Source organism: Nitrobacter vulgaris, from assembly GCF_031453995.1.
Lineage (GTDB): Bacteria > Pseudomonadota > Alphaproteobacteria > Rhizobiales > Xanthobacteraceae > Nitrobacter > Nitrobacter vulgaris.
Window position 1 is genome coordinate 1 of sequence record NZ_JAVDPZ010000001.1, and the last position, 56,205, is coordinate 56,205.

54 protein-coding genes and 2 tRNA genes are annotated in these 56,205 nt (G+C 60.5%); 43 read left to right on the plus strand and 13 right to left on the minus strand.

The annotated features are described in order from the left end of the window. Both GGQ85_RS00005 and GGQ85_RS00010 read left to right on the plus strand, forming a co-directional pair. On the plus strand, window positions 1–2,018 hold a 2,018-nt coding region (locus GGQ85_RS00005; protein WP_309772537.1), incomplete at its 5' end, for a putative inorganic carbon transporter subunit DabA. Beyond that, window positions 2,015–2,341: a P-II family nitrogen regulator gene (locus GGQ85_RS00010; protein ID WP_079446747.1), complete on the plus strand. Its 327-nt coding sequence runs from the start codon at window positions 2,015–2,017 to the stop codon at window positions 2,339–2,341. The genes GGQ85_RS00005 and GGQ85_RS00010, both read left to right, overlap by 4 nt. Here GGQ85_RS00010 and GGQ85_RS00015 read toward each other — a convergent pair. Continuing rightward, window positions 2,282–3,262 (minus strand): LysR family transcriptional regulator, encoded by a 981-nt coding sequence (locus GGQ85_RS00015; protein WP_079446746.1) that lies wholly within the window; start codon window positions 3,260–3,262, stop codon window positions 2,282–2,284. The two genes, GGQ85_RS00010 and GGQ85_RS00015, sit on opposite strands and share 60 nt — an antisense overlap. A gap of 245 nt (window positions 3,263–3,507) precedes the next feature. Here GGQ85_RS00015 and GGQ85_RS00020 point away from each other — a divergent pair, with 245 nt between their 5' ends. The 16 genes from GGQ85_RS00020 to GGQ85_RS00095 all read left to right on the plus strand — a co-directional run bounded on the left by GGQ85_RS00020 (window position 3,508) and on the right by GGQ85_RS00095 (window position 18,645). After that, window positions 3,508–4,929, plus strand: a complete 1,422-nt coding sequence (locus tag GGQ85_RS00020; RefSeq protein ID WP_079446767.1) for a form I ribulose bisphosphate carboxylase large subunit — start codon at window positions 3,508–3,510, stop codon at window positions 4,927–4,929. A gap of 70 nt (window positions 4,930–4,999) precedes the next feature. Beyond that, entirely contained in the window at window positions 5,000–5,326 is a 327-nt protein-coding gene (locus GGQ85_RS00025) for a ribulose bisphosphate carboxylase small subunit (protein ID WP_011315232.1), read from the plus strand. A gap of 102 nt (window positions 5,327–5,428) precedes the next feature. Further along, the gene (locus tag GGQ85_RS00030) at window positions 5,429–8,134 is read left to right on the plus strand and encodes an alpha-carboxysome scaffolding protein CsoS2 (RefSeq protein ID WP_309772545.1); all 2,706 of its coding nucleotides are present in this window, start codon (window positions 5,429–5,431) and stop codon (window positions 8,132–8,134) included. Window positions 8,135–8,244: 110 nt separating this feature from the next. Continuing rightward, entirely contained in the window at window positions 8,245–9,672 is a 1,428-nt protein-coding gene (locus tag GGQ85_RS00035) for a carboxysome shell carbonic anhydrase (protein ID WP_309772547.1), read from the plus strand. A gap of 13 nt (window positions 9,673–9,685) precedes the next feature. Further along, complete coding sequence (gene csoS4 / locus GGQ85_RS00040; protein WP_079446743.1) at window positions 9,686–9,943, plus strand: alpha-carboxysome shell vertex protein CsoS4; 258 nt, start codon at window positions 9,686–9,688, stop codon at window positions 9,941–9,943. Then, on the plus strand, window positions 9,943–10,191 hold the full coding sequence (locus GGQ85_RS00045; RefSeq protein ID WP_309772882.1) for a carboxysome peptide B: 249 nt from the start codon (window positions 9,943–9,945) through the stop codon (window positions 10,189–10,191). Before csoS4 ends, GGQ85_RS00045 begins: the two co-directional genes overlap by 1 nt. 98 nt (window positions 10,192–10,289) lie before the next feature. Beyond that, a complete protein-coding gene (gene csoS1 / locus GGQ85_RS00050; protein ID WP_079446741.1) occupies window positions 10,290–10,586 on the plus strand; it encodes an alpha-carboxysome major shell protein CsoS1 in 297 nt (98 codons plus the stop codon). Window positions 10,587–10,627: 41 nt separating this feature from the next. Beyond that, window positions 10,628–10,978 (plus strand): alpha-carboxysome major shell protein CsoS1, encoded by a 351-nt coding sequence (gene csoS1 / locus GGQ85_RS00055; protein ID WP_079446740.1) that lies wholly within the window; start codon window positions 10,628–10,630, stop codon window positions 10,976–10,978. Window positions 10,979–11,394: 416 nt separating this feature from the next. After that, a complete protein-coding gene (locus tag GGQ85_RS00060; RefSeq protein ID WP_079446739.1) occupies window positions 11,395–11,661 on the plus strand; it encodes a 4a-hydroxytetrahydrobiopterin dehydratase in 267 nt (88 codons plus the stop codon). 3 nt (window positions 11,662–11,664) lie between these two features. After that, a complete protein-coding gene (gene parA, locus GGQ85_RS00065) occupies window positions 11,665–12,300 on the plus strand; it encodes a ParA family partition ATPase (protein ID WP_079446738.1) in 636 nt (211 codons plus the stop codon). Next, entirely contained in the window at window positions 12,297–12,512 is a 216-nt protein-coding gene (locus tag GGQ85_RS00070) for a hypothetical protein (protein WP_309772552.1), read from the plus strand. Before parA ends, GGQ85_RS00070 begins: the two co-directional genes overlap by 4 nt. 19 nt (window positions 12,513–12,531) lie before the next feature. After that, window positions 12,532–13,458, plus strand: a complete 927-nt coding sequence (locus tag GGQ85_RS00075) for a CbbQ/NirQ/NorQ/GpvN family protein (protein ID WP_201789012.1) — start codon at window positions 12,532–12,534, stop codon at window positions 13,456–13,458. A gap of 90 nt (window positions 13,459–13,548) precedes the next feature. Continuing rightward, window positions 13,549–15,909 carry a nitric oxide reductase activation protein NorD gene (locus GGQ85_RS00080; protein ID WP_309772553.1) on the plus strand — a complete coding sequence of 787 codons (2,361 nt, stop codon included), beginning with the start codon at window positions 13,549–13,551 and terminating at the stop codon, window positions 15,907–15,909. Between the two features lie 13 nt (window positions 15,910–15,922). Continuing rightward, window positions 15,923–16,555: a hypothetical protein gene (locus tag GGQ85_RS00085; RefSeq protein WP_079446735.1), complete on the plus strand. Its 633-nt coding sequence runs from the start codon at window positions 15,923–15,925 to the stop codon at window positions 16,553–16,555. 5 nt (window positions 16,556–16,560) lie between these two features. After that, the gene (locus GGQ85_RS00090; protein WP_309772557.1) at window positions 16,561–17,388 is read left to right on the plus strand and encodes a S1 family peptidase; all 828 of its coding nucleotides are present in this window, start codon (window positions 16,561–16,563) and stop codon (window positions 17,386–17,388) included. Window positions 17,389–18,405: 1,017 nt separating this feature from the next. Beyond that, entirely contained in the window at window positions 18,406–18,645 is a 240-nt protein-coding gene (locus tag GGQ85_RS00095) for a hypothetical protein (protein WP_309772559.1), read from the plus strand. 103 nt (window positions 18,646–18,748) lie between these two features. On the opposite strand, the gene GGQ85_RS00100 is transcribed toward GGQ85_RS00095, so the two are convergent. Further along, on the minus strand, window positions 18,749–18,931 hold the full coding sequence (locus tag GGQ85_RS00100) for a hypothetical protein (RefSeq protein WP_309772561.1): 183 nt from the start codon (window positions 18,929–18,931) through the stop codon (window positions 18,749–18,751). A 746-nt stretch (window positions 18,932–19,677) separates the two neighbouring features. Beyond that, window positions 19,678–19,771: transfer RNA gene (locus GGQ85_RS00105), tRNA-Ser, on the minus strand. A gap of 679 nt (window positions 19,772–20,450) precedes the next feature. Between GGQ85_RS00105 and GGQ85_RS00110 the strand changes: the two genes are divergently transcribed. Both GGQ85_RS00110 and GGQ85_RS00115 read left to right on the plus strand, forming a co-directional pair. Further along, a complete protein-coding gene (locus GGQ85_RS00110; protein WP_079446717.1) occupies window positions 20,451–22,001 on the plus strand; it encodes a porin in 1,551 nt (516 codons plus the stop codon). Window positions 22,002–22,184: 183 nt separating this feature from the next. After that, window positions 22,185–22,391: a hypothetical protein gene (locus GGQ85_RS00115; RefSeq protein ID WP_309772564.1), complete on the plus strand. Its 207-nt coding sequence runs from the start codon at window positions 22,185–22,187 to the stop codon at window positions 22,389–22,391. A 147-nt stretch (window positions 22,392–22,538) separates the two neighbouring features. On the opposite strand, the gene GGQ85_RS00120 is transcribed toward GGQ85_RS00115, so the two are convergent. Beyond that, on the minus strand, window positions 22,539–24,776 hold the full coding sequence (locus GGQ85_RS00120) for a lytic transglycosylase domain-containing protein (RefSeq protein ID WP_309772566.1): 2,238 nt from the start codon (window positions 24,774–24,776) through the stop codon (window positions 22,539–22,541). Window positions 24,777–25,010: 234 nt separating this feature from the next. Here GGQ85_RS00120 and dapA point away from each other — a divergent pair, with 234 nt between their 5' ends. The 4 genes from dapA to GGQ85_RS00140 all read left to right on the plus strand — a co-directional run bounded on the left by dapA (window position 25,011) and on the right by GGQ85_RS00140 (window position 27,277). Continuing rightward, on the plus strand, window positions 25,011–25,901 hold the full coding sequence (gene dapA, locus GGQ85_RS00125) for a 4-hydroxy-tetrahydrodipicolinate synthase (protein WP_309772568.1): 891 nt from the start codon (window positions 25,011–25,013) through the stop codon (window positions 25,899–25,901). Window positions 25,902–25,953: 52 nt separating this feature from the next. Then, window positions 25,954–26,373 carry a large conductance mechanosensitive channel protein MscL gene (mscL, locus tag GGQ85_RS00130; protein ID WP_079446761.1) on the plus strand — a complete coding sequence of 140 codons (420 nt, stop codon included), beginning with the start codon at window positions 25,954–25,956 and terminating at the stop codon, window positions 26,371–26,373. 67 nt (window positions 26,374–26,440) lie between these two features. After that, window positions 26,441–26,914: an SsrA-binding protein SmpB gene (gene smpB, locus GGQ85_RS00135; RefSeq protein ID WP_079446714.1), complete on the plus strand. Its 474-nt coding sequence runs from the start codon at window positions 26,441–26,443 to the stop codon at window positions 26,912–26,914. A 198-nt stretch (window positions 26,915–27,112) separates the two neighbouring features. Continuing rightward, window positions 27,113–27,277 (plus strand): hypothetical protein, encoded by a 165-nt coding sequence (locus GGQ85_RS00140; RefSeq protein ID WP_309772572.1) that lies wholly within the window; start codon window positions 27,113–27,115, stop codon window positions 27,275–27,277. Window positions 27,278–27,290: 13 nt separating this feature from the next. On the opposite strand, the gene GGQ85_RS00145 is transcribed toward GGQ85_RS00140, so the two are convergent. Beyond that, window positions 27,291–27,992 (minus strand): uracil-DNA glycosylase, encoded by a 702-nt coding sequence (locus tag GGQ85_RS00145; RefSeq protein ID WP_309772575.1) that lies wholly within the window; start codon window positions 27,990–27,992, stop codon window positions 27,291–27,293. Beyond that, the gene (locus GGQ85_RS00150) at window positions 27,970–28,587 is read right to left on the minus strand and encodes a LabA-like NYN domain-containing protein (protein WP_079446712.1); all 618 of its coding nucleotides are present in this window, start codon (window positions 28,585–28,587) and stop codon (window positions 27,970–27,972) included. The genes GGQ85_RS00145 and GGQ85_RS00150 overlap by 23 nt, the downstream gene beginning before the upstream one ends. Before the next feature lie 340 nt (window positions 28,588–28,927). On the opposite strand from GGQ85_RS00150, the gene rpoZ reads away from it, so the two are divergent. From rpoZ to GGQ85_RS00210, 12 genes are all read left to right on the plus strand, one after another. Next, complete coding sequence (rpoZ, locus tag GGQ85_RS00155) at window positions 28,928–29,320, plus strand: DNA-directed RNA polymerase subunit omega (RefSeq protein WP_079446711.1); 393 nt, start codon at window positions 28,928–28,930, stop codon at window positions 29,318–29,320. Between the two features lie 202 nt (window positions 29,321–29,522). After that, window positions 29,523–31,808 carry a RelA/SpoT family protein gene (locus GGQ85_RS00160; RefSeq protein WP_309772580.1) on the plus strand — a complete coding sequence of 762 codons (2,286 nt, stop codon included), beginning with the start codon at window positions 29,523–29,525 and terminating at the stop codon, window positions 31,806–31,808. Window positions 31,809–31,950: 142 nt separating this feature from the next. Further along, the gene (locus GGQ85_RS00165) at window positions 31,951–32,721 is read left to right on the plus strand and encodes a pyridoxine 5'-phosphate synthase (RefSeq protein WP_309772581.1); all 771 of its coding nucleotides are present in this window, start codon (window positions 31,951–31,953) and stop codon (window positions 32,719–32,721) included. Next, window positions 32,718–33,137, plus strand: coding sequence for a holo-ACP synthase (acpS, locus tag GGQ85_RS00170; protein ID WP_079446710.1), 420 nt, complete (start codon window positions 32,718–32,720; stop codon window positions 33,135–33,137). Before GGQ85_RS00165 ends, acpS begins: the two co-directional genes overlap by 4 nt. A 265-nt stretch (window positions 33,138–33,402) precedes the next feature. Beyond that, window positions 33,403–34,161, plus strand: a complete 759-nt coding sequence (gene lepB / locus GGQ85_RS00175; protein ID WP_079446709.1) for a signal peptidase I — start codon at window positions 33,403–33,405, stop codon at window positions 34,159–34,161. Beyond that, window positions 34,158–34,958 (plus strand): ribonuclease III, encoded by an 801-nt coding sequence (rnc, locus tag GGQ85_RS00180; protein ID WP_079446757.1) that lies wholly within the window; start codon window positions 34,158–34,160, stop codon window positions 34,956–34,958. The genes lepB and rnc overlap by 4 nt, the downstream gene beginning before the upstream one ends. Beyond that, a complete protein-coding gene (gene era, locus GGQ85_RS00185) occupies window positions 34,955–35,866 on the plus strand; it encodes a GTPase Era (RefSeq protein WP_309772587.1) in 912 nt (303 codons plus the stop codon). Before rnc ends, era begins: the two co-directional genes overlap by 4 nt. 9 nt (window positions 35,867–35,875) lie before the next feature. Continuing rightward, complete coding sequence (locus GGQ85_RS00190; RefSeq protein WP_309772589.1) at window positions 35,876–36,247, plus strand: hypothetical protein; 372 nt, start codon at window positions 35,876–35,878, stop codon at window positions 36,245–36,247. 49 nt (window positions 36,248–36,296) lie between these two features. After that, complete coding sequence (gene recO, locus GGQ85_RS00195; protein WP_309772591.1) at window positions 36,297–37,085, plus strand: DNA repair protein RecO; 789 nt, start codon at window positions 36,297–36,299, stop codon at window positions 37,083–37,085. An 88-nt stretch (window positions 37,086–37,173) separates the two neighbouring features. Continuing rightward, window positions 37,174–39,423, plus strand: coding sequence for a DNA topoisomerase IV subunit A (gene parC, locus GGQ85_RS00200; protein WP_079446705.1), 2,250 nt, complete (start codon window positions 37,174–37,176; stop codon window positions 39,421–39,423). A 32-nt stretch (window positions 39,424–39,455) separates the two neighbouring features. Beyond that, window positions 39,456–39,827 (plus strand): arsenate reductase (glutaredoxin), encoded by a 372-nt coding sequence (gene arsC / locus GGQ85_RS00205; protein ID WP_309772594.1) that lies wholly within the window; start codon window positions 39,456–39,458, stop codon window positions 39,825–39,827. Window positions 39,828–40,058: 231 nt separating this feature from the next. Then, entirely contained in the window at window positions 40,059–41,447 is a 1,389-nt protein-coding gene (locus GGQ85_RS00210; protein WP_309772596.1) for an Nramp family divalent metal transporter, read from the plus strand. A gap of 281 nt (window positions 41,448–41,728) precedes the next feature. Here GGQ85_RS00210 and GGQ85_RS00215 read toward each other — a convergent pair whose 3' ends face one another. From GGQ85_RS00215 to hemB, 3 genes are all read right to left on the minus strand, one after another. Then, a complete protein-coding gene (locus GGQ85_RS00215) occupies window positions 41,729–42,502 on the minus strand; it encodes an arginyltransferase (protein ID WP_079446702.1) in 774 nt (257 codons plus the stop codon). Window positions 42,503–42,581: 79 nt separating this feature from the next. Then, entirely contained in the window at window positions 42,582–43,124 is a 543-nt protein-coding gene (locus GGQ85_RS00220; protein ID WP_309772598.1) for an RDD family protein, read from the minus strand. A 130-nt stretch (window positions 43,125–43,254) separates the two neighbouring features. Beyond that, a complete protein-coding gene (gene hemB, locus GGQ85_RS00225) occupies window positions 43,255–44,316 on the minus strand; it encodes a porphobilinogen synthase (RefSeq protein WP_309772600.1) in 1,062 nt (353 codons plus the stop codon). Window positions 44,317–44,480: 164 nt separating this feature from the next. Here hemB and GGQ85_RS00230 point away from each other — a divergent pair, with 164 nt between their 5' ends. From GGQ85_RS00230 to GGQ85_RS00240, 3 genes are all read left to right on the plus strand, one after another. After that, window positions 44,481–44,945, plus strand: a complete 465-nt coding sequence (locus tag GGQ85_RS00230; RefSeq protein ID WP_309772604.1) for a DUF6163 family protein — start codon at window positions 44,481–44,483, stop codon at window positions 44,943–44,945. A 433-nt stretch (window positions 44,946–45,378) separates the two neighbouring features. Beyond that, on the plus strand, window positions 45,379–45,894 hold the full coding sequence (gene ldtR / locus GGQ85_RS00235) for a transcriptional regulator LdtR (RefSeq protein WP_079446699.1): 516 nt from the start codon (window positions 45,379–45,381) through the stop codon (window positions 45,892–45,894). A 242-nt stretch (window positions 45,895–46,136) separates the two neighbouring features. Then, window positions 46,137–46,439 (plus strand): antibiotic biosynthesis monooxygenase family protein, encoded by a 303-nt coding sequence (locus tag GGQ85_RS00240; protein ID WP_079446698.1) that lies wholly within the window; start codon window positions 46,137–46,139, stop codon window positions 46,437–46,439. 110 nt (window positions 46,440–46,549) lie between these two features. Here GGQ85_RS00240 and GGQ85_RS00245 read toward each other — a convergent pair whose 3' ends face one another. From GGQ85_RS00245 to GGQ85_RS00255, 3 genes are all read right to left on the minus strand, one after another. Next, window positions 46,550–47,695 carry an AI-2E family transporter gene (locus tag GGQ85_RS00245; protein ID WP_309772610.1) on the minus strand — a complete coding sequence of 382 codons (1,146 nt, stop codon included), beginning with the start codon at window positions 47,693–47,695 and terminating at the stop codon, window positions 46,550–46,552. A gap of 147 nt (window positions 47,696–47,842) precedes the next feature. Further along, the gene (glnA, locus tag GGQ85_RS00250) at window positions 47,843–49,252 is read right to left on the minus strand and encodes a type I glutamate--ammonia ligase (protein WP_079446696.1); all 1,410 of its coding nucleotides are present in this window, start codon (window positions 49,250–49,252) and stop codon (window positions 47,843–47,845) included. A gap of 90 nt (window positions 49,253–49,342) precedes the next feature. Further along, window positions 49,343–49,681 (minus strand): P-II family nitrogen regulator, encoded by a 339-nt coding sequence (locus tag GGQ85_RS00255; protein ID WP_309772613.1) that lies wholly within the window; start codon window positions 49,679–49,681, stop codon window positions 49,343–49,345. 344 nt (window positions 49,682–50,025) lie between these two features. Here GGQ85_RS00255 and GGQ85_RS00260 point away from each other — a divergent pair, with 344 nt between their 5' ends. After that, window positions 50,026–51,525, plus strand: a complete 1,500-nt coding sequence (locus GGQ85_RS00260) for an NAD(P)H-hydrate dehydratase (RefSeq protein ID WP_309772615.1) — start codon at window positions 50,026–50,028, stop codon at window positions 51,523–51,525. A 4-nt stretch (window positions 51,526–51,529) separates the two neighbouring features. Here GGQ85_RS00260 and GGQ85_RS00265 read toward each other — a convergent pair whose 3' ends face one another. Next, the gene (locus tag GGQ85_RS00265; protein WP_309772617.1) at window positions 51,530–52,870 is read right to left on the minus strand and encodes a multicopper oxidase family protein; all 1,341 of its coding nucleotides are present in this window, start codon (window positions 52,868–52,870) and stop codon (window positions 51,530–51,532) included. A gap of 276 nt (window positions 52,871–53,146) precedes the next feature. On the opposite strand from GGQ85_RS00265, the gene GGQ85_RS00270 reads away from it, so the two are divergent. From GGQ85_RS00270 to GGQ85_RS00280, 3 genes are all read left to right on the plus strand, one after another. After that, window positions 53,147–53,231, plus strand: a tRNA-Leu gene (locus GGQ85_RS00270). Between the two features lie 150 nt (window positions 53,232–53,381). Beyond that, window positions 53,382–54,743, plus strand: coding sequence for a trigger factor (tig, locus tag GGQ85_RS00275; RefSeq protein ID WP_309772619.1), 1,362 nt, complete (start codon window positions 53,382–53,384; stop codon window positions 54,741–54,743). A gap of 381 nt (window positions 54,744–55,124) precedes the next feature. Further along, complete coding sequence (locus GGQ85_RS00280) at window positions 55,125–55,760, plus strand: ATP-dependent Clp protease proteolytic subunit (protein ID WP_079446692.1); 636 nt, start codon at window positions 55,125–55,127, stop codon at window positions 55,758–55,760. Window positions 55,761–56,205: the final 445 nt, after the last annotated feature.

Consider the following 56,205-nt stretch of genomic DNA (forward strand, 5'->3'; position numbering starts at 1 on the left):
TCCTGCAACGCTACTGGCCGTTGTGGCATACTCAACTTGGGCAGGAACAAGCCGCCGCGTTGCACGAACTGGCCACCGCGGCGAATGCCACCGCGGCGCTCGATGCCTTGACGCCGGAGGACGTCGCGGGTCTGTTGCAGGGCTTGCGGGAGTTCGCGCAGCAGGAAGGCATGGTGTGGACCCTGGCGATGGAGGCGCAGTCCATCGACAAGCTGCTAACGCAGGTGCAAGCGCCGCAGGACTCGCCGTCCGACAAGGCGCCGTTCGCGCAGGCCTGGTTCTGCATCGACGTGCGCGCCGAGCCAATTCGCCGCCACCTGGAGCGCGTGGGAAATTACCAGACCTTCGGCATCGCCGGATTTTTCGGTGTCCCCGTGGGCTTCCTCGGCTACGGCAAGGGCAGCGAGAGTCACTATTGCCCGGCGGTGATCACGCCCAAGAACCTGGTGCTGGAGTTGCCCGCCGCACTAGATCCCAACAACGACGATTTCCTCAGTACCCTCGGCCATGCGCTGCACGATCTCAAGAAATCGGTGCTCTCGCCTTACGTCACGGTGGAGGCGGTGGGTATGCTGTTCGGGTTGGACCTGTTCGGCAAAACCCTGGCGCCGCTGGCCTACAGCCGCTGGCGCAGCCGCATCGATACAGAAAAGCCGGTCACCCGCTTGTTGGTGGACAAGCTCACCCGCGAGCAGGCCGACTCCATCATTCGCACGCTGCAGCGAGCGATGATCGTTAAGGCGCTGCATGAGGAACTGAAAATCGAGCGCGAGCGGGTGGATGACGACATGATCCGCGAACTGCGCGAAATCGCGCTGCGCCACCGCGACGGGCCGACGCGGTTGCGCACGGAGTTCCGCGTATCTCAGACGCAGGAGGTCGAGTTCATCGACAAGCTGCGTGAGGCATATGGTGTCGATGCCGACTATGCCAATCATCAGCTCGAGCGGTTGGGGCGCATCGGTTACTCGCTCGACGAGCAGGTTAACTATGTGCACACGGCCCTGACGATGATCGGGCTGACCCATACCTTCTCGCGCTTCGTGCTCGTTGTCGGCCACGGTGGGAAGACCGAGAACAACCCCTACGAGTCGGCGCTGGACTGCGGCGCCTGCGGTGGCGCGAGCGGCCTGGTTAATGCCCGGGTGTTCGCGCAGATGGCCAACAAGGCCGCGGTGCGCGAGCGGCTGGCGGCCATGGGCATCACCATCCCGGAAGACACCTGGTTCATGCCCGCGCTGCACGTCACCACCACAGATGCCATCGAGTTGTCCGACCTCGACCTGCTGCCGCCGCGCCATCTGGTGTATCTGGACCGCCTGCGCGAAGGCCTGCGCGCGGCCTCGCGGCTGACGGCGGCCGAGCGCATGCCCAAGCTTCTGCCGGAGGCGAAGGCGATCGAGCCGGCCGAAGCCTGGCGCCTGGCGAACCGCTTGGCGGTGGATTGGGCGCAGGTCCGGCCGGAGTGGGGGCTGTCGGGGAACGTATACGGCATCGTCGGCCGGCGCGCGCTCACCGAAAACGCGGATCTAAAGGGCACCGCCTTTCTGTTATCTTACGACTGGCGCTGCGACCCCAAGGGCCGGCTGCTGGAAAATTTGCTCGCTGCGCCGGTGGTGGTGGGCCAGTGGATCAATCTCGAACACTTCTTCTCCACCGTGGACAATGCCCATCTGGGTAGCGGCAGCAAGGTCTACCACAATGTGTCCGGACGCTTCGGCGTGATGACCGGTAACCTGAGCGATCTGCGGACCGGCCTGCCAATGCAGACGGTCATGCGCGAGGGACGTCCTTACCACGAGCCGATGCGCCTGATCGCGCTGATCGAGGCGCCGCTGGACTTTGCCGGCCGTGTGCTGGAACGCGTGGTCAAGGTCAAGAGTCTGGTGCTTGGCGGGTGGATTCGCGCCATCGTCATCGACCCTACCCAGGGCTACAAGCCTTTTGTCTTCAACAATGGCCAGTGGGAAGAGCGTCCGGCTCTGATTGCTCCTGCCGAGAAGGAACACTCCGCATGAACGAGATCAAACTGCATCCGCTGAAAAAGCTGGAAATCATTCTTCAGGGCGAGCACAGGGAATTCGCCACCGACTTGCTCGATCGCGCCGGGGTCAAGGGCTACACCATCATCGGCAATCTGTCCGGGAAGGGCGCCCACGGCATGTACGAAGGGCACTTGATGTTCAATGAAGATGACGTTCTCATCATGATCATCGCCGCCGTGCCGCAAAGCCTGTTCGATCCGCTGCTCGAGGGTTTCCAGCCGTTTTTCGAGGCCCATTCAGGAGTGCTTTTCGTCAGCGACATCCAGGTCGGTCGCCTGGTCAAGTTCATGGCGTGAGCGGAATTGCTGCGGATGCTTGGGCGAGGCCAGCAGCCGCGCTTGCTGGGTGATGAACGCCAGGAAGGACTGCGCCACCGCCGATAGGCGTTTACCTTTGCGGTGCACGACGAACCATTGCCGCACGATAGGAAAACTTTCCACATCGAGGGTGACCAGGCGGCGTATCGCCAGCTCCAATTCCAGGGTGTGCAGCGACAGGATGCCGAGCCCCAGTCCGGCTTCGACAGCTTGCTTGATGGCCTCGTTGCTGCTCATTTCCATCACTGAGTGGAATTCCACGCCGAGACGCGAAAAATGACGCTCCGCGGCGTTTCGCGTGCCCGAGCCGGGCTCGCGTGTAATGAACGGCTGGTGACCCAATTCCACCAGCGGAATCTTGCGGCGTCCGGCGAGTGGATGCTCGGGCGAGGCGATGACCATTAGCGGGTTGTCGAGAAATGCGCGCGCGACGAGCTCACCGTCCTCGGGCGGCTGCCCCATGATGGCCAGGTCCTGGTTCGCCGCTGAGAGCGTCTCGAGGATATGCGTCTGATTGGACACCTGCAGCCGTACCTGCACTCTGGCATGGCAGGCGCAAAAAGCTGCGATGAGCTTAGGCATGAAGTAGTTGGCCGTGCTCGCCACGGTGAGGTCGAGTTCTCCGCGATGGACGCCACGGAACTCCTCCATCGCCGACTCGAGGTCGCGCATCTTGGCGCCGAGGAGCGTGGTATGACGGTGCAACTCGCGACCTGCATCGGTGGGGTGGATCTTTTTCCCGACGTGGTCGAACAGCGGTACGCCGATCTGCTCTTCCAGCTGTCGCATCTGCATCGAGACCGCTGGCTGGGTGAGGTGCAGAACGTCGGCCGCGCGTGTAAAGCTCTGCTGTTGCACCACAGCGTCGAAGATCTGGAGCTGTCTGAGAGTCAGATGCATGGCCGATACATAAGCGACACTAATGCATTCGATCAAAAATATCAATTAGTGTTTATGCCGATCCTCTTCTATGTTCTTTACTCGTGAATCGCTGGGCTGGCTGAATCACAGGCCTTGCTGAGACCCACGAACGTCATCCCCGGGCCGGGTGGGGGGATGGCCACCGCACCGCGGTAGGTCCTCGCCCGTCGTTCGCTTACCGCAGTTCGCTTACCGCAAAAGCGCGCATGAAGGAGTCCTCGAATATGGCAGTCAAATCATACCAGGCGGGCGTTACGCAATATCGGCAGAGCTACTGGCAGCCGGATTACATGCCTCTCGACACCGATATTTTGGCGTGTTTCAAGATCACGCCGCAGCCTGGGGTGGATCGCGAAGAAGCGGCGGCGGCGGTTGCTGCCGAGTCGTCCTGCGGCACGTGGACCACGGTGTGGACCGATCTGCTGACCGACCTCGATTACTACAAAGGGCGCGCCTATCGCCTCGAAGACGTGCCGGGCGACGATACCTGCTATTACGCTTTCATTGCCTATCCCATCGACCTTTTTGAGGAAGGTTCGGTTGTCAACGTGTTCACCTCGCTGGTGGGCAACGTGTTCGGGTTCAAGGCTGTCCGTGCTCTGCGTCTGGAAGATTTGCGCTTCCCCATCGCTTACGTGAAGACCTGCGGCGGCCCTCCGCATGGTATCCAGGTCGAGCGCGACAAGCTTAACAAGTACGGCCGCCCGCTGTTGGGCTGCACCATCAAGCCGAAGCTTGGTCTGTCCGCGAAGAACTACGGCCGCGCCTGCTATGAAGCGCTGCGTGGCGGTCTGGACTTCACCAAGGACGACGAGAACATCAACAGCCAGCCCTTCATGCGCTGGCGCGATCGTTTCGATTTCGTGATGGAGGCTGTTCAAAAAGCCGAACACGAGACCGGCGAGCGGAAAGGTCACTATCTCAACGTGACCGCGCCAACGCCTGAGGAAATGTACAAGCGCGCCGAGTATGCCAAGGAAATCCGCGCTCCGATCATCATGCACGATTACCTCGCTGGCGGGCTTTGCGCCAACGCGGGTCTGGCGAACTGGTGCCGCAACAACGGAATGCTGCTGCACATCCACCGCGCCATGCATGCGGTGATCGATCGCAACCCGCATCACGGCATCCATTTCCGCGTGTTGACGAAAATTCTGCGTCTGTCGGGCGGCGACCATCTGCACACCGGCACCGTCGTGGGCAAGCTCGAGGGCGATCGTGCTTCCACCCTGGGCTGGATCGATCTGCTCCGTGAATCCTTCGTTCCCGAAGACCGCTCGCGCGGCATCTTCTTCGATCAGGATTGGGGTTCGATGCCGGGCGGCTTCGCCGTGGCGTCCGGTGGTATCCACGTTTGGCACATGCCTGCGCTGGTCACGATCTTCGGCGACGATTCGGTGCTGCAGTTCGGTGGCGGCACGCTGGGCCATCCCTGGGGCAACGCCGCTGGCGCACACGCCAATCGTGTGGCGCTCGAAGCCTGCGTCCAGGCGCGCGGCGAGGGCCGTCATCTGGAGAAGGAAGGCAAGGATATCCTCACCGCTGCCGCCGCTCACTCGCCCGAACTGAAGATCGCCATGGAAACGTGGAAAGAGATCAAGTTCGAGTTTGAAACCATGGACAAGCTCGCCGTCGCCAACAAGTAACCGGTCGCCGGCTAGGGTCGGCAGCGCCCATTGGTCGCCGCCGCCCAGCAAAAATCGAAAGGACTAAGTCATGGCTGTTCAAGCTTACCGTTCGCTCAAGAAATACGAGACCTTCTCCTATCTGCCGCAGATGACGCCCGAGCAGGTGCGCCGTCAGATCGCCCACGCGATTGCTCAGGGTTGGAATCCGGCGGTCGAACACACCGAAAAGGGCACGCCCGCCAAGGCGAGCTACTGGTACATGTGGAAACTGCCGCTGTTCGGCGAGCAGTCCGTCGACGCCGTGGTGGCCGAAATCGAGGCCTGTCACCGCGAGTTTCCGGATCAGATGGTGCGTTTCGTTGCGTACGACAATTACGCCCAGAGCCAGGGCATGGCGTTCGTGGTGTATCGCTGATGAAGTGGGCGCTGGAGCCGACTCGATTCGGCGCCCATGATTTGAACGCGGCGCGGCGCTTTGGCGCCGCCCCTTCATCGGGTTCTTTGTGCTGAGGTCCGAATGACAAACGTCGCCCCCGGTCATGCCACTGCAACTCTATCCGGCCGTGAACTAGCGCTCCAGCGCCGGCAGGCTATGGCGCGTCACGGCAAGGCCGGGACCGTCTCGACGGCGCAAACCGTCAAGCATTCCGCCGCCGGCCGCTTGCAGCTAAATGCGGCACATCTTGTTAGCGCGCATCACGGCGGTGCTGCTACGGCCGCATCGGCGGTGGCGTCTGCATCGGCCACATTTAATCAACCGGTGACATCGAAGTCCGCGGCGCGAATCCGACGGCAGGCGCTGTCCACGGTTGGGAAGGCCGGGTTGAAGAACGCCGGGCAGGGCGCGGCATCCCGTCCGGCGGCGCATTTGCGCCCGAGCCGTACGGCTCAAGCTGAGGTGCGTGGCTCCGATTGCGGCTGCGGCTGCGGCGGACAATGCAGTTGCGGCGGACAGTGCGGCTGCAGCCGCGGCGCGCAGCGGAAGGACGCGGCGCAGATTGAGGCGATGCAAATCGATACTCCGGCGGTCGCGCGTGCAGCCGTGAACGCGCCGGAGGCGACCGGCCGCGCGCTCGCTAAGATGCGCCGTGCTGCGCTGAACCAGGACGGTAAAAAGGGTCTGAAGCGCATCGCCCAAGCGACGCGGATCGCCGCTTCGATGCCGGCGCAGGATTGGCAGAGTGCCATGCTGAAAGGCGCAACCGGACGACAGGTCGCTATGCAGCATCGGTTGGTGCGGGCGCTGGCGGGTCGTATCGACAAGACATCGGGTGCCGGTACGCGCCCGACCGGTCGGGTGCGCGCTCGCAACGTGGTCGATGCACCGGCCAAGGTCGAGGAGGGGCACACGCTCTCTGGGCAGACCGTCACCGGTACCCAGGTCGAACGCATTTCTAAGGTGACCGGCAATGAGCCGGGCTCCTGCCGCGCGATTACCGGCACCGAGTATATCGGCTTCGAGCAGTTCCAGACGATCTGTGGCACCCGGCCCGAGCCGGCAGCACCCAAGGTTGCGATCAGCAGCACGCTGCGCGAGCAACGCATCACCGGCACCGCGCTGGGGCGGTCCACCAAGACCACTGGCGATGAGCCAGGCGCGTGCCGTCCCGTGACTGGCACGGAATATCTCTCGAGCGAGCGCTTTGAGCAGTTCTGTTCGACGCGGCCGTCCGTCCCGCTGGGGAAGGTGGCGCTCACCCGTACCGACAAGGGCCAAACCGTCACCGGTGCGCTGGTCGATCGTCCGCGCCGCGTCACAGGCGTCGAGCACGGCGCCGATCGCGCTATCACTGGCACGCGTTACAGCCAGGGGGAAACCGACGACGCGCCCCCTAAAGTGGCGGTTACACATACAGCTGCGGGCAAGCCTGTCACCGGCACGGTGGTTGGCCGCAGTGAACGGCAGACCGGCGACGAGGCTGGAAGCTGCCGTCCGATTACCGGCACCGAATATCACACTGTTGAACAGTTTCGCGATTTCTGTCGAACGCCGCCTCCAGGAGGAGGCCCGCGAAAGGTCAGCGTGATGTCCACTCGCGACGAACAGGTCGTCTCGGGGACCGCGGTCGATCGGTCGGCCAAAGTAACCGGCAACGAGGTCGGTTCCTGCCGCAGCATCACCGGCAGCCAGTACTACACCACTGCCGATTTCGCCGGGCTGTGCCAGACGCAGAGCCCCAAGAAGGTGGCGGAGATGCAGACGCTGCGCGGTCGTACTGTGACCGGCTCGGAGGTCGCCCCAAGCCCAAAATTGTCCGGTGACGAGTCTTATGGGTGCGAACCCGTCACCGGCACGGATTACATTGGCACCCGCCAGTTAGCCGCAGTATGTCCAGTCGAAGCGCTGCCGGTAGTCTCGCCGGTCAGCAAAGTCGTGGTCGACACCACGCTGCGCGGCCAGACGATTACGGGCGTTGCTGCTGGACGCGCGGAACACGTCACCGGAAACGAGGCCGGGACCTGTGCGCCGATCAGTGGCACCCCATACATCGGTCAGGGCCAGTACACGGGGTTCTGCGAGGCGCCGCAGCGTCAACAGCAGGCAGCGCGGGTACGCGACAGCGCGGTGATTCCGGCCACCGTCGTCACCGGTGATAGGCCGGGCGCGGGCGGGTCCCAGGTCACCGGCGACGAGCGTGGCGCTTGTGAGCCGATTTCGGGAACGCCTTATCTCGGGCTGGACAATATTGCGTCCGGGCAATGTGCGATGAGTGATCGCTTCCGCTCGCGGGGTGTGGATCAGCGTCCGCCCGCTCCCCGGGATTTCAGTGTCACCATTCCGGCGCGGCAGGCGCGCGAGCGGCAGACCGAGGTCGTTACCGGCAGCGGCATGGGCAGTTCGCGCATCACAGGTCCGATCAACAAGGCCGATGGTCTGATCACCGGCACACCGGAGTTCCGACACGGCGACCAATCGCGCCGTCCGCGTGACGAAGAGCATTCGCTTCCTGCTGCGCGTCGTTTGAGTGGCGAAGGCAGTCAGCAGGGTCGGCGCGTCTCGGGAGATGCTTGGGACGGTAACAGCCGTGTCACTGGTACCGAGGGTTCGTCCAGCCTTGCGCGCAATCCTTCTATGCGCGGCCAGCCGCGTGGAGTCGGGGTGAGTGCCGTAACGTTTCGCGGGATCGAGCGGCCGGAAGTGCCAGACTCGGTGATTACGGGTTCTGCGGGGAACGCCCGTGGCGGCGCCGTGGTGACCGTCTCCGGCGGGGCGCGCGGCTGAGGATCGCGGATATGAACACGCGCAAACGCCTTCAGGCCCTGCGACGAGAAGCCAGCCCAGTTGCTGTGGCGGCTCCCGAGGCGGTGGCCATGCCCGATCATCCGGCGTGTATGATCGGCGGCGGGCAGATGTGCGAGCATGCGCTGGTCGATCGCGATCTCAATCGCATGCTGTTCGATTACGAGCGAACCGTGCGCTCGCGTTTTACCCGCATCGTCGACGTGCTCAAACATATCTCGACATATCAGCACGACGGAAACTTCACCGAGCGCGCGCAGCAGCTTGCCCGCGAGCAACTCGGCTTCGATCTGCCGTCGCAGGTGCTCGAGGACGCCTGGGTGTGCGGGCTGGATTTGTCCGCACTGCACTCGCGCTGCATATTCAGCGCTCTGAAGGCGAGTGTTGAAAATGCGTCGACCGAGCAGGCCGGTTGGCGCCAACGCTTGCCGCTCGATGAGAACTTCCTGCGTTCGTGCGGCTACCACACCGTGGACATCAGCCCTTGTTCCGACGGCAGGCTGCAGGGCGTCAGCCCCTATGTGCTGCGCATTTTGCCTGGGCCGAATGTGCGGGTGAAGGCGTATGCCGGCGCACTGTTCGATGTCGACGTCGATGTATCAGACTGGGCGCAGCGCGAAGTCGAGCGGCTGTCGGGCGCTATGGTCGATGGTGATCGCCTGAATTACCTCAAGATCGCCGTCTATCATTTCAGCAGTTCCTCGCCGGACGGCCAGGGTTGCGCTGCTCACGGCAGCAACGACCGTCAGGCCACCGAGGCGGCGCTGCACCGCCTGCAGAATGAGTTGCGGACGGCGATCGACCAGACTTTCGGTGCGGGCGCCGCTCCAGATGTGCTGCTTATCGGCGTTGACACGGATCTGGATGCGCTGCGCATCCATCTGCCCGACGGCTTCGGCGAGCTTAACGCGCACCGCTACTTCGAAACCGCGCAGGTCTACCGCGACACCCTCGGGCTAGCGCCCGATGCCGCGCGGGCGCGTATCGCCGGGATCGTTGCCGATGCCGAGGGCATGGGTGGCTGGGGCCAGGGCAACGGCCGTATGCACGATGGTATGCGCCGCCTGGTGCTGGCGCTGGCTGAGGCCAACCTGTCGCAGGTCGAGTACGTCATCAAGCACCACACCGGGCGCTACGCGACAATCGGTCACGACGAGGAATGCATTGTTGCCGGTGAAGCGCTGCGGCCGCTGCAATTGCGCAATCTGTTTTATTTCGCTCACCTCAATACAATCGAGGAAGGCGCGCCCGACATGGATGTCGGGATCAATATCTTCTCCAAGCTCAACGTCGCGCACGGCCTGCCCGTGCCGGTTCTGGTGCATTTCGAATACGACGTGCGGATTCCTCAGTCGCGCGAGCGGGCGATCGCGCGGGGTCGGCGGGTGCGAGACGCGATCGAGTCGCGTTACCCCGATCTGGCCGCCCGGGGTCTACTCAATTGCGCGATTGCGGTGAGCGAACGTGACGGCGACGAGCGCTGCGCCTTCGTCGCCGACGACGCTGTCGATGATCATTGAGGACGTATGAGCCATGAAGATCATGCGTGTAAGTACCACCCTCGTGTCGACCAATCGCATCCATGCCATGGGTCATCGTCCACTGCTTGTCGTGCAGGAAACCCCGAATGGACCGCGCAGCGTCGCGGTCGATGCCGTCGGCTGCATCCCGGGCGACTGGGTGATTTGTGTCGGGTCCTCCGCGGCGCGCGATGCGGCAGGGGCCAGGGATTATCCATCCGATCTGACCATCGTCGGTATCATCGACCATTGGAATCCGGAGGTGGCGTGATGGAAGTCTGGCGCGTGGTCGATGAATTGGTCTGCACCCGGCGTGTGCCAGAGATGAACTCGGCTTCGCTTCGGATTCTGAGGGGCCAGAAGGGAGAACTATCGGTGGCGACCGACCCGGTCGGAACGCCGCCTGGCAAGTGGGTATTCACTGCTGCCGGCACAGCCGCACGTATGGCCATGCCTGATCGAACAGTGGCCACCGACCTGACTATCTGCGGCATCATTGATGGCTGGGAGGAGGAGTGATGACGCGGTGAGCAAAGCAAAACGGCGCACGCGGAGCGGGCGCCAGGGTGCAGTGACTGGCTTGTGATTCTTTTATTTCGACAACAAGGAGTGAACAGATGGCTGAATCGATGGGTATTGCGCTGGGCATGATTGAAACTCGCGGACTGGTTCCCGCGATCGAGGCGGCGGACGCGATGACCAAGGCTGCCGAGGTGCGCTTGATCTCGCGTCAGTTCGTCGGGGGCGGCTACGTCACCGTGCTGGTGCGTGGCGAAACCGGTGCGGTCAACGCGGCGGTGCGTGCCGGGGCTGACGCCTGCGAGCGCGTAGGCGATGGCTTGGTGGCCGCGCACATCATTGCCCGCGTGCACAGCGAGGTCGAAGGCATTCTGCCGAAATCGCCGAGCGCTTAAGCTCGGCTTTTTCTCCTGCTGGTAATTGGAAGGACAACGACATGGCAACACACGTGAACGGCATTGCCCTGGGCATGATTGAAACCCGCGGGCTGGTGCCCGCGATCGAGGCGGCCGACGCGATGACCAAGGCCTCCGAAGTGCGGCTGATCGGCCGGCAATTTGTGGGCGGCGGCTACGTCACCGTGCTGGTGCGCGGCGAAACCGGTGCGGTCAACGCGGCGGTGCGTGCCGGGGCTGACGCCTGCGAGCGCGTGGGCGATGGCTTGGTGGCCGCGCACATCATCGCGCGAGTGCATAACGAGGTCGAGGGTATCTTGCCGACCCAACCCGAGGTCAACGGCGGCAGCCGTGGCGGTCGCGACGCCGAACTCACGTCCACCCGCAGCTGATCCTGCGCGGAGGACGTCGTGGCGGTCGATCGGCGAACCCTGGCTGGCTCGCACGCGCGCTCAATCAAGAGTTGGCGGCGTGCAGCAAGTATCTCGTCCAAGCGTGCTCGCACGCTCCTCGGGAGATGCCGAAAATTTGGCACGCAAGCGGCGCGCCGAGCCGGAGCGACCGGGTCATGCCGAGCGTTTGATGGCGCGGCAGATCCTGTTGGGTATGACACCTTGCGGCGGGCAGTTGCCCGCGGCGCGGCTGGGTCGGACAACGGTTCGGGTCGGGTCTCTGCAGTTGTCGACGCGTTGACGTACGCGCCGTCGGCTGCGCGGTAACGACACCGCCTCGCTATTCGAAGCCTTGCTACAGGAGGCGCTAGCGCATCTCGATCACGTAACCCAGATCGAACCGGGGTAGGACGCCCATGACTGATGATTTCCAAGGTTGGGAGCGCCGCGACAAGCCGCCGACGTTGTTTCGTCGCTTTGCGTTTGCGCAATATGCGCAGACCCGCGCCTTCCTCGACGCGCTTTCGGCGCTGTCCGAGGAGATTCAGCGCCATCCGCAGAACATCAACTTCGGCACCACCTACGTCAATATTACGATCGGGGCGGCCGACGGCGCCGCATTGAGCGCCGAGGACGAACAGTTCGCCGGGCGTATCGCTGCTCTGGCCGAGCGCGGGGAGTGAGCGATGGGCGGGCCACTGGTCATCGCGGTGATCAACCAGAAAGGCGGCGCCGGCAAGACCACCGTGGCCATGCATCTCGGCGCGGGGCTGGCGCGGCGTGCATCGGCGGTTGTGGTGGATCTGGATCCGCAGGGCTCGGCCACGCAATGGGCCGCGGCAGGCACGCAATCCTTTCCGGCCACGGTCAAGCACTTGCGCGTGGGCGTAGGCGCGGTCGATCTGCGGCGGGACTTTCGCGCCTATCCGTTCGTCGTGTTGGACTGCCCGCCGGCGGTCGAGAGCCGTGCGGCGGCGCTGGCGCTGCAAAGCTGCGACGTGGCTGTCATTCCGGTGCTGCCTTCGCCGATGGATCTGTGGGCCAGCCTGCGGCTACCGCAGGACATCGATGAGGCTCGGCGACTCAACCCGGGACTCCGGGCCTACCTGCTGCCGAACCAGATCGAGGCGCGCAGCGCGCTATCGGCGGCGATGCAGGAGGCGCTGGCCGAGTTCGGCCTGCCGGTGATGCGTACCCCGGTGCGCCGCCGCGGCATCTACAAGACCGCTGCGCTTGAGGGCGTATCGGCATACCAACTAGGGGCGCGCGGCCAAAGTGCGGTCGCGGAAATCGAAGGCCTCATAGAGGAGATTCTTGCATGACCAGCATCAAAGACAAGCTCGCCAGCAGCGTCCGTCAGGCCAAGACTGGCGCGGAGCCTATCCCTGAAGAAAAGACCGAGACCCGCAAGACGGCGCGCTCGGCTTCGACCCCTGCAAAGACGGCCGCCAAGCGCGCCCCGACAGAATCACTGGCGGCCGAGCCGCCGGATAGTAAGCAGGAATTATTCCCCGACCGCATTTGGCCGGATTGAGATTTCCAGGAACCCGATCATGCGTGACGATCCCACCAGGCGCGGCTACCTTCCGCGACGAAACCCAGCCTTCCACGTGCCCGCGGATTCCCCTGCGCCGAGCGGCGCGGCCCCTCGCGCCGTGACGGATGCGGCGGCCGGCGCCGCGGCCGGGCTCGACGCCTACCGCGTCGCCAAGGAGCCTTACTACCGCGCGGTAGCCGATGAAATCGAGCTTTATGAAGCCGCCTATTCGGTCCGTATGCCGATGATGCTGAAGGGCCCGACAGGCTGCGGCAAAACGCGCTTCGTTGAATACATGGCGTGGAAGCTCGGCAAGCCGCTGGTCACCGTGGCGTGCAACGAAGACATGACCGCCAGCGACCTTGTCGGCCGCTTTTTGCTCGATGCCAACGGCACCCGCTGGCAGGATGGACCTTTGACCATGGCGGCCCGTTTCGGCGGAATCTGCTATCTCGACGAAGTGGTCGAGGCGCGTCAGGACACCACGGTTGTGATCCACTCTCTGACCGATGCGCGGCGCATTCTGCCGCTCGAGAAAAAGGGCGAGATCGTCGAAGCGCATCCGGATTTCCAGGTCGTCATCTCTTACAACCCCGGCTATCAGTCGCTCATGAAGGATCTGAAGCAGTCGACCAAGCAGCGGTTCGGTGCGCTGGACTTCAGCTACCCTGAGCACGAGGTCGAGGCCGAGATCGTCGTGCACGAGAGCGGCGTCGAGTTGGAAGCGGCAAAAAAGCTGGTCCACATCGCCGAACATGCGCGCAACCTCAAAGGCCATGGGCTGGACGAGGGCATCTCGACTCGCATGCTGATCTACGCGGGCTCGCTGATTTCCCGCGGCGTCGCGCCGCTGGCTGCCTGCCGCGTGGCTTTGGTGCGCCCCATCACCGACGATCCCGATATGCGCAACGCGCTCGATTCCGCGGTGACGACATACTTCTGAGCGTCTCCGACGGCTTGCGGGCGCGAGGTGAGAAAGGAAACGAGAGGTCGGCCGGGCTAGAATTACAAGGGCAGTCCGAACTTACATATCATGGCCATCCACCTAGACGAATTCCAGGAGCTTCTCGACGAACTGCCCGGCCGTGCGCAGGAGTTGTTGCGCGCCTCCTGGAACGAGGCTGCGCGCACCATCAGCCCGCGCGGACTGAATAATTATCTCAAAGGCGCAGTGGCGCTGCATGAGCTTGGTCGCGGCGAAGACCTGGTGGTGAGTTTCATCCAGTCCATGCCGGAGGTCGGGCGTGCCATCGGCGAGGAGGTGCTGCCCGATCTGGTCAACTTCCTGCTGAGCATGGCATCCAAAACCTCGGGGCAGGTACTGGCGCTGATCGCCAGCACCGCGCCGCTCGCAGCGCACAGAGTGGGCGATGCCGAACTGTTTCGCCAATACCTCAATGTGCTCGAGATCGTGCTGGCCCAGGCTCCGCGCGGCTTGCGGCCGATGCTGGAAAATCTCGACCGCCTGCTCAGCCAGCTCACGCTGGGTGGCTTGCGCCGCTGGGTGCAATGGGGAGCGCAGGCGTACAAGGCGGATTTCGAAGGGCAGGCGACGTATTTCGGACTGCAGAGCGCCGATGCGATGGCCGTGCTGCAGCAAGAGCGCAAAGGCACGCTGTTCGTCGACATTCAGCGGCGGCTCAACATCTACATGCGTGCGATCTGGGGTCGCGATTTTTTTCTGCGTCCAACCGCCGGTGATTACGAGAGTCGCGAAGGGCTCAAGCCGTATATCGAGCATTATGTAATCCACATCGCAGACGCCTATGACGACTATAAACCCGAGGGCGATGCGACCGCGCCCGAACGGATCGTCAGTGCGCTTGAGGTCTACCGCGCCGCCATCAACCATTGCGCTGCGCATCTTGTATTCACCCAGACGCCGCTTTCGATGCAGCAACTGTTGCCGGTGCAGATGGCGCTGATCGAGCTGTTCGAGGATGCGCGCGTGGAGGAGTTGGCGATTCGCAAATTCCCCGGGATGCGCCAAGCCTGGTTAGCGCTGCATCCGGTGTTTGACTATTCGGCCCAGCCGCAGACCGTGGGGGAGCTGCTTGATCGTCTCGCCCGCGCCTTGCTCGATCTCGACGCGACCGACCCTCATCCGTTTGTGCAGCAGGGCGTGGCCGCGTTTCGTGCCCAGTCTGATCTGGACAGCAATCAGGTGAGCTGGAATTTGGGCGTGGATTTATCGCACCGCCTGTTCGAACTCGACCTGCCTACCTACAACAAGCTTACGGATGCGCTCAGCGCCATCTACCGTGATGACAATCGCGCCGTCTGGTTTCTGGAGGAGTACGACGAGGCGCAGGTGATGGCGGCCACCTGGGAGACCCGCCAGCAGGTGCGCAAAAAAGTCAACGTGATGGAAATGGTCAACGAGGTGGACGTTGAGTTCGCCGGCGACGATGCGCAGGAGGTTTGGGAGCTTCCGACCGAGTTCTATCTCGACCAGGAGAACGTCAGCATCAACTCGCTGGAAGGCCGTCCGCCGGTCTCTGAGCCTTTCCACTATCCCGAGTGGGACTATCAGATCCAGCTCGAGCGTCCAAACTGGGTGACGTTGCTTGAGTACCACCCGGTGATGGGCGAACTGGAGGTGATCGAGGGTATCATCCTGGAGCACAAGCCGGTGATCTCGCGTCTCAAGTTCCTGATCGAGTCGATGGTGCCGCAAGGTATGCAGCGCATTCGTCACGTGGAGGACGGTGACGAGATCGACATCAACGCCGCGGTGCGCGCGATGATCGATATTCGCATCGGCCAGCAGCACGATCCGCGTATCATGATGCGCTACAAGCGAGCGCTGCGCGATCTGGCGGTGCTGGTGCTGCTGGACATGTCCGAGTCGTCAAACGAAAAGGTGCGCGGCCACGACTACACGGTGATGGACCTTACGCGCGCCGCCACGGTATTGCTGGCAGGTGCGCTGGATCGTATCGGTGACCCGTTTGCCATCCATGGGTTTTGCTCTGACGGCCGGCACGATGTGCATTACCACCGCTTCAAGGATTTCGACCAGCCGTATGATGATGTAGTCAAGGCGCGGTTGGCGGGGATGAAAGGACGGCTCTCCACTCGCATGGGAGCAGCGTTGCGTCATGCCGCCCACTACCTGGCGCTGCAGCCCAGAAGCAAACGTGTCATATTCGTCGTCACCGACGGCGAGCCGGCCGACAACGACGTCACCGATCCGAAATACCTGCGCCACGATGCCAAGGCCGCAGTGGAAGAACTCAGCCGTCAAGGTATCACGGTCTATGGTCTGTCGCTCGATCCGCATGCCGACCAATACGTGTCGCGCATTTTTGGCATAAAGAACTTCACCGTTATCGATAAGGCTGAGCGCCTGCCGGAAAAACTGCCGATGCTCTACATGAGCCTGACGCGGTGAGGGTGGGCTGAGGATGAAGATCACCCTGCGAACCTACGTGTTCATGGACGCGCTGCAACCGCAGCTGGCGTCCTATATCGCGACGTCCTCGCAAGGTTTTCTACCGGTGCCTGGCGATGCCTGCATGTGGATCGAGGTCGCCCCCGGCATGGCGGTGCACAATCTTTCGGATATCGCGCTGAAAAAAACCAACGTGCGCATGGGCGAGCAGGTCGTCGAGCGCGCTTTCGGTTCGATGGAGCTCCACTTCCGCAATCAGAGCGAAGTGCTCGCCGCGGGCGAGTTGATCTTACGGCAGCTCAACACCACGATGGATTCTCGACTGCGCTGCAAGATAGCGTGGAACGAGATCATCCGCGCCATCACGCCCGACCACGCCACGCTGATCAACCGCCAATTGCGCAAGGGCTCGATGATCCTGCCCGGCAAGAGCATGTTCATCCTGGAGGTCGAGCCGGCGGGCTATATCATGTATGCCGCCAATGAGGCCGAGAAGGCCGCGCACATCACCTTGGTAGATGTCAAAGCCTTCGGTTCTTTCGGCCGGTTGACCATGATGGGCAACGAGGCCGAGGCCGAGGAAGCACAGCGCGCCGCAGTGGCCGCAATCGAGCGCTTGAACCAGCGCGCCGTAGCGCACGCGTGAGCCCCATGGAAATCGACTCCATAGCAAAGAAGCTGCTGTTTTCCACGGTGCGGGTGGACACCGAACTCGAGGACGGCAGCGCCGGCTCGGGCACGGCCTTCATCCTCAGCCACGCCCACGCTAAGGGCAGTACGCCGTTTATCGTCACCAACCGGCATCTGGTCGAGGGCGTGCGCCGCGGTGGCCTGGTGTTCACCCAGACAAGCGAGGGTAAGCCGGCATTCGGCCAACGCTTTCAGCTCAACATCGACGACTTCCCCGCGGCGTGGTTCGTCCATCCCGACCCCGCGGTCGATCTTGCCATCGTGCCGCTGCGGCCGCTCGAGCGTGCGGCGCGCGATCTCGGCGTGCAACTATATTATCACGCGATCGACAGCCAGCGCATTCCCGATGCGGCAACGGTACGGGGCTTCGATGCGCTGGAGGAGGTCCTGTTCGTCGGCTATCCCAGCGGAGTGTGGGATCAGGTCAACCTCATGCCCATCCTGCGCCGGGGCACCACCGCCACGCCGCTGGAACTCGATTTCGAGGGGCACAAGCAATTCCTGATCGACGCCGCGGTGTATCCCGGATCGAGCGGCAGCCCGGTTTTTGTGGTGCGCGACGATCCACTGCGCCCGCGCGGCGACGCGGCGCGTACGATATGGTTTGCTGGCGTGGTGGCGGAGGTATTCTTCCGAGAAGAGGCAAACCAGCTCGTGCCCGGGCCAGTACCGACGCAGACCGAGTCCGGGTTCATCGGTGCGGAGATGATCGACCTCGGCTTGGTGATCAAATCCGAATCCGTGCGCGAGCTCATCGACGCATACGTACAGAAATGGCTGTCTGACTGAAACAGTCTACGCGGCGCTCGACAATAATGCAGCGGGAGTCATGCCCGACGCTTGTTCAGCGTGTGTCGACAGTCAATGAACTGGCGTGCACGCTCCCTCGTCCGAATTAACGCGAAAGATCGGTCGAGGGTATGTCAGGGCACTGCTCTTAACTCATCGAATAAGATGGTCCCAGAATGATATCGTCCCAAGACAAACCTAGCTCGACCCGCTTGGCTTCCGCTTTTTTCGCAGCCGCCAGAACCTCACCGTCTTGAGACGATCCTAGCATTCCAAGAATCTTCGAGATCAATTTCAACCGTTCGTTTTTCTGTTGCACAGGCGACTCAGGTCCTCTGCGCCTGAAGCTCCGAGCTTCCCTTTGTCGCGACGCGAGAGCCCATCTCCCATCGAGCCGGACGACTTTGCCCACGGCTTCCAGAGTTCGAAGCGCACGATGAACTGATGCAATCATCGACCTGCTGCGCACCCCGCCGTTGACGACGTGAGCGAGGTCAAGTGTCGAGAGGGTGATGATCAATTTGTCCGATAACGCCTCGAGTATCGCTCGTTGGATCGCGCCAAAGCCCCGGGACATTTGAAATCTCCACTGTCGAGCACCTAAACGTTATTTCGATGCAACGCTTAGAATCAAGAAACAAGCGCCAATCTCGATGAACCACCAGGTAACGCGATCACGCTTCTGCGACCCCGTGGCCTTCGCTTCTAGATGCTGACGTTGCTCACGCTATCCTTGCGGCGATATCCCGGTGATTTGGTCTTCGGTGAACCTGCTGCGCTTCATCTTCGCGTTTCGGTAGTAGGACACGCTAGATTCTCCTTATTAGACGCATTTATTCTAAATGGGCACGGACCCGCGGAGGTTACCCTTATGGCAAAGCTCTATTACTCCGACTATTCCGTCGTTGGCGCATTCGAATCCCCCGCGCAAATGGCGCTTGAACCGTCGATTGCGGTGCAGGTTTTATCGGGTCTGCGGGCTTGTTTTGGGCGGACAACTTCCAGGGCGAAGTTCGTATGACCAATGTGCTTATCCACGGCGGCGGGCGTGGCATGGCGATTTACGCCGACACCGGGACGACGCGCATTTCCTTCGAGAACGTCTTCTTCGTTCCATCACCGGATGGGTGGGAGTTTTTCGACTACGACATCAGGGCAACGGGCGGCACGCTGATCGTAGACAAGTGGGTCAACGTTCGCGCCGCGACGATCGTCGACGGCGTCATCGTACCCGGTGCGTCATTGCCGTCCCCGTAACGGGTCGGCTATTTCGACAAAGCAAGGGACCAATACAAGCGGGTACAGGCGAGATGCCGAGTCCAGAAGCGTACAGCGGGCCACCCGGCGATGCTCGGCCCTATCAGGTGCCACCGCTATACTCAGTATCTTGTTGGCCGTGAGGATGTTTCGGGTCGATCATATCTGCCCTTACGGCCTTCCTGATTTCGGCTTTCCTGATTTCGTCCTCGTCGGCCTGCTGGCTCGGATTTTGACTTTGGTTCTGCTGTTGCAGGTCCGGGTTTTTCTCGTTCTGATTGGACATAGGGAGCTCCTTTTTTTATTGCCCCCACGGCCGAACATATAGTGACAGCCGGTGCTCTCTTGCAGAGTCGGGCCACTTTTTTTGTCCCTCGCCAGCTTCCGCTTTTCCCACCATTTGGCCTGAGCGCCGCACACCGGATCGCCCGAGCGCGGGGCTACATCAGGAACTGCGAAAACCCTGTGCGGTTGTAGTTCCTAGACAGGCATGGAGTGCAGGCAACATGGCATCCCCAAATGACAATCCCCCCAGAGGTGTAGTGCTCGTGATGCTACTCAGTCTCTCAGTCTTCACCGGGCGCGGCACGCCACCGAAATCCGGCGAGAGTGCACCGAATAGCCCAGCGCAGACGCAACCGCAGAGATGAGCTTGCCTTAGATCAGGCCCCCGATAGAGGCGGCGCGCCTCGAACCGAAGCGCATTCTGGCGGCCCAGCTCCTTCGCCAGGGCCCTTGCGCATCCCGCCTGGGACAAGGGCGTAGGCACAAATCTTAGGTCACGCTCGAGGGACAGCAGGGCGTCAGATTCTACATCGCGAAAATGCGCGAAGGGGATTCGCCGGAATGGCTGGCGGCCGAGCTTTCGGACGGGGTGGTTGGTGATGAGCATGTCTGATCATAGAGCGAACGGATCGAAACACACTGTGCCGGGTTTTGTGCTGGCCGAAATCGCCTCTATTGGCGGCAACCGCGCCATATGCGGGAGTATTTTGCGAAGAATATTGCAGGAAACCTGCATAAAACATTGATTGGCGGAGCCGGAGGGATTCGAACCCTCGATAGGGCTTTACAACCCTATAACGGTTTAGCAAACCGCCGCCTTCAGCCACTCGGCCACAGCTCCGCTGATGACCGATATGCCTGACACGCTCGCCAGCCGCAAGCACAGGATCGCGAGATAAGGCGTAGCACTTGAATCCATGAGACTATGTGACGCAGATCTGTGATGCCGATGCTGATCGGCACCACCCGACCCTGCATTTGCGGTGCAGAAGTACAGGTCTTCGCATTGTATTATCCAGCATACAACGTTGAATTCGTTGTAGCTTTTCCACCTTTGAAACGGCGATCCACGGATCGAATCAGATGTCTATGATTTGCGATGTTTGAGAAGCGGAGACGAACAGCGTGTCATGTGGGGCGGATGTGCCATTTTAGACGCCTCAAACGCGCTGAAAGAAAAATATACTAAAAACCAATGGCTTATCGAAAAAAATGAGGCGATTGGCATGTGCCATTTGAGCAACATGCCACCAAAATCGTTTCGACTTATTCCATTTCGAAGCTTCCTTCATTGCGTGTGCAAGACGGTTCGGTAATTCTGATCGTGCGACGGAGGGGGGCATCCCAAAGTCGTTCTGTTTTAGATGGTCGCTGTTTGGTCGCCCGTTTGCGTCCCTCCTCGCGTTGAGCGGGGGTCAGCAAGCACGAATGCTATCGGTTCGTCCGCAATTGGGGAAACGCTCTTGAGTGCTGCGTTTAGCGGACCCGGTCGCCCTGCAGAGCAACTTGGAGGTTTGACGATGAATTTGATGAAGAGCCTTTACCTCGGCTCGGCGGCAGGGCTGGTCGTCATGAGCGGGGCTCACGCTGCCGATCTTCCGTTAAAGGCCAAAGCGGTCGAATACGTGAAGGTCTGCTCCCTGTATGGCGCGGGCTTCTATTACATCCCCGGCACCGACACCTGCATCAAGCTCGGCGGCTATATGCGCGCCGATCTGGGCGTCAATACGAATACGATCTTCCAAGGCAACACTGGGCTTCAGGCCGGTGCGCAGAACCGTAGCTCCAACGCTTTCACTTGGCGCGCGCGATCGGACCTGACCATCGACACCCGAACCGCTACAGAGTACGGCGTGGTTCGCACCTTTTTCGAGGGTGTCTTCACCTGGACCTCGGGCGGCTACCAAGGTGTGCGCGTCGGCGGGAGTGCGTATGACGGAAACCCGAACGGCGGCGTACTCGGCGGCCAGCTTGGTGTGTTCCACGCCTTCATCCAGTTTGCTGGCTTCACGATCGGTAAAGCTGCTTCTCAGTTTAGTGCTCCCTGGGGGCAATATCCCGGAAACGTCTATGACGGTCTTGTCGGCGGTGGCGGCGCGCTCACGGGCGTGAACCAGTTCACTTACACGACAGAGTTCGGCAACGGCGTATCAGCTTCGATCGGGGTGCAGGATCCGAGCGCATACTACCAGCCCGGCATTCAAAACCTCGGGATAGCGCCGCCCGGCAACGCCATCCTCGATGTTCAACCCCCCTTCTTCGGTCCCGTCCCCTACGGCACCCCCCAGCTCGGCTACGGCCTCAGCGCCTATGGTGGAACCACTTTTCCGGATATCGTCGGCCAGCTCCGCGTCGATCAAGCTTGGGGTATGTTCCAGGCCTCGCTCGCAGGGCATCATAACAACCCGGCTTACTACACTGGCGTTGAAACCGGCGGCGGTCCCGGAGGCAAGTGGGGTTGGGCCGGTCAAGGCGCTCTGACGATCAAGAACATCCCGACTGGTCCGGGTGACGTGATCAATGTCTCGGGTGTCTACACCAACGGTGCGACCCGCTACAACATCCAGGACATGACCGCTTTGGCAGGTGCTAACCTCATCTACGGCGGCGGCGGCGGCATTAGCAGCGTTGGCTTCGGCTTTGCGCCCGATTCTGTCTATGCACCCAACGGCCAGCTTCAACTGGTCTCGACCTGGGGCATGCGCGGCGCCTTCACCCACAACTGGAGTCCGCACTGGAGCAGTTCGGTATTCGGCGCCTACGCAGCGGTCAGCTTCACCGGCGAAGCCAAGTCATATATGTGCGGTGTCTCAATTCCGCGGGCCCTTGGTGCGGGTTTCACCTCCTGCAACCCCGATTTCAACATCGCGCAGGTCGGTGCAAACCTTCGCTGGACGCCAGTCAAGAACCTGACGTTCACGACGGAAGGAGTGTACTCCATGTTGGATCAGAAGCACGCCGGTGTGGCGAATCTTCCAAACAACTACGCGGTCTACAAGGCGACGGGCAATTATCAGCTGAAGGATCAGGACATCTGGACCGTTATGTTCCGCGCTCAGCGCACCTGGTAAGACACATCGTCTGACGACGCACTCTCATAAAACCCCGGCGGGAGACCGCCGGGGTTTTGTTTTGTGGCGAAGCCAGATGTTTGCTCAGTTTCAGGGAAGGTGCTGCGCCGCCGCTGAGCGGGACAAGGACGACGATCGTCTGGACCACTGATAAGGACCTCTCGACGCATTTGGCCACGGGTCGTGAGCAGCCTGGACACTTTCATCGGCGACGGAGATGGCGGCGACAAATCCGATATTACGGCGTTCACGCGTAAATGCGGTTCTGCTGGAGTGTCCCTAGCGTTTTTGAGCGAAGTAGATGCCGGTTCGCGCGAAGAAGATGCGTTAATCCAAAGCTCGCTTCTGATTCAGCTAGAAGCAAAAAAGCTTTCGAATGGGACGGATTGATCGGGCCTGCGCGCAGGCTCCGTTGCTCCAGGCACTCGCGTCAATCTTGTTCCGCAAACGAAGTTCCGCAGCCGGCAAGGAGGATCACCAAGGACGTTTCTTCCACGTGGACTGTGCCCGGTACGAGGCGTTATTCGTCTCCAAACGTCACTGGTTAGCGCCGCGCTGTAAGTCCGCCTCGATCTGTAACTTCGAGCCGCCGCCAAAGCGGGCGCGATAGACCTGCAGGTTTTCCATTATTCGCTGCACGTAGTTGCGCGTCTCCGAGAACGGGATCAGTTCGACCCAGTCCACCGCATCGACTCCCGGATCCCGCGGATCACCGTAACGCGCGATCCATTTTTGGACGCTGCCGCGGCCGGCATTGTAGGCCGCGAACGTCATGATGTAAGAGCCGCGATAGTCTTCGAGCAGGCCGCCGAGCTCCGCTGCGCCGAGTGCAGCATTGTAGGCGGTGTCGGTCTTCAGGCGATGAAGGTCGAAGCTGGCGCCGTACTTCTTGCAGACATACCGTCCAGCATCCGGCGTCACTTGCATCAGCCCGTAGGCGTGCGCCGGCGAGACCACCGACGGATTGAAGGCGCTTTCCTGTCGGGCAATCGCATAGATGATGCTGCGTTCCACATCCGGTCCAATTGATTTGACCGGCGGCATTCCACTGACCGGGTAGGCATAGAAATCGAATGGCAATCCGCGATTTAGCGCGGCCTTGCCGGCGAGCAGCATTCCCTGCGCGTCGCCATGACGTGCGGCGAGTTCGCCAAGTCCCAACACCGCATCGGGGTCGCCGTTTGCGCCTATATCGGCAAGGATCGGAATTGCGAGGTCGTCTTTGCCGAGAGCGTAGAGAAGCTCCGTGGCGCGGACTATCTCGAGCCGCTCGATTCCTCGTGACCGGCTGCTTGGAACGCTGTGCAGTTCGATCTGCGGGAGCCCGAGCTTGGCGCGTGCGAGTTGACCATAGTAACTGGTGGATTGTTCCGCCGCCGACGCGTAGGCGCGACGAGACTCCTGAATCCGGCCTGCCGCTTCGGCGGCGCGACCCTGCCAGTAGCCGGCCCGCGCCAGCGCGGTCGGATTGACGCTGCCGACGCCGATGCGCGCAAAATGCCGGGCGGCCGTATTGGGGTCCTTCAGGAAGCGGAGAGCGATCCAGCCGGCGGTAAACTCTTGTTCCGTTTTGTAGATATCGCGCGCGGGGAGCGCCGCGTCGCGGGCGATGAGATACGCGGTGCGGTATTCTCCGACGTCGATCATCTTGCGCGCGAGCAGCCGCCGCTCGATCCACCACTGATCGACATTGTAAAGCCGGTTGGGATCCCGCGGCGCGCTCTGCATCAGCCGCGCAGCTTCCGCAAACTTCTCTTCACGACGCAGTAGCTGAATGTAGGCCAAGACATAGCCAGGATCGCTGTGCAGTTCGTGTGGTACTTTCTCGAGCAGTGCGCGTAGGCTGGATGATTTGTGATCGGCCGCAATCCGCGCCTTGGCGAGGGCCTCTTGCGACCTTCCGAGACGCTGCGCCGCACGCATTCCGACTTCGCGGTCCTCGCCGTAAAGCATGTAATCCATGCGCGCCTTGTGGTCGCTCGGCGTAATCAGCGCTCCGAACATCTCCAGCGCTTTTCCCTCGACCGCGGCCGACATCGCATCTGTCCGCCAGGCCTCGCGGACCAATTGCTCGGCGCGGGCGCGGTCTCCGCGTGTGAGCAGCGCGCTTGCCAGAGCAAAGCGTCCTTTGCCCGACAGTGGTCGTTCATTTTCGAACCAGGCCATCACAGTGGCGCCGTCGCGATGGTCGTCCCATAGCGCAGCTTCCGCGCGCCGGCGCAGGAATGTCTGCGAGGGCCAACTCGGATTGGCGTCGAGGAAGGCGCGGTAGCGCTCGGTCGGCGCGCCGTTGTCGTTGCTGCGCAGGATGATCCACTCGGCGAGCTTGCGAGCCACCGGGTCTGTCATGCTGGCCTGGACCTGGGTGGCCTCCGAAAATTTATTCTTGTGGGTAAGGTCTATGACATTCTCAAGCGCAGCGACATCGGTGCGCGAGGTCGATGACGTTACGGCCATCGCAGCTCGTGGAGCGGGCTTGCGAGCCGGTGGCGCGGGAAGCGTGGCGTGCTGACGTGTAGCTGGTTGAATGATCGAGGCTGCGGGGGCCTTGCTTTTGCTCGGAGCGACGGTCTTGCTTTTGCTCGGAGCGACGGTCTTGCCGTGCCCATGGCCGGAGACGGGTTTTGGAACGGCGTGGCCTGAAGGTTTAGACTTCGGCGCGGAACTTTTGGCGACTTTCTCCGCATGGGCGATCCCCGCCCAGAACGCGGCCGCCACCAGACTCGCGCCTAAAGCCGCGGTTCGTAGCTTTGATGCACGGGCAGGCGATGTCACGACAAATCCCTTTTTCAGCGAATTAGGCAGGCCCCTAAAATCTTATTTACTATTTCATTGAATGTGTGGACAAAACACTAAAACCCCGACATTGCGATCATATGCCTCGACAACGGCGGAATCGCGGCCATGGCTTCAGCCGTGGACCTTTCGTGGCAGCGTCAGACCCGATATGACTGATCCAGCATCAAAATCGGCAGACGGCGAAGCCGCGCAACGTGTTGGAGCGGACTAATGGCAAGCAAGGCGAAGTTCCAAGGATCGTATACGGCCCTGGTGACGCCATTCAAGAACGGCTCCGTCGACGAGGCCGCCTTTCGCAGTCTGGTGAATTGGCAGATCGCCGAAGGAGTCCACGGGCTTGTGCCGGTCGGCACAACTGGTGAGAGTCCGACGCTGAGCCACGACGAACACCGCAAGGTCGTGGAATGGTGCATCGAGGAGGCCGGGGGTCGTGTGCCGGTGATCGCGGGCGCGGGTTCAAATTCGACCCGCGAAGCCGTCGATCTGGCCTTGCATGCCGAGAAGGCCGGCGCTGACGCGGTGCTGGTGGTGACGCCGTATTACAACAAGCCGACCCAGGAAGGTTTGTACCAACACTTCAAGACCGTGAACGATGCGGTTGGTATTCCTATCATTATCTACAACATTCCTTCGCGCTCGGTCGTCGATCTTTCCGTCGAAACGATGGCGCGATTATTCGAACTGAAGAACATCGCCGGCGTCAAGGATGCTACCGCTAATCTGGCGCGGGTCTCGCTGCAGCGCCGGGCGATGGGGCCAGAATTCATCCAGTTGTCGGGCGAGGATATGACGGCGCTCGCCTTCATGGCGGCGGGCGGACATGGTTGCGTCTCCGTCGTCGCGAACGTCGCGCCGAAATTGTGTGCGGGCCTGATGTCCGCCGTCCTGAAGGGCGACTATGCCACCGGGCTCGAGATTCAGGACCGCCTGGTGCCGCTGCACGACGCTATTTTCAAGGAACCTGGTCTCGCCGGAGCAAAGCATGCGCTCAAGCTGCTCGACCGGATCGACGAAGTCGTGCGGCTGCCGCTGATGCCGGTGACCCCGCCGACCGGAAAGCTCATCCGCGATGCCATGGTCCATGCCGGTTTGATGAACTGAATTGGGGCTAATTGCTGCCGCACGTGGCGGTGAAGGACTGCTGGAGATTGCGATGATCAAAGAATTTCGTGAATTTGCGATGAAGGGCAATGTCGTCGATCTCGCCGTCGGCGTCATCATCGGCGCCGCCTTCGGGGCCATTGTGTCCTCGATGGTAGCCGACGTCATCATGCCGATCATCGGCGCCGTTACCGGCGGCCTCGATTTTTCCAACTATTTCACGGGTCTCTCGAAGGCCGTCACTGCGACCAACCTTGCGGATGCGAAGAAGCAAGGTGCGGTATTGGCTTGGGGCAACTTCCTCACGCTGTCGTTGAATTTTATAATTGTCGCTTTCGTCCTCTTCATGGTCATCAAGGGCATGAACAAGCTGAAGCGCAAGGATGAGGCAGCGCCTGCCGCGCCGCCGAAGCCTTCTCGCGAGGAAGAATTGCTGACCGAGATTCGCGATCTCCTGAAAGCGAAGGTATAGGACGCAACGCCGCCAGATCGGTGTCGCCGCCGTCCCTCGAAAGATAACGTCTGGAGGTTTCAGGGATATGGCCGAGAAAGGCGAGCGCGCCATCAAGGTCGTCGCGGAGAATCGCAAGGCGCGATTCAACTATGCGATCGAGGATACCGTCGAAGCCGGCATTGCGCTGACCGGTACGGAGGTCAAATCGATCCGTAACGGTAAGACCACGATTGCCGAATCCTACGCCGATTCAAAGAACGGCGAAATCTGGCTTATCAATTCCAACATCCCCGAATATCTGCAAGCCAATCGCTTCAATCACGAGCCGAAGCGGCCGCGCAAGCTGTTGCTGCACAGGAAGCAGATCAACAAGCTGATGGGTGCGGTCGATCGTGAGGGGATGACGCTGATTCCGCTCAAGCTCTATTTCAACGAACGCGGCCGGGCCAAGCTGTTGCTGGCGATTGCCAAGGGCAAGAAACTGCACGACAAGCGCGAGACCGAGAAGAAGCGCGACTGGGGCCGCGAAAAGGGCCGGTTGTTGCGGGCGAGGGGATGAGAGTAGCAAAAGCCTGATGGAGGTCGATCCGGTCGTTAAATTTTGAAGGATCGGTTCAACTTAATTTCAGGGTTGATGTGATTTGCTCTCGATATGCGCATCAAACAGAAACGTGCGATTCGGCGGATGCGTCGGCGGCATCAACGAGCGTGGCTTGTGCTCGACTCGGTCGAGGGCAGATCCAAATCGGAGTGTGAGGTGATGGACATCTCCCACGATGGAGCGCGCCTGGTAATTGCCTCCGGCCTGACTGTGCCAAAGCGTTTCGGCGTCGCGCTGGTGCCGAATTCAACGCCGAGGGAATGCGAGCGCGTCTGGCGAAACGGCGAGATGATGGGAATCCGCTTCACGGAGCCGGGATAGAGTTGTCGGAGTTTCAGCGGCAGGTCAGATCGGCACGCACCTGCGCGAATACGCTCTCGAACATTGCGGGCGTCAGGACGCGCGTGTTGGTGTTGTAGCGCGAGCAGTGATAGCTATCATAGAGTCTCACCGCGCCGACAGGATGCACGGCGCCGTGGACGAAGGGTGCGGCGGCGGCGCGGACTCCGAGCGCCTTCACCGCGGAATCGTGTGCGACGCGGCCGAGTGCGACAATCGCTCGCAGTCTGGGCATTGCCGCAAGCGTGGCGCTGAGAAACGCACGGCAGGTGTTGATCTCGGCCGGTAGAGGTTTGTTCTGCGGCGGCACGCAACGTACCGCATTGCTGATGCGGCAATCGACCAGTTTGAGGCCATCATCGGGGTGGGCCTGGTAACGTCCGGTGGCAAAGCCGTATTTGAGAAGCGTCGCGTAAAGCAGGTCGCCGGCATAGTCTCCGGTGAAGGGTCGCCCGGTGCGGTTGGCACCTTGCACGCCCGGCGCCAAGCCGACGATCAGAACGGCCGCGTCGGGGTCGCCGAAAGAAGGGACAGGCGCGTTGAACCAATCCGGCTCGCGCGCCCGCACCGAAAGGCGATAGTTGACCAGCCGCGGGCAAAGCGGACAATCACGGTTTGGTTCTGAACTGGCGGAAGCCGCGCCGGATCGAGCGGTTCGGGTGCGCGGGCGTGTTTCAGTCCTCAAAGTCGTCGTCATCGCTCCGGGGTGCCATAGTAGCGGTGCGCTGCAGGAACTGCGGCGCGTGGTGGCGCGATTGACGTTCCGACGGGTCGCGGCCGAGTTTCGACTGCAACTCAACGAGATCGGTGAAGACGTCGGCCTGACGGCGTAGCTCATCGGCGATCATCGGCGGCTGACTTGCGATTGTGGAAACAACGGTCACGCGAACGCCGCGACGTTGGACCGCTTCGACAAGAGAGCGGAAATCGCCGTCGCCCGAGAACAGCACGATCTGATCAACGTGCTCGGCAAGCTCCATCGCATCGACCGCAAGTTCGATGTCCATATTTCCCTTGACCTTGCGGCGGCCGCTGGCGTCGATGAACTCCTTGGTGGCTTTCGTGACCACCGTGTAGCCATTGTAGTCAAGCCAGTCGATCAACGGTCTTATCGATGAGTATTCCTGATCCTCGATGATCGCCGTGTAATAGAAAGCGCGGATGAGGGTGCCTCGGGACTGAAATTCTTTCAGGAGGCGCTTGTAGTCGATGTCGAAGCCAAGCGTCTTGGCTGTTGCGTAGAGATTGGCGCCATCGATGAAAAGCGCGATCTTGTTGGAGGCAGATGGCATCGAGCGTTCTCGTGATCGTTGTTCGCGTTATTGGTGCGGCTGAATCCAGCCCCACGGTTCAATGATGCATCGCGTCTTGCGGATCAGACTGAAGAAGCCAATATGCGCAATGAGGTTGAGGCAAAGGCAGCGTGATACGATGGAGAAGCAATGAAGCGAATTGTTGTCCGGTCAGGACCCTATTCCGCGCTTCTCCGGACGTCGGCCTTCTGGCTCTAATAACGGGTATCAGAGACCGGCCGTCACGCCAAATGCTAAATTCCCTGTTGCGAAACCCGCAAACGCTCTATACGTAGCGTATATATTCACCAGTTTCAGCCCTGCAACGGAGCGACAGGCGATGGCGCGCGTCACCGTGGAAGATTGCATTGATAAGGTCGACAACCGGTTCGACTTGGTTCTTTTGGCCGCACATCGCGCGCGGACGATTTCATCCGGTTCGCAACTTACGATTGACCGCGATAACGACAAGAATCCCGTTGTTGCGCTTCGCGAGATAGCCGAACAGACCATCTCCCCGGAGGATATGCGCGAAGAGCTGGTTCATTCCTTGCAGAAGTTTGTCGAGGTCGACGAGCCCGAGCCCGACACCGTGCCTTTGATCGGTTCAGCCGGGGCAAGCGTCGATGCGGACGATACCGAGGTTGCCGTCGAGCGCATGACGGAGGAAGAACTGCTGAAAGGCCTGGAGGGACTCGCGCCTCGCGAGGAACAACCCGAAGAGGACGAATGATCGGCTCATCACCGACAGTAAGGTTTAAAAGCCCGGACCTCGGTCCGGGCTTTTGCGTTTAGTCAGGTCGTGGGATCGGCGGCCGCTTTGATAACCAAAATCTGGTACGCCTAAAGATCGAATTCGACTTTCGGTCGGGACAATCTAGGATAGACACTGGAGGGTGAACGGCGGGTTCCGCGCGATGAAGACACTTGGTTCTATGACAGGCTGGCCTCGCAGAAGGCGACAGATAGAGGCCGCGACCGACTCGGCCGCAGCGGCGCCGATGCCGGCTGCCCCCGTCAAGCCGCCGCGCCCGCGAATGATGCGTCAGTACGACCTGGTCGAACGCGTTCGCTCCTACAACCCCGACACAGACGAGGATTTGCTGAACCGAGCCTACGTCTATGCCATGAAAGCTCATGGCGAACAGATACGGGCGTCGGGCGATCCCTATTTCTCCCATCCGCTTGAGGTGGCGGCCATCCTGACCGGTCTCAAGCTCGACGATGCCACCATCGTCGCGGCGCTGCTGCACGATACCATTGAGGACACCGAGGCCACCCGCGCCGAGATCGACAACATGTTCGGGCCAGAGATCGGCGCGCTGGTCGAGGGCCTGACCAAGCTGAAACGGCTGGAACTGGTCTCGCGCGAGGCCAAGCAGGCCGAAAATCTGCGCAAACTGCTGCTGGCGATTGCCGACGACGTCCGCGTGCTGCTGATCAAGCTTGCGGATCGGCTGCACAACATGCGTACTCTCGAGTTCGTGCCGCCGATGTCGCGTCAGCGCATCGCCGAGGAAACCCTCGACATCTACGCGCCCCTTGCAGGCCGCATGGGTATGCAGGAGATGCGGGAGGAGCTTGAGGATCTGGCGTTCCAGACCCTCGATCCGGAAGCCCACGCGGTGGTGGGGCAGCGGCTTGATGCGCTGGCCGAGCGTAACCGCAACCTCATCGGCGAGATCGAGAGCCAGCTCACGACCAGTCTTGCGAACAAAGGTATCGTTTCGCGGGTAAGCGGTCGTCGTAAGCAGCCGTTTTCGATCTGGACCAAGATGGAACGGAAATCGGTCGGGTTCGAGCAGCTTTCCGATATTTTCGGATTTCGCGTCGTAATGCCCGATGTCGAAGCCTGCTATCGCGCTCTCGGTGTGGTCCACATGACGTGGCCGGTCGTGCCAGGCCGTTTCAAGGACTATATCTCGACTCCGAAGCAGAACGACTATCGCTCGATCCACACCACAGTGATCGGACCGGGCAATCAGCGTGTCGAATTGCAGCTCCGGACCGAGGAGATGGATTGTATCGCCGAGCTCGGCATCGCCGCACATGCCTTTTACAAGGAAGGCGCGGGCTCGCCGACCGAATTGCTCAATCGCGAGTCCAATGCGTTCGCATGGCTGCGTCATACCATCGAAATGCTGTCGGAAAGCGCCAATCCGGAAGAATTCCTTGAACACACCAAGCTCGAATTGTTTCACGATCAGGTCTTCTGCTTCACCCCGAAGGGGAAGTTGATCGCGCTGCCGCGGCACGCGAATGTCATCGACTTCGCCTACGCCGTGCATACCGACGTCGGCAACAGCACGGTGGGTTGCAAGATCAACGGCAAATTCGCGCCGCTGTCGTCGCGATTGCAGAATGGTGACGAGGTCGAGATTCTGACTTCGGACGCTCAGTCCGCACCGCCATCTGCCTGGGAATCGCTTGCGGCAACCGGCAAAGCGCGGGCGGCGATCCGGCGCGCCACGCGCGCCGCCGTACGCGGTCAGTATGTCAGTCTTGGTCGGCGGATTGTGGAACGCCTGTTCATCCGCGCGAAGATCGAATACGCCGACGACAAGCTCACCGGCGCGTTGCCCCGGTTGGCGCGCGCGACGATTGAGGATGTCATGGCCTCGGTGGGGCGGGGGGAAATGCGCGCCGCCGATGTCGCGCGCGCGATGTACCCGGACTACAAGGAGGAGCGCTTAGGGCGCCCAGGCGTCAAGAAGAGCCTGGCGGCGAAACTCAAATTGAAATCGCTGCCGGATCCGGCTCGTGGTCCGGCGGTGATCCCGATAGGCGGCATCAATTCGGGCTTGCCGATCAAGTTCGCGCCCAGTGGTGGCGCGGTGCCGGGTGATCGTATCGTCGGCATCATCACGCCGGGTGAGGGTATCACGATCTATCCGATACAGTCGCCGGCGCTGACGAATTTCGAGGAAGAGCCCGAGCGCTGGCTCGACGTTCGTTGGGACGTCGACGACACTACGCCTCAGCGGTTCCCGGCGCGCATCGTGCTGGATAGCCTCAACGAACCCGGCAGTCTCGCACAGGTCGCGACCGTGATCGCCGAGCACGATGGCAATATTGACAATATCAGCATGACGAGGCGCTCGTCCGACTTTACCGAAATGACCATCGATCTCGAGGTCTACGATCTCAAGCATCTCAGCGCCATCATCGCCCAGTTACGCGCCAAGGACGTTGTGGCACGGGTCGAGCGGGTCAATGGCTAGTAATAAAGTGATATAGATCGCGACCGGTCTTCATGTGCAATCTCAGTTTGTCTTCCCAAGCCGGCAAAATCGACTGCTCACATTTTAGTTTAACGTCGCGATGCTAAGCCAACGCGATACGAAGCAGATTAAGAGTTCTTTGATGTCCCATCCTCCATCCATACGCCTAGGAGTTAATGTCGATCACGTCGCCACCATCCGTAACGCGCGCGGTGGCGATCGGCCGGATGTGGTGCGAATAGCGCTTGCGGCGATTGCGGCTGGCGCCGACGGCATTACCGCGCACCTGCGCGAGGATCGCCGTCATATTCGCGACTCCGACATGGCGAGGCTAAAGGCCGGAATTGCAAAGCCTCTCAATTTCGAGATGGCGGCGACGGCGGAGATGCAAGGGATCGCGCTCGCCACCAAACCGCACGCCGTTTGTCTGGTCCCCGAGCGGCGGGAGGAGCTGACCACCGAGGGCGGTCTCGACGCGGCCGGCCAATACAACGCGCTGGCGCCTTTCGTCGCAAAACTGAACGATGCTGGCATCCGGGTCTCGCTGTTCATCGCCGCCGACCCCAGGCAGATTGAGGCTGCGGCGAAACTGCGCGCGCCGGTGATCGAGATTCACACCGGCGGCTGGTGCGATGCTGTCGTGGAGGATGACAAAGAGAAGGCGGATGCCGAGTGGCGTCGTATTGTCGAAGGCGCGGCGTTAGCCAAGTCGGCGGGCCTTGAGGTTCATGCCGGCCATGGTCTCGATTACGCGACGGCGGAGACGATCGCAGCTCTGCCCGAGATCGTCGAACTGAATATCGGATACTTTATGATGGGCGAGGCGTTGCTTGTCGGCGTCGCCGAGACCGTTCGCACCATGCGTGCGGCCATGGATCGCGGACGCGCAACGCTGAAGATACGGACGGCATGATCATTGGCATCGGCTCCGACTTGATCGATATTCGCCGCGTGGCGACAGTCATGGAGCGTCATGGGGATCGATTTCTCAACCGGATCTTCACGGAGGTCGAGCGGGCGAAGGCCGAGCGGCGCGCCAGCAATGAGAAGATGGTGGTTGCGACCTATGCGAAACGGTTTGCCGCGAAGGAAGCGTGCGCCAAGGCGCTCGGGACTGGAATCCGGCAGGGCGTATGGTGGCAGGACATGGGCGTCATCAGTCTGGCGACCGGGCAACCCTCTATGAGACTAACGGGCGGGGCGCTGAAACGGCTGGAACTGCTCACGCCCTCCGGCCTTGAGGCCCGCATTGACGTGAGCCTTACCGATGACTGGCCGTTGGCGCAGGCTTTCGTCATAATTTCGGCCGTCGCAGCAGGCAAATTTTGAGTCGGCTGGCACTGAGTCTAAACTAAAATATGCTATTTATCAGATAGTTATCTGATTTTCACGACACGGTTGATTGCGCGGTCGTAAACAACCGTCTAAAACGCCGCAGGGACCACGATCAGGGTGAATCAGCTCGAATCGTGACGAATTGCGTGCGAATTCGTCCAAATACCAGAATTCACTGCGTTATTGTGCGGAACGGATACGCTTCGCTTGAAATGCTTTGCCATCGCTTTGAAACGGCGGCCACCTAGATAGGGAAACGATGAGCGTGTCATCCGGAACCAAAACTGAAAGCGGCGTCGGCGAGACCGTCCGTGTCGTTATCCACGCTCTCCTAATCGCACTGGTGATCCGGACCTTTCTGTTCCAGCCGTTCAACATCCCCTCGGGCTCGATGAAGGCGACGCTATTGGTAGGTGACTACCTGTTCGTTTCGAAATACTCATACGGCTACAGTCACTATTCCATCCCATTCTCACCGCCGCTGTTTTCAGGGCGGGTGTTCGGTTCTGAACCGAACAGGGGCGATGTCCTGGTGTTTCGTCTGCCGAAGGATAACACCACCGACTATATCAAGCGGGTGATCGGGCTGCCGGGCGACCATATCCAGATGAAGGAGGGGCTGCTCTACATCAACGATACACCGGTGCAGCGCGAACGGTTGCCGGATTTCGTGGGTGAAGACCCTTGCGGCTCTGATGCGACGGCGCGCGTAAAGCAGTGGCAGGAAACGCTGCCGAACGGCGTCACCTACAAAACGCTCGATTGCGTCGATAACGGCTTCTACGACAATACCAACGTCTACACCGTGCCGCCGGGCCATTTCTTCATGATGGGCGACAACCGCGACAACTCGACCGACAGCCGCGTGCTCTCCGCGGTTGGTTATGTGCCGTTCGAGAATCTGGTCGGACGGGCGCAGATGATCTTCTTTTCGATCGCGGAGGGCGAGCATGCCTGGCAGATTTGGCGCTGGCCCGCCGCGGTGCGCTGGAATCGCATATTCTCCATCGTGCGATGATCGACGAATCGGCTGATATTAAGCCAGTCCCGCCTCCCCACGACGTAGCCGTGCCATCCGGCGCGGAGCCGGTGGCGCTTGCCCCGAAGAAGAAGCGAGCCCGGACCACCACAAAAGCCATTATGGCCGCGATCGAACAGCGGTTGGGTCATAAGTTTGCTGATATCTCGCTGCTCACGACGGCCTTCACCCATGTCTCGGCGCTAAAGTCATCGCGCGGACGCTGCGATAGCTACCAGCGTCTCGAATTCCTCGGCGATCACGTGCTCGGTCTGGTGGTTTCCGACATGCTCTACCGTGCCTTCCCGCAGGCGGACGAGGGCGAATTGTCGAAGCGCCTGGCTGATCTGGTGCGCAAGGAGACGTGTATCGACGTTGCCAAGTCGCTCGATCTGCAAGAGGGCGTCAAGCTCGGCGCGGTCGGCGCTGGCGCCGGGGCTCGGCTACGCCGGTCCGTGCTCGGCGACATCTGCGAGGCGGTGATTGGGGCGGTTTATCTCGACGGTGGCTATGCGGCGGCAGCTACCTTCGTCGAACATAACTGGCTTGAGCGGATGCGCAAGCCAGTGCGACCGCTGCGCGACCCCAAGACCGTGCTGCAGGAGTGGGCGCAGGGCAAGGGGCTGCCGACGCCGGTTTACCGCGAAGTGGAGCGCACCGGGCCGCATCACGACCCGCGCTTCCGCGTTGCGGTGGAATTGCCGGGGCTGGAGGCTTCGGAAGGTATTGGCGGAAGTAAGCGTGCGGCGGAGAAGGCTGCGGCATCCGCCATGATCGCTCGTGAAGGTGTCAAGTGAGCGAGACCGGCCCGGCTGCGCGATGCGGTTTCGTGGCGTTGATCGGAGCGCCGAACGTCGGCAAGTCGACCCTGGTGAACGCGCTGGTCGGCTCCAAAGTCACTATCGTCTCGCGCAAGGTGCAGACCACTCGTGCGCTGATCCGCGGCATCGTTGTCGAGAACAACGCCCAGATCATTCTGGTCGATACTCCCGGTATCTTCGTCCCGAAGCGGCGGCTCGATCGCGCCATGGTTTCGACCGCATGGAGCGGAGCCTACGACGCCGATCTCGTCTGCGTGCTTCTCGACGCACGCGCGGGCATCGATGACGAGGCCGACGCCATCCTGACGAAGCTCGCTGGCGTGGCGCATCCGAAAATTCTGGTGCTGAACAAGATCGACCTCGTCCCCCGCGAAAAGCTGCTGGCGCTGACCAGCGCGGCCAACGAACGTCTCTCGTTCGAGAATACGTTCATGGTATCGGCGTTGTCGGGCGACGGCACCGATGATCTGCGTCGTGCGCTGGCCGGGCGCGTTCCGGAAGGGCCGTTTCACTATCCGGAAGACCAGATGTCGGACGCGCCATTGCGCCATCTCGCTGCCGAAATTACCCGCGAGAAAATCTACCGCCATCTGCATCAGGAACTGCCGTATCAATCAACCGTCGAGACCGACTCCTGGACCGAACGCAACGATAAGACGGTTCGTATCGAGCAGACCATCTTTGTTGAACGTGACAGTCAGCGTAAGATCGTTCTGGGAAAGAGCGGCGCGACCATCAAGGCGATCGGCGCCGAATCCCGCAAGGAGATCGGCGAGATCATCGGGCAGCCCGTGCATCTGTTTCTCTTCGTGAAGGTGCGTGAGAAGTGGGGCGACGATCCGAACCGTTATCGAGAAATGGGACTGGAGTTTCCCAAGGAATAGGCCGACGGAATGACCATCCCGAGAAACGTGCTGCGGTTTGAAGTTCTGCTGTACCTTTCGCTCCTGATCGATACGTTGTCGGCTGCTTTTATCGCACGCCCGTCGGCCGAGATCGACCAGGCGGCTGCGGTGAGCGCCGATACGTTCGTCGTTATCGTGTTTGTGTTATTTCTGCTTTTGGTGTGGCTTGCAGCACGGCAACGAAAGAATTGGGCGCGATGGGCGCTGGTCGTCGCGCTTGCGCTTTCGGTGCTTTCGATGCTCGGTTCCTTAAACTATGGGCTGACTCTGGCATTGTCAGTCGATCTGTTTTCGACCGGTTTGGCCGGAGCCGGACTATATTTTTCGTTCTCCGATGACGCGGAAAAGTGGTTCCACTGACGGTGCAATCGAATTGCTGCGAAACGGCAGGATACCGTAGACTGGCGCCATGGAATGGACCGACGATGGCATCGTGCTCGGAGTGCGGCGACATGGCGAGTCCGCGGCTATCGTCGAGCTTTTGACCCGCAGCCATGGGCGCCATCTCGGCCTTGTGCGTGGCGGAGCCGGATCACGGATGCGTCCGTTGTTACAACCCGGGAATTCGGTCAACGCGCTGTGGCGGGCGCGGCTTGACGAGCACCTCGGCACCTATGTGCTGGAAGGAACGCGCATGCGCGCAGCGAGCCTGCTCGCATCGTCACATGCGACCTATGGCGTGACCCATCTGGCAGCGTTGGCGCGCCTGCTGCCGGAGCGCGACCCGCATGAAGGCATGTTTGCGATGCTGGAAAGGACGCTGGATGATTTCGACAGCGCGGGCGGGGCGGCGATCCATCTGGTCCGGTTCGAGCTGGCGATGCTGACCGAGCTCGGTTTCGGCCTCGATCTGTCGGCCTGTGCTGCCACTGGCGCCACCGCAGACCTCATCTACGTCTCTCCGAAATCGGGCGGGGCCGTGTCGCGGCAGGCCGGCGAGCCCTGGCGCGACCGGCTCTTACCGCTGCCGCCTTTTCTCCGCGCGATCGACGACGAGCAAAACTGCTGGTCGGAACAAGACCTGCTGGACGGGTTTGAGCTAACCGGGCGCTTCCTGCTGCGCTATGTGCTGGAGCCGCGCGGGCAGGGCCATTCCGACGCTCGGGCCGGGTTTATCAACGCGGTGGTGCGAAAGCGGGCACCGGCAATTCCGGAGGGCGCGCACGCCGGGGCTGGCGGAGGCAGGGCATCCAGTTAGCCGCAGGTTGAGTTTACACCCTCCCCTCGAGAAGGGGAGGTCATTCGCACACCTTGTCGCCGTACCTGACAGGCGTTAACCCGTCCGCATGGGAAAACGATTGATTCCGGCTGAGCCGGCCGAAATTCATGAAGTGCAACTGCGGGATGCGCTGGAAGAGCGCTATCTCGCCTATGCGCTGTCCACCATCATGCACCGCGCATTGCCGGACGCCCGCGACGGCTTGAAACCCGTGCACCGGCGTATCCTTTACGGCATGCGGTTGCTGCGGCTCGATCCCGGCTCGGCCTTCAAGAAGTCCGCCAAGATTGTTGGCGATGTGATGGGCTCGTTCCATCCTCACGGTGATCAGGCGATCTACGATGCCATGGTGCGGCTCGCGCAGGATTTCGCCTCGCGATATCCGCTGGTCGACGGCCAGGGAAATTTCGGCAACATCGACGGGGATAATCCCGCCGCCTATCGTTACACCGAAGCGCGCATGACCGATGTGGCGCGGCTGCTGCTCGACGGCATCGACGAGGACGCCGTCGAGTTTCGTCCGAACTATGACGGCCAGAGCCGCGAGCCGGTGGTTCTGCCCGGCGGCTTTCCTAACCTGCTCGCCAACGGCGCGCAGGGTATCGCGGTTGGGATGGCCACCGCGATTCCGCCGCACAACGCCGCCGAACTTTGCGACGCCGCGCTACATCTGATCGACAAGCCGGACGCGAAATCGAAATCGTTGCTGAAATGGGTCAAAGGGCCGGACTTCCCGACCGGCGGCATCATCATCGATTCCAAAGAGAGCATCGCCGAGGCCTACACGACCGGGCGCGGCGCCTTCCGCACCCGAGCCAAGTGGCATCAGGAAGAAGGCGCGCGCGGCACCTGGGTCATCGTGGTCACGGAGATTCCGTGGCTGGTGCAGAAATCGCGACTGATCGAGAAGATCGCCGAACTGCTCAACGAGAAGAAGCTGCCGCTGGTCGGCGATATCAGGGACGAGTCGGCCGAAGACATCCGCGTTGTCATCGAGCCGAAGTCGCGCAACGTCGATCCCGAGCTGGTGATGGAATCGCTCTTCAAGCTGACCGAGCTTGAGAGTCGCATTTCGCTCAACCTCAACGTTCTCATCAAAGGCAAGATTCCAAAAGTCGTCGGCCTTGCGGAGTGCCTTCGCGAATGGCTGGACCATCTGCGCGACGTGCTGCTGCGGCGCTCCGCCTATCGCAAGGCGCAGATCGAGCATCGGCTGGAAGTGCTTGGCGGCTACCTGATCGCGTATCTGAACATCGACAAGGTCATCAAAATCATCCGCACCGAAGACGAGCCGAAGCCAGCCTTGATGAAGGCGTTCAAGCTGACGGAGGTCCAGGCGGAGGCCATCCTCAACATGCGCCTGCGTAGTTTGCGCAAGCTCGAGGAAATGGAGATACGCACCGAGGACAAGAACCTGCGGGCGGAACTCAAGGGTATCAATGCCGTGCTGGGCTCCGAAGCCAAGCAGTGGGAGAAAGTCGGCGAACAGGTGCGCAACGTGCGTGACATGTTCGGCCCCAAGACACCGCTCGGCAAGCGCCGCACCGTCTTTGCGGACGCGCCCGAGCACGATCTTGCCGCGTTGGAAGAATCGCTGGTCGAGCGCGAGCCGGTCACGGTCGTTGTATCCGACAAGGGTTGGGCGCGGACGCTGAAAGGTCACGTCGAAGATCTGTCGAACCTGTCCTTCAAGACCGACGACAAGCTCGGCTTCGCGTTTTTCGCTGAAACGACGTCAAAGCTGTTGCTGTTCGCCACCAACGGTAAATTCTATTCGCTCGACGTCGCGAAACTGCCGGGCGGACGTGGTCATGGCGAGCCGATCCGCCTGTTCATCGATCTCGAGCAGGATGCAGCGATCGTGTCGCTATTCGTCCACACTGGCGGCCGCAAGTTTTTGATCGCGAGCCATGAAGGGCAGGGGTTCGTCGTCAACGAAGACGATTGCGTCGGCACCACTCGCAAGGGCAAGCAGGTGCTCAATGTCGAGATGCCGAACGAGGCCAAGGCGATCGTGACGGTCGCGGGCGATCAGGTCGCGGTCATCGGCACCAACCATAAGATGGTGATCTTTCCGCTCGATCAGGTGCCGGAGATGGCGCGCGGCCGCGGTGTGCGATTGCAGAAGTATAAGGACGCAGGGCTGTCCGACGTCGCCGTATTCGATTCGAAAACCGGTTTGACGTGGCGGGACTCCGCGGGCCGCGAGCAGGGCTTGAGCTGGAAGGACTTGTCCGACTGGCGCGGCAACCGCGCCGACGCCGGACGCCTCGCGCACGGCCTACCGAAATCGAACAGGTTCGGCCGAACCATCTGACATCGTGATAGACATCTAAGCGGAGGCTGACCATGACCGTGACGATCTATCATAACCCGTCTTGTGGAACCTCCCGCAACACGCTGGCAATGATCCGGGAGAGCGGCGAGGAGCCGGTGATCGTCGAATACCTCAAGCACCCGCCGGAGCGTGCACGGCTTCGCGCGCTGGCTGACGCCATGGATCTTCCCGTTCGCGCGCTGTTGCGGGAGAAGGGCACACCCTATGCCGAGCTTGATCTCGGCAATCCCAAATGGACCGATGATCAGCTTCTGGATTTTATGCTGGCGCAACCGATCTTGATTCAACGCCCGATCGTGGAAACCCCGAAGGGCGTGCGGATTTGCCGTCCGGCCGAAACGGTGCTCGAACTGCTCGATTCTCCCGTCGCTTCTGGCGAGTAGGTCTCACGTACCGCATCTGGGTTGAACCCCGCGATCTCGGCGACGCGGTGCATCGCCGCTTGCGAACGCCTATAGCGTTTTCGAGCGAAGTGGAATCCGGTTCGCATGAAGAAAACGCGTCAATCAAAAATACTCTAGCGGAAACCGCTGCACACTTTTTTCTGCATCCCGCTCTAGATGCATTTGCAAATGAGTTGCAATAAAACTGGAGTTAGCCCATTATCACGTCCGATGGATATGAAAACATCCGCTTTGTCGCCCGAACCGGCTTCGGAGCCGTCGCAAGGGACCTTCTCGGCTGAGACTGGCTGGAGTTCGGAAGCGCCAGTCCGTCCCAGTCTCGAGGAGGTCCATGCGACGGTGCGGGTTCCCGCGACCGGGCACTGGCTGCGTCGCATGCTGGCCTTTGCGGGACCCGGTTACATGGTCTCGGTGGGGTATATGGACCCCGGCAACTGGGCCACGGACATCGCGGGCGGCTCGAAGTTCGGTTACACGCTGCTATCGGTCATCCTGCTGTCGAACCTCATGGCGATCCTGTTGCAGGCTCTGGCCGCCCGGCTCGGTATCGCTGCCGGACTTGATCTCGCGCAGGCATGCCGCGCCAGCTATTCGCGACCCGTCAATTTCATGCTTTGGCTGGTCTGTGAGGCCGCGATCATTGCCTGCGATCTGGCCGAGGTGATCGGCACGGCAATCGCGTTGCAATTGCTGTTCGGCATCCCGTTGATCGGCGGCGCGCTGATCGCGGCGCTGGATGCCTTTCTGCTGCTGCTGTTGATGAACCGCGGCTTTCGTTTCCTCGAGGCTTTCGTGGTCGCGCTATTGATCGTGATCGCGGTCTGTTTTGCGATCCAGATCGTCGCTGCCGCGCCACCGGTCGCCGAGATTTTGCGCGGCTTCGCGCCGTCACGCGAGATCGTTACCAATCCGGCAATGCTCTATATCGCCATCGGCATTATCGGCGCGACGGTCATGCCGCATAACCTCTATCTGCATTCGTCGATCGTGCAGACTCGGGCTTATCCGCGAACCACGGAGGGGCGGCGGAGCGCGATCCGCTGGGCGACCGCCGATAGCACGCTAGCCTTAATGCTGGCTCTGTTCGTCAACGCGGCCATTCTGATCGTCGCTGCCGCAGTGTTTCACCGCAGCGGACACACCGAAGTGGCCGAGATCGGAGATGCGTTCAGGCTGCTGTCGCCACTATTGGGTCTCGGCATCGCATCAACGCTGTTCGCGGTCGCGCTTCTCGCCTCCGGCATCAATTCCACAGTGACGGCGACGCTCGCAGGCCAGATCGTGATGGAAGGCTTCCTGCGTTTGCGGATGCCAATGTTGGCGCGGCGGTTCGTCACCCGCGGCATCGCCATCGTTCCCGTGATCGTCGTCACCGCGCTCTATGGCGAGAGCGGAACCGCGCAGCTTCTGGTTCTCAGTCAGGTCGTGCTGTCGATGCAGTTGCCGTTCGCGGTGATCCCACTCGTCCGCTTCGTCTCGGACCGGCGCAAGATGGGCGACTTCGCGATTTCAACCGGGACCGCCGCCGTGGCATGGATCATCGCGGGCGTGATCGTGATCCTGAATGTGAAGCTGTTGGCGGACACGGTTGCCGGATAGGGCACGGCATTGTAATCGTTCGAACGTGTGCTGGACCCTCTGAGGTCACCACGATCGGATGAGCATCTCCGTGGCTAACTGATTACTTCGATCGTCAGCTCGATGGTCTGCGTTTTGAAAGTGTTTCATCTCAAAGTAGGTTTCAAGATTCGCTCAACGCAGGTGCATTCAAAGCAGGACGGTAACGATGACGATAGATGGCAACGTAGTGACCTGTTTCTCTCAATCCTCGCAATGAGTGCTTACAATCGTTGTGGTGGAATGACCGGAGCGCGGTTGGCTTAGATTGCCGCGTCGCCTGTCGATCGACTGTTCTCATCCACGCGCAACCAGCCCGTGGGCGCAAGGCGCTGCTGTGGCAGGAAGCGGCCCTTGTAATCCATCTTCCGCGATCCCTCGATCCAGTAGCCGAGGTACACATAGGGCAGGCCGAGCCGCCGCGCACGCGAGATGTGATCGAGAATGATGAAGGTGCCGAGCGAACGGTTCTGTTCGGCCGGTTCGAAAAACGAATAAACCATCGAGAGCCCGTCGCTGAGCACATCGGTTAGCGCTACCCCCACCAGTTCGCCGCGTTCGTTGATACTGCTCACCGGGTTGCGCCTGCGATATTCGATGATGCGAGTCTCGACGTGGCTGTCTTCCACCATCATCGCGTAATCCAGCACGGTCATATCGGCCATGCCGCCGTGGCGGTGTCGCTGGTCCAGATAAGCGCGAAATACCGAGTATTGCTCCGACGTCGGCATTGCGGCACGCAGGTTGCCGACAATGTCAGCGTTCCGCGATAGCACCCTGCGGGCACTGCGCGACGGCCGAAATTCATCAGCGATCACCCTCACCGAAATGCAAGCACGACACTGGTCGCAAGCCGGACGATAGGCGATTGACTGACTGCGGCGGAAACCGCCATGAGTCAGCAGATCGTTGAGTTCGCCTGCCTTTTCGCCAACCAGATGAGTAAATACCTTGCGCTCGCTGCGATCGGGCAGATACGGACACGGCGAAGGCGCGGTCAAATAGAACTGCGGGGTATCTCGCGAGTGCTGGGTCACGGCGCCTTGTCAGCCTCCGACAAATTACATTGCAGCATCGCGCTCCCAGGGCTGACCGTCAATCCGGGTTGCCGCGATATCAATAGCTTCCATGTGGTTCCGCAACTGTCGCAAGATCCGAATTGTTGATGATGACGGTCCCCAACAACATGTCATGCAGCATGCGTCGCCGGTTGTTGAACAGGCTGATCAGGAGGATCAGCGGCGTAAACATCGACACCGAGATCCAGAACAGGATCGCGTGCATGGCACCGAGCACAAAATAACTTGGCTCGCCATGCCAGGTCCGCATTTCCAGACCCATGGCCCGCATCCCGATCGTCGCCGAATGTCGGCCGCCAAGTGTCACGCCGTAGTAAACGATGGCCCAGATCAAGGAGGCGGGCGACACCAGCCAGAATAGCGCCCAGCCGAGCCCGAGCGTGATGACGCCGAATATTGCGATGAAGATCATGCCAAGGATCACTGGTATCGAAAGCACCAGCAGATCGATCAGGAATGCAAAAAAGCGCCGGGCCAAAACACCGCGAAACAGCTCGGGCTGCATCCAGGGATCAAACGCACGCCGCTGGAACTCGGCAGAGTTGCCACTCTGCGCAGTGTTGAAGCCACCATCGGCCATGTCCAATCCTCCACGGCGCTCAGCACGGCATTTCTGCCGCCCTTCGACATGGCGACGTGCTGCCTGGGTTACAAGCCCTCAGAAGCTCAGAGGCGTACGGAACGGTGGCGTACGGGCCGGGGAGGGAGGATCAGCCGTTTCGTTTCAGCTTCTCCGCTGCCTCCGCAGCAAAATAGGTGAGTACGCCGTCGGCGCCGGCGCGTTTGAAGGCAACGAGGCTTTCCATCATCGCCCGATCGCGGTCGATCCAGCCATTGCCTGCAGCGGCGGCAATCATCGCGTACTCGCCCGACACCTGATAGGCGAAGGTTGGCATTCCAAACGTGTCTTTTACGCGCCGCACAATGTCGAGATAGGGCATACCCGGCTTCACCAAGACCATGTCGGCGCCCTCGGCAATATCGAGTTCGACTTCACGCAGCGCTTCGTCGGAATTGGCGCTGTCCATCTGATATGTGCGTTTGTCTCCGGTGAGCGCCTTGGCCGAACCGATGGCGTCGCGGAACGGGCCATAAAACGCGGATGCATACTTCGCGGCATACGCCATGATCTGCACATCGACGAACCCCGTTTCGTCGAGAGCCCTTCGAATCGCACCGACGCGGCCATCCATCATGTCGGACGGAGCAATGATGTCGCAGCCGGCTTCCGCCTGCACCAGCGCCTGCTGGACCAGAACCGCAACGGTTTCATCGTTGAGTATCCTGCCGTCCTCAATCAGACCGTCATGGCCATGACTGGTGAAAGGGTCGAGCGCCACGTCGCAGAGCACGCCGAGGTCCGGAAATTCCCGCTTGATGGCGCGGACCGACTTGCAGACCAGATTCTTGGTATTGAGGGCTTCGCTGCCGGAGAGGTCTCGCAACGCGGGATCGGTGTAGGGGAACAGCGCGATGCAGGGGATGTTCAGCTTGAGCGCTCGTTCAGCGTCACGCACGCACTGGTCCACGCTAAGACGGTCGACCCCGGGCATTGAGGGAACAGGCGTCCGTCCGTTGGCGCCATCGGCGACGAACAGCGGCCAGATGAGGTCGTCGGTTGTCAGAACGCTTTCGCGGACCAAACGGCGGGCCCATTCCGCTTTGCGGTTACGACGAAGCCGGGCCACGAGATCGAGCGGAGGGGCGGTGATCGCGGCATCGCGGCGGGGTCCATCCCGCATTTCAATGGGACGCCCGTATTTTATCGCCATGTTGCCGACACTCCCGAAGGCCAGAACCAATTGGATTTTTGTAGCATCAGGAACCGGCTTCGTCACCGCGCTCGTGCATCTCGGTGCATTGCAATTGATTTTATGGTTCCGGAAAGTCATGAATTGATCTCGCATGGCTGTCGGTTCCGGTTGTGAGCATCCTGATGTCTAAAACCTCATCGCGCGAGCAGATCCCGCGGGATCAAGCCATGTCGGTGGCAAGAAGTTCGACTGCACAGACAGAAGCCGACGAAAACCTCTGGACCCGGCGACTTGTGGTGTTTCTGCGGGCCATGGCGGTGCTATCGCTCGTCGTTGGGCTCTATCATTGGGCTCAATTGACCGGATTCATAGGCAGCGAGGACGACGGCTTTGAGAACCAGATGGTGGCCTGGCAGGCGGCGACGATCTACTTCGCCGTGATCGAGCTTGTGGCTGCCGTGGGTCTATGGCTGGCCACGCCATGGGGCGCCGTCGTGTGGCTGACCACGGTGGTCTCAATGGCCGTCGTCGAACTTATGTTTCCGGCGATCTACGGCGGCAACCTGATCATCGTCGGATTGGAAACCGCATTGCTCACGGCCTATCTGGCGCTGGCATGGATGGCTGCGCGTGAACGGCCGCCATAGATGAGGCGTGCGACGAGCGTCGGGCCGATAGAAGGGAGCACGGCTTGAACTGTAGCGGCTCTTCCGAACGGACGTCATTTCCAGATCGGAGATGACGAAGTCCCGTAAAGTTTTCCGAGAATTTTTCGCAATAAGAATTTGGTCACCCTAACGGCCCGGTTATCTATATTGACCGAGTATTTCAAATCTGAACCGTGCTGTTTCTGAATGCGACAGCGGTCGCACACGAAGCGTGAACAGCGCAGCGGAAACGTCAACGAAGGGTTGCGAAATGCCCTTTTCTGGCGACTTAATCGGCGATTCACTCTCTTAAATTCATGATGTCTTTATTGTCTTATTTAAGCTGATCTTCAAACGCCCCCCCTAAGGTCTCAGCTATCAGGCGGAACACAAGTTTCGTCGAATAAGTCGAAAAACGACAACAGGGGATGTCATCATGAAAGCCGTTGCGAAGGCTCACGAGCCCGCGGAACAGGTTGCCGGCCAGGCACCGGTGCAGTCGCTCTATCTCGAAGCATTGACCTTGGTCGAGCGACTGCATCGCAGACTGCTCGATGTCATTAAAGATGAATTCGATCGTCGCGGTCGGGCCGACATCAATTCGGTGCAGGCGCTTCTTCTCTATAACATCGGCGACAAGGAACTAACGGCCGGTGAGCTGCGAACCCGCGGCTACTATCTCGGCTCCAACGTTTCTTACAATCTGAAGAAGCTCGTCGAGCTTGGATTCCTCGATCATCAGCGCTCGCGCGTGGATCGCCGCTCGGTGCGAATCCGCTTGACCACGCAGGGCCAGGAGATTCGACGCATCGTCGATGCGCTTTATCAAAAGCACGTCAAGACTGTCGAACAGGTCGGCGGCATCTCAAACGAGGAGTTCGCAACGCTGAACAAGTCGTTGCATCGCCTTGAGCGCTTCTGGACTGACCAGATTCTATATCGGCTCTGAGTTTTCTCCGGAACAGGGCGAAGTCGGCAGCAAGATCGGCAACCCGTTCTCCGGATACCCTGAACGCGATATTCCCCGCATTTGCGCCCATCGGCCCGGTTCGTCCGGAGCCGGGGGCGTTTTGTCGTTGTTTGGTGGCGATAACAGCACCTGGTAACGCCACCTGAACGCTACTTGCCGTTCGCTTCACGGTTTGCAGTCGATTGCGGTACAGAGGCAAGGCATATGAAAGGTCTGCTCACATGATCACCGAGATCGCGCAAATCGAGATCAAGCCGGGCAGCGAGAAAGATTTTGAGGCTGCTGTGTCGCAGGCTCAAACGATCTTCAAGCGCTGCAACGGCTGGAGAGGTTTTGAGTTGCATAGGTCCATCGAGAGACCGTCACGCTACAGGCTGCTGATCAAATGGGAAACGCTTGAAAACCATGTCGTGGATTTTCGCGAATCCTCAAACTTCACCGAATGGCGTGCGCTGGTGGGGTCATTCTTCGCTTCGCCCCCCGAGGTCGAACACACCGAAACGGTGGTGATTTCCAGCGTCTGACGGCAAGAACTTTTCCGCTTCTGATGGAACAGTAGCGGAGCTCTCAGATTTTGATTTTGACGTGTTGTCTTCGCGCGAACCGGTACTTACTTCGCTCGAAAACGCTATAGTTAGCTCTGGGCAACCGCAGTTTGATCCGGCCAGACGTGGTTCAGCACCACCTTGATGACCGCAATCAAAGGCAGCGCCAGCGCCAGACCCCACACGCCGAACAGCACACCGAGGAAAATTTGTGCCGCGAACAACGTCGCAGGCGGAATGCTGATGGCGTGGCGCTGAATTAGCGGCGTTAGTACGTTGCCTTCAAGAAATTGCACGGCGAGATAGAGCGCGAAGGAGCTGATGATCGCGGTGAATCCGGAGCCGAGGCTCGCCAGCACGATAAGAGCGCCCGCCAGGATGGCGCCGACGTTGGGGATGAACGTCAGGAGCCCGGTAACGAAGCCCAGCACCAGCGCGCCGGGAATGCCGATCACGGTCAACCCGATCCATGTCAGCAGGAACAGCGTGGCCATGGTGGCCATTTGACCGAGCAGCCACCGGCGCAATGTCTCGCTGACATCGTCGATGAGGCGCGTTGCTTCGGGTAGTCGTTGTCTAGGCACGAAACGCAGGATGCCGTCTCGATAGAGTTTTGGCTGTGCCGCCAGTAACAGCCCCAGGAAGATGATGATGAAGAAGTTGCCAACGCCCTCAAAGACGTGGGCTAGAATTTTGATGGTCTGAGTGACGATTGCGCCGGTTCCGGAGGCGATGGTGCTGGCGTCGGGTAGTTTCGGGCCGAGCGACGGCGAGGCAGATGTGGTGGGCGTCGGAATGGCACCGGCGTCGGTTGGCGCCGCCTTGGTGCCCAGGTTGAGGAAGCTGGTGTCGATCCCTTGCTTCTCGAGAAAATCCTTGGCGTTGCCAAGCTGCGCGCGGAGGGTCGAACTCAATGCCGTAGCCTGTTGGGCGATGGTTGCGCCGCCGAGTACAACCACACCGGACAACAGCCCGGTGAACAGGAGGCACACGATCACCAGCCGCAGGGTTTGATTTCCGCCGAACACCCGGCGCAGCAGATCCGCCATGGCCGTGAGGAACACGCCAAACAGGATGCCAGCGAACAGCATGAACAGCGTTGCTGCGGAATACCATGCCAGTGCGAGGGCTGCGCCAAAGGCGACAATGCCAATGCCGCCGGCCGCGATCGAGCGGGCAAGAGACCGCCGTTCGAAGCCCTGAGTTTCAGGCGAACCGTCCACTTTCAACCTCACTGATTCCCAAAGCAGGCACTCTTTCTGCAAACCCCGCAGGGATCAAGCTGGCGCGACCGTACGGAGTACGACCGTTCAACAAAAAGGGCGCCCCGCGATGGGCGCCCTTGAGCTTTCGAAACCTGCGGAAGATTTCGCAGGTCGCGATTACAGCGAGTAGTACATATCGAATTCGATAGGGTGCGGCGTCATCTCGAAGCGCTCCACCTCGGCCATCTTCAATTCGATGAAGGCGTTGATGAAGTCGTCGTCAAACACACCGCCGACCTTGAGGAAGGCGCGATCCTTGTCGAGGTTTTCCAGCGCTTCGCGCAACGAGCCGCAAACCGTTGGAATCTGCTTCAGCTCTTCCTTCGGCAGATCGTAGAGGTCCTTGTCCATGGCGGGGCCGGGATCGATCTTGTTCTTGATGCCGTCGAGGCCCGCCATCAGCATCGCAGCGAAAGCGAGATACGGATTGGCCATGGGGTCAGGGAAACGAACCTCAACACGCTTGGCCTTCGGCGAGGTGGTGTAGGGGATACGACAGGAGGCCGAACGGTTGCGCGCCGAATAGGCGAGCAGCACCGGCGCCTCGTAGCCCGGGACCAGGCGCTTGTAGGAGTTGGTGGAGGGATTGGTGAAGGCGTTGATCGCCTTGGCATGCTTGATGATGCCGCCGATATAATACAGGCAGGTTTCCGATAGGTCGGCGTACTTGCTGCCGGCGAAGGTCGGCTTACCGTCCTTCCAGATCGACTGATGAACGTGCATGCCCGAGCCATTGTCGCCGTAGACGGGCTTCGGCATAAAGGTGGCGGTCTTGCCGTAGATGTGCGCGACCTGATGAATGCAGTATTTATAGACCTGCATCTGATCGGCCATGTGGGTCAGTGTATCGAACTTCATGCCGAGTTCGTGTTGGGCAGATGCCACCTCGTGGTGGTGCTTCTCGACCTTCACGCCCATGCGGGCCATGGAGCCAAGCATCTCCGAACGCATGTCTTGGATCGAATCCTGCGGTGGAACGGGGAAGTAGCCGCCCTTGTTGCGGATGCGATGACCTAGATTGCCGCCCTCATATTCGGTATCGGAATTAGTCGGCAACTCAGAGGAATCGAGCTTGAATCCGGTGTTGTAGGGCGTGGACTGAAAGCGCACGTCATCGAACACGAAGAACTCGGCTTCCGGGCCGACGTAGACCGTATCGCCGATGCCTAGCGATTTTACCATCGCTTCGGCTTTTTTTGCGATTCCGCGCGGGTCGCGATTATAGGGCTCGCCTGTGGAAGGCTCCAGGATGTCGCAGGTGATCACCATGGTGGTCTCGGCGAAGAACGGATCGATCGACGCCGTCGCCGGATCGGGCATCAGCATCATGTCGGATTCGTTGATCGCCTTCCAGCCGGCGATCGATGAACCATCGAACATCGTGCCCTCGGCGAAAAATTCCTCGTCGATCATGCTCACGTCGAAGGTGACATGTTGCCACTTACCGCGCGGATCAGTGAATCGCAGATCGACGTACTTTACGTCGTTGTCCTTGATTGATTTCAGGACGTCATTGGCGGTCTTCATAAATACCCCTTGTCTATGCTGGTCTTGGTAATCGGCGGCGCGAAGCGGCCGTCTGTATGGCTTGTTGTGTGGATGTCGTTCTCAAAGGGTCTAGATTGCGTCGAGGCCGGATTCCCCCGTTCGGATCCGAATAGCCTCTTCGATATTGGATACGAAGATCTTGCCGTCGCCGATGCGGCCCGTTTGGGCGGCGCGCCTGATGGCCTCGATGGCTTTTTCGACCAGATCATCGCCGATCACAATCTCGATTTTGACCTTGGGCAGGAAGTCCACCACGTATTCCGCGCCGCGATAGAGCTCGGCGTGTCCTTTCTGCCGGCCAAAGCCTTTCGCTTCGATCACGGTGATGCCTTGCAATCCCATCTCCTGCAGAGCTTCCTTTACTTCGTCAAGCTTGAACGGTTTGATGATGGCTTCGATCTTTTTCATTGAACGTCTCCTGGCGCTTTCAATATCCAGCCAGGGGCTGATGCGCGCTCACACTGCCGCCTGCAGCAGCGGTCATGCACTGGTTTTCGGACGGACAAAAGTCGCGGGACACGCTTCATTGCCCGCCAGTGGATACACTGGGTCGAATTTCGCCTTCAAAGCAGGGTTTGTGCCAATACGCAATTTGTAAAAAACATCCATAATATCATACGATTAAGGTAACTTGACATATCTGTAGGTGAGCGTCTGACCAGCGGCCAGACTATAAATTAGGCACTACGTTTATTTTTTGTGCAACGTTGGATGTGCGAGACGGGCACGTTGCCGCTATCGGGTTTGAGGCCATGGAGATTCTGACGACCGGCGAAATGGAGCAGGCCGATCGGCTGGCGATTGCGGGAGGCACGTCGGGTTTTGCCCTGATGCTGCGTGCCGGGCAGGCGGTCGCGGACACAGCCGCCGACCTCGCAGAGGAAGGCTCGATCCTGGTTGTCGCCGGATGCGGTAACAACGGCGGGGACGGGTTCGTGGCTGCTACGGAGCTGGCGGCGCGCGGTTACGACGTTTCGGTCATCCTGATGTGCGAGCGAAGCAGCCTCAAGGGCGACGCCGCGCTCGCAGCAAAAGGTTGGAAAGGACCGGTGCTGCCTTGCGACCTCTCCACGCTCGGCTCACCCGCGCTGATCATCGATGCGCTGTTCGGCGCGGGTCTCAACCGGCCGGTCATGGGTGACGCCCGTGCGATGATCGAGGCAATCATCGCCAACGGCGCGCCGGTGCTCAGCATCGATCTGCCGAGCGGCATTAACGGCACCACTGGCGCGATCATGGGCGCGGCGATACGCGCTACCGAAACGGTAACGTTCTTTCGCAGAAAACCGGCGCATTTGCTTTTACCGGGTCGGATTTTTTGCGGCCGGGTGCGCGTGGCCGATATCGGTATCACCGATGCGGTACTGCATAAGATTCGCCCTATAACCTTTGAGAATATCCCGGATTATTGGCAGAGCGTGTTTCCAGTGCCACCTATCGACGGGCACAAATATGCGCGCGGCCATGCCGTCGTTGTGTCCGGCAATCTGACATCCACGGGCGCTGCCCGACTGTCCGCGCGCAGCGCGTTGCGCATGGGAGCCGGGCTTGTGAGCGTGCTTTCCCCCGACGATGCGCTGGGCGCGAACGCGGCGGCGCTGACTGCCGTGATGGTACGCCGCATGAATGACGCGGCCGGTCTCGCGGAAATCCTGGAAGATCGGCGCATCAATGCCTGCGTGATCGGACCTGGCGCCGGGATCGGCGAGGAAACGCGAGCACTTGTGACGACGGCTATTGCAGCCAAGCGGGCGCTGGTGCTCGACGCCGACGCACTGACGAGCTTTGCCGACGCGCCGGGTCGCTTGTTCGAGACCATCAAGCAGAGCGGAAGCGCCGACATTATCTTGACCCCACACGAAGGAGAGTTCCATCGTTTTTTCAGTGAGATGATTGAGAAACATCCACTTCGATCAAAACTTGAGCGGGTGCGTGCCGCGGCCGAGCGTTCGGAAGCGGTCGTTCTGCTCAAGGGGCCGGACACGGTGGTGGCCTCGCCCGACGGCCGCGCGACGATCGCGGCCAATGCCCCGCCATGGCTGGCGACGGCAGGCTCGGGCGACGTACTGTCCGGCATGATCGGCGGGCTGCTGGCGCAGAGGGTGCCGGCCTTCGAGGCGGCGTGCATGGGGGTCTGGATGCACGGCGAGACGGGGCTCGAGGCGGGACCGGGACTGATCGCCGAGGATTTGCCGGAGGTGTTGCCCGCTGTCTTGCGGCGGCTCTACGATCGGTTCGAGGTTGATTACTAAACAGCTACTCAACAGCGAACCAACTGACCTGGCGCGGCGCGCTCCATTCCACAGCCATCGTTTCGATCAGCCATGCTCCGGCGACGTCAGCGACAAAAGCGATGCGTTGGGTCTGCCCTGTATCGACCAGCACCGTATCCAGCCAGAACGGTTTCCATCCGTCGTCGAGCCGGTCCAGCAGGCGGGCGTGATGGCCATGCAGGCGAAAGACCATGGGCTTTGCTGTCGTGTTTGTCAGCGCAAGCACGGCGGTCCGGCCGCGTTTGACACGGAAGGCGGGGGGCCTACGCGTGCTAAAGAGCGCCGGGCGACTCCATGAAGTTGGAGTTCCTTCAGAGGAGGGCAGCGGCACGTCGGCGCGCAGCGCGTTCCTGAGATCGAGTCTCGCAGGCAGGCTGGTGGATGGCAACGCAGGCGGCGCCGGCAGCGGCGCGGCCCGGCCCGGCCCGTCAGCTGAAACGTGCAGGCGGGCGATCTCATGTAGTTTGCCGCCGCCGTCATGCAGGGCGATGGCTGATGTCGTTCCCGACGGCAACGTGGCGTCTATAACGGCGTCGATCCGGGTTCCCGGGGCCAGTACCAATCGGCCGTTGCGCGCCAGAAACGGCTCCGCCGGCTGGCTGTCGATCGCTATGATCCGTACACCAAGATTTTTGATTTCAATAGCAATTACATTGCGTTGACAGGCATTTATGAACCTTAGCCTAAGTCGCTCGTTGATGTGAAGGTTAATGTCGAGCGATGGCTTTCCATTCACCAGGTAGAGAGGCGGTCCGACCTTTTTTTCGGTCGTTCCGGGCGCGACAGGAAGTCCTTCAGCATCCAGCCGCCAGTCCTCAATCAGCATGACCTCGTCACGGTCGACTTCCGCCGGCGTCTGTTCCTCGACGATCAGAGCCTGCGCGGGCGAGGGCTGCGCCAGACCATCTCCCAGCAGGCGGCTATCGCACATAAAAGTTCCGGCCTGCCGGAAGGGGAGTGAATAGCGATCGGTTTCGCCCGGCGAGATAGGGGGCCGAGCGGTCAATGGCTCGATGGCAGCCGCGCCATCTAATCCATGCCAGTTCAAAACAAACGGCGCCGGCAGGCCGTTGTTCACGACGAGGCCCATGCTCTCGCTTTGGCGGAAACGGAGGCTTCCGGAGGAGCCGTCGGTCTTCAGGGACCAGACCGTGGTTTCGCGATGATCCGGCCCAAGTGAAAGGGGGGTGGGCATCGCGTCAATGGCGTGTATTTGAGGATGTTGCGATTGCGCATGGATCGTGGCGGCGGGTCCTGCCGCGGCGGCTGCCCCGAAACCGGCCAGAAGATGCCTCCGGGTTAATCGAGCAGGACGAAACATCATTTGCCAATGCCGATCATGTTCTTCGGACCCTGTCCAGCACGGCCATTTTTTTACTGCAGACGGATGCCGCCATGTTATAAGCCCGCCGCATCGAAGCGCCTCGATGACGGCGGGAGATATCCGTTGCCCTCGATGCGCCTGGTTTCAACTCGTTCCGGTTTTAACTCGTTGGAGCATGAGGTCTACCGAAAGCCGCTTCGCATTTTTCGGCATCATTTGACATTCGCTTTGCCGACTCCCAGCCAAATGGTAGCAAATGTCAAACCCACTCCACCGGCGGGCGTGGCGGAATTGGTAGACGCGCTGGATTTAGGTTCCAGTGACGAAAGTTGTGGGGGTTCGAGTCCCTCCGCCCGCACCAAGCGCTAAAGCGTTTGAGCAGATGATTTCAGGCAGCTATCCGGGTTGGATACATGCCGGCCGTACACCGATGCAGGCGTTTTGCCGCGCATCGACCGATTGACAATGATTCGGCCATTCCAGCCGGATCGAGCGGAAGAAGATTGACGTCATGCAGGTGAACGAAACCCTCGCCGAGGGACTGAGACACGAGTTCCAGGTCAGCATTCCGGCCGCCGAAATCGCGGCCAAGGCGGATGAGCGGCTCGTCGACCTCAAGGACAAGGTGAAGATCAACGGCTTTCGTCCAGGGAAAGTGCCGGTCAGCCACCTCAAGAAGCTCTATGGCCGCTCCTTGATGGTCGAGACCATCGAAGACACGATCCGCGATACGAATATGCAGATCGTCAACGACCGTGGCTTCAAACTCGCAGGTAATCCCAAGGTAACGATGCCTTCGGAGGAGAAGGAGATCGAGGATATCCTCGCGGGCAAGTCCGACCTCAGCTATAGCGTGGCGATCGAAGTCGTGCCGCCGATCGAACTAGCGGACTTCAAGTCCTTCACCATCGAGAAGCCGGTGGTCGATGTTAGCGACGCCGACGTTGACGAAGCCATCAAACGGATCGCCGATCAGAATCGCACCTACTCCAACAGGACGGAGGGCGCGAAGGCCGAGAATGGCGATCGCGTCACCATTTCGTTCAAGGGCACCATCGACGGCGAGCCGTTCGAGGGCGGGAGCAGCGAGGATATCCTGGTCGTGCTGGGATCGAATGCCCTCATTCCGGGGTTCGAAGAGCAGTTGGTTGGGGCCGGAGTCGGCGAGACTCGCACGGTCAAGGCGTCGTTCCCTCAGAACTATGCGGACTCAGAGCTTGCCGGGAAGGATGCAGAGTTCGAGACCACGGTAAGCCTGATCGAGGCGCCGGAGGATATCAAGATCGACGACGAGTTTGCCAAGTTGCTCGGTCTGCAGGAGCTCGATCAGTTGAAGCAAGTCGTCCGCGAGCAGCTCAGCGCTGAATTTGCCCGAGCGATGAGGCAACACGTCAAGCGCGCGCTATTTGATCGTCTCGATGAGACGCACAAGTTCGATGCGCCCCCGACGCTGGTTGAAGAGGAGTTCGAACAGGTTTGGCAGTCGATCACGGCGGAGATGGAAAAAGAGAAGAAGACCTTCGCCGACGAGAACACCACCGAAGAAGAGGCCAGGGCAGAGTACCGCCGGATTGCAGACCGCCGGGTACGACTCAGCCTGGTACTCTCGGAGATCGGCGAAAAGAACAAAATCTCGGTCGCGGATGATGAAATCAACCGTGCGTTGATTAGTCGCGCCCGCCAGACGCCGGGCCGTGAGAAGGAAATTTGGGATTACTATCAGAAAAACCCGCAAGCGCTGGCTCAGATTCGCGCGCCCCTTTTTGAGAACAAGGTGGTGGATTACATTCTTGAACTCGCCACGATCACGGAAAAGAGTGTGACGCGCGAGGACCTCTTTAAGGAACACGAGGCGCACAGTACCGAGATCTGACCGACCGCGCGTTGGGGTCTGTACAGCGCCGCATGATATTATGGGTATGGATCGGATCCGGCGTCGCGATACGGTCCCGTCAGGCTGCGAATCGGTTCAGTTTGTGGAGTGAGCCTGACATTCGAGGCGGGGGTGCCGTCCAGGACCAGCTCGTACTGCGCGACCTTTCGTGGCGAACGTCAAAATCGAGGGCGCCAGCAAATTACGATTCCGGCGTGGCTTAGGTTCAGTCTTGTCGCCCAAGCGATGAACTTATATCTGTGGGCCGTGCTTGCCGAGTCCTGCATCACGGGACATTCATCCGCACCGGAAGAACTGAAGACTCTCGGTTTCTCGGATGTTCGTCGCCGCCAACCGCTGACACAAACTTTTGGGTGATCAATGCGCGATCCAGTGGAAACCTACATGAACCTCGTGCCGATGGTGGTCGAGCAGACCAATCGCGGCGAGAGGGCCTACGATATCTTCTCCCGGTTGCTGAAGGAGCGCATCATCTTTGTGACCGGCCCGGTCGAAGACAACATGGCGATGCTGACCGTTGCGCAGCTCCTTTTCCTGGAGGCGGAGAATCCGAAAAAGGAAATCTCGATGTACATCAATTCGCCGGGTGGCGTGGTGACTTCGGGTCTGGCGATCTACGACACGATGCAGTTCATTCGTCCGCCGGTCGCAACGCTGTGCACCGGACAAGCTGCGTCGATGGGCTCGTTGCTGCTGGCCGCAGGCGAAAAGGATATGCGGCACGCACTGCCGAACGCGCGCATCATGGTTCACCAGCCCTCTGGCGGTTTCCAGGGGCAGGCGACGGACATTATGCTGCACGCGCAGGAAATTCTGAGCCTCAAGAAGCGACTCAACGAGATCTACGTCAAGCATACGGGACAGACCTACCAGGCGATCGAGGAGGCGCTGGAGCGCGATAAGTTCCTCACGGCTGACATGGCTCGTGACTTCGGCATCGTTGATAAAGTGATCGACAAGCGCGCTGAAGAACCGGCCGCACCGAAGGCTTCGTAACGTATCAAGGCTCCGTCCAGTGACGAACGGAAGGCCGGTTGATCCCGATCCAGTTTGAACCATCGCGATTGCACGGCGATGGTTTCTGAAAAGTTCCTTGTCCTTCCGCGCGAAGTATCCGCCTGACTGGCATGATACCGGCGCAACGCTGGACCAGTTTTTGGCAAGGGAAGAGTCGCCTCCCTGGGCCAAATCAGGCTATTGTCGCATTGCGGATGGCTGCCGATTAGCGAATTCTTGAGAGTCGGGGAGCCATGGTGCGGTTGCTGCGTTTCAACTGGCGGTATGCGCAGGAGAATCGAATGGACCCGCGATTCGCGCGGGGTTGAGAGCGCAGGGTCTTTTCTGGTACGGACTTTGCTCATATGTAAACCCGTTAGACCGGATGTGCCGGATCGGAACGGGCGAGCAGGCGAACAGGCGGGATCGAGCGTCGGACGGAGAC

Excerpts from the sequence above, each read along its gene's own strand:
- GGQ85_RS00010 (WP_079446747.1), top strand. The coding sequence starts at position 2,015 with ATGAACGAGATCAAACTGCATCCGCTGAAAAAGCTGGAAATCATTCTT.
- GGQ85_RS00015 (WP_079446746.1), bottom strand. The coding sequence starts at position 3,262 with ATGCATCTGACTCTCAGACAGCTCCAGATCTTCGACGCTGTGGTGCAA.
- GGQ85_RS00020 (WP_079446767.1), top strand. The coding sequence starts at position 3,508 with ATGGCAGTCAAATCATACCAGGCGGGCGTTACGCAATATCGGCAGAGC.
- GGQ85_RS00025 (WP_011315232.1), top strand. The coding sequence starts at position 5,000 with ATGGCTGTTCAAGCTTACCGTTCGCTCAAGAAATACGAGACCTTCTCC.
- GGQ85_RS00030 (WP_309772545.1), top strand. The coding sequence starts at position 5,429 with ATGACAAACGTCGCCCCCGGTCATGCCACTGCAACTCTATCCGGCCGT.
- GGQ85_RS00035 (WP_309772547.1), top strand. The coding sequence starts at position 8,245 with ATGATCGGCGGCGGGCAGATGTGCGAGCATGCGCTGGTCGATCGCGAT.
- csoS4 (WP_079446743.1), top strand. The coding sequence starts at position 9,686 with ATGAAGATCATGCGTGTAAGTACCACCCTCGTGTCGACCAATCGCATC.
- GGQ85_RS00045 (WP_309772882.1), top strand. The coding sequence starts at position 9,943 with ATGGAAGTCTGGCGCGTGGTCGATGAATTGGTCTGCACCCGGCGTGTG.
- csoS1 (WP_079446741.1), top strand. The coding sequence starts at position 10,290 with ATGGCTGAATCGATGGGTATTGCGCTGGGCATGATTGAAACTCGCGGA.
- csoS1 (WP_079446740.1), top strand. The coding sequence starts at position 10,628 with ATGGCAACACACGTGAACGGCATTGCCCTGGGCATGATTGAAACCCGC.
- GGQ85_RS00060 (WP_079446739.1), top strand. The coding sequence starts at position 11,395 with ATGACTGATGATTTCCAAGGTTGGGAGCGCCGCGACAAGCCGCCGACG.
- parA (WP_079446738.1), top strand. The coding sequence starts at position 11,665 with ATGGGCGGGCCACTGGTCATCGCGGTGATCAACCAGAAAGGCGGCGCC.
- GGQ85_RS00070 (WP_309772552.1), top strand. The coding sequence starts at position 12,297 with ATGACCAGCATCAAAGACAAGCTCGCCAGCAGCGTCCGTCAGGCCAAG.
- GGQ85_RS00075 (WP_201789012.1), top strand. The coding sequence starts at position 12,532 with ATGCGTGACGATCCCACCAGGCGCGGCTACCTTCCGCGACGAAACCCA.
- GGQ85_RS00080 (WP_309772553.1), top strand. The coding sequence starts at position 13,549 with ATGGCCATCCACCTAGACGAATTCCAGGAGCTTCTCGACGAACTGCCC.
- GGQ85_RS00085 (WP_079446735.1), top strand. The coding sequence starts at position 15,923 with ATGAAGATCACCCTGCGAACCTACGTGTTCATGGACGCGCTGCAACCG.
- GGQ85_RS00090 (WP_309772557.1), top strand. The coding sequence starts at position 16,561 with ATGGAAATCGACTCCATAGCAAAGAAGCTGCTGTTTTCCACGGTGCGG.
- GGQ85_RS00095 (WP_309772559.1), top strand. The coding sequence starts at position 18,406 with ATGACCAATGTGCTTATCCACGGCGGCGGGCGTGGCATGGCGATTTAC.
- GGQ85_RS00100 (WP_309772561.1), bottom strand. The coding sequence starts at position 18,931 with ATGTCCAATCAGAACGAGAAAAACCCGGACCTGCAACAGCAGAACCAA.
- GGQ85_RS00110 (WP_079446717.1), top strand. The coding sequence starts at position 20,451 with ATGAATTTGATGAAGAGCCTTTACCTCGGCTCGGCGGCAGGGCTGGTC.
- dapA (WP_309772568.1), top strand. The coding sequence starts at position 25,011 with ATGGCAAGCAAGGCGAAGTTCCAAGGATCGTATACGGCCCTGGTGACG.
- mscL (WP_079446761.1), top strand. The coding sequence starts at position 25,954 with ATGATCAAAGAATTTCGTGAATTTGCGATGAAGGGCAATGTCGTCGAT.
- smpB (WP_079446714.1), top strand. The coding sequence starts at position 26,441 with ATGGCCGAGAAAGGCGAGCGCGCCATCAAGGTCGTCGCGGAGAATCGC.
- GGQ85_RS00145 (WP_309772575.1), bottom strand. The coding sequence starts at position 27,992 with ATGACGACGACTTTGAGGACTGAAACACGCCCGCGCACCCGAACCGCT.
- GGQ85_RS00150 (WP_079446712.1), bottom strand. The coding sequence starts at position 28,587 with ATGCCATCTGCCTCCAACAAGATCGCGCTTTTCATCGATGGCGCCAAT.
- rpoZ (WP_079446711.1), top strand. The coding sequence starts at position 28,928 with ATGGCGCGCGTCACCGTGGAAGATTGCATTGATAAGGTCGACAACCGG.
- GGQ85_RS00160 (WP_309772580.1), top strand. The coding sequence starts at position 29,523 with ATGACAGGCTGGCCTCGCAGAAGGCGACAGATAGAGGCCGCGACCGAC.
- GGQ85_RS00165 (WP_309772581.1), top strand. The coding sequence starts at position 31,951 with ATGTCCCATCCTCCATCCATACGCCTAGGAGTTAATGTCGATCACGTC.
- acpS (WP_079446710.1), top strand. The coding sequence starts at position 32,718 with ATGATCATTGGCATCGGCTCCGACTTGATCGATATTCGCCGCGTGGCG.
- lepB (WP_079446709.1), top strand. The coding sequence starts at position 33,403 with ATGAGCGTGTCATCCGGAACCAAAACTGAAAGCGGCGTCGGCGAGACC.
- rnc (WP_079446757.1), top strand. The coding sequence starts at position 34,158 with ATGATCGACGAATCGGCTGATATTAAGCCAGTCCCGCCTCCCCACGAC.
- GGQ85_RS00190 (WP_309772589.1), top strand. The coding sequence starts at position 35,876 with ATGACCATCCCGAGAAACGTGCTGCGGTTTGAAGTTCTGCTGTACCTT.
- recO (WP_309772591.1), top strand. The coding sequence starts at position 36,297 with ATGGAATGGACCGACGATGGCATCGTGCTCGGAGTGCGGCGACATGGC.
- parC (WP_079446705.1), top strand. The coding sequence starts at position 37,174 with ATGGGAAAACGATTGATTCCGGCTGAGCCGGCCGAAATTCATGAAGTG.
- arsC (WP_309772594.1), top strand. The coding sequence starts at position 39,456 with ATGACCGTGACGATCTATCATAACCCGTCTTGTGGAACCTCCCGCAAC.
- GGQ85_RS00210 (WP_309772596.1), top strand. The coding sequence starts at position 40,059 with ATGGATATGAAAACATCCGCTTTGTCGCCCGAACCGGCTTCGGAGCCG.
- GGQ85_RS00220 (WP_309772598.1), bottom strand. The coding sequence starts at position 43,124 with ATGGCCGATGGTGGCTTCAACACTGCGCAGAGTGGCAACTCTGCCGAG.
- hemB (WP_309772600.1), bottom strand. The coding sequence starts at position 44,316 with ATGGCGATAAAATACGGGCGTCCCATTGAAATGCGGGATGGACCCCGC.
- GGQ85_RS00230 (WP_309772604.1), top strand. The coding sequence starts at position 44,481 with ATGTCTAAAACCTCATCGCGCGAGCAGATCCCGCGGGATCAAGCCATG.
- GGQ85_RS00240 (WP_079446698.1), top strand. The coding sequence starts at position 46,137 with ATGATCACCGAGATCGCGCAAATCGAGATCAAGCCGGGCAGCGAGAAA.
- glnA (WP_079446696.1), bottom strand. The coding sequence starts at position 49,252 with ATGAAGACCGCCAATGACGTCCTGAAATCAATCAAGGACAACGACGTA.
- GGQ85_RS00255 (WP_309772613.1), bottom strand. The coding sequence starts at position 49,681 with ATGAAAAAGATCGAAGCCATCATCAAACCGTTCAAGCTTGACGAAGTA.
- GGQ85_RS00260 (WP_309772615.1), top strand. The coding sequence starts at position 50,026 with ATGGAGATTCTGACGACCGGCGAAATGGAGCAGGCCGATCGGCTGGCG.
- GGQ85_RS00265 (WP_309772617.1), bottom strand. The coding sequence starts at position 52,870 with ATGATGTTTCGTCCTGCTCGATTAACCCGGAGGCATCTTCTGGCCGGT.
- tig (WP_309772619.1), top strand. The coding sequence starts at position 53,382 with ATGCAGGTGAACGAAACCCTCGCCGAGGGACTGAGACACGAGTTCCAG.
- GGQ85_RS00280 (WP_079446692.1), top strand. The coding sequence starts at position 55,125 with ATGCGCGATCCAGTGGAAACCTACATGAACCTCGTGCCGATGGTGGTC.